Source organism: Arthrobacter celericrescens (assembly GCF_003614925.1).
Classification (GTDB): domain Bacteria; phylum Actinomycetota; class Actinomycetes; order Actinomycetales; family Micrococcaceae; genus Arthrobacter; species Arthrobacter celericrescens.
This window is the reverse complement of record NZ_QYLP01000097.1, coordinates 1-57,671: the sequence shown is the minus strand read 5'-3', so window position 1 is coordinate 57,671 and position 57,671 is coordinate 1. Positions and strand designations below refer to the sequence as shown.

The 57,671-nt window shown below is 68.6% G+C and carries 41 protein-coding genes and 1 pseudogene (1 of these 42 running past the window's edge); 20 read left to right on the top strand and 22 right to left on the bottom strand.

Annotated elements, in window-relative coordinates; genetic code table 11:
- The 11 genes from pth to D3654_RS17940 all read left to right on the top strand — a co-directional run.
- Window positions 1-377: the 3' portion of an aminoacyl-tRNA hydrolase gene (gene pth / locus D3654_RS17990; protein WP_120522829.1), read on the top strand. It extends 208 nt beyond the left edge of the window; only the last 377 of its 585 coding nucleotides appear in the window; its start codon lies beyond the left edge, outside the window; the stop codon is at window positions 375-377.
- A gap of 147 nt (window positions 378-524) precedes the next feature.
- Window positions 525-3,266, top strand: a complete 2,742-nt coding sequence (locus D3654_RS17985; RefSeq protein WP_162943788.1) for a helix-turn-helix domain-containing protein — start codon at window positions 525-527, stop codon at window positions 3,264-3,266.
- Window positions 3,253-5,964: a LuxR C-terminal-related transcriptional regulator gene (locus D3654_RS17980; protein WP_162943787.1), complete on the top strand. Its 2,712-nt coding sequence runs from the start codon at window positions 3,253-3,255 to the stop codon at window positions 5,962-5,964. Before D3654_RS17985 ends, D3654_RS17980 begins: the two co-directional genes overlap by 14 nt.
- Window positions 5,965-6,539: 575 nt before the next feature.
- Complete coding sequence (locus tag D3654_RS17975; RefSeq protein WP_120522826.1) at window positions 6,540-8,111, top strand: sugar transferase; 1,572 nt, start codon at window positions 6,540-6,542, stop codon at window positions 8,109-8,111.
- Window positions 8,112-8,145: 34 nt separating this feature from the next.
- Window positions 8,146-8,601 carry an FAD synthase family protein gene (locus tag D3654_RS17970; RefSeq protein ID WP_120522825.1) on the top strand — a complete coding sequence of 152 codons (456 nt, stop codon included), beginning with the start codon at window positions 8,146-8,148 and terminating at the stop codon, window positions 8,599-8,601.
- A complete protein-coding gene (locus D3654_RS17965) occupies window positions 8,598-9,788 on the top strand; it encodes a DUF1972 domain-containing protein (protein WP_205571854.1) in 1,191 nt (396 codons plus the stop codon). Before D3654_RS17970 ends, D3654_RS17965 begins: the two co-directional genes overlap by 4 nt.
- Window positions 9,785-10,603 (top strand): CDP-alcohol phosphatidyltransferase family protein, encoded by an 819-nt coding sequence (locus D3654_RS17960; RefSeq protein WP_120522824.1) that lies wholly within the window; start codon window positions 9,785-9,787, stop codon window positions 10,601-10,603. Before D3654_RS17965 ends, D3654_RS17960 begins: the two co-directional genes overlap by 4 nt.
- The gene (locus D3654_RS20570; RefSeq protein WP_162943786.1) at window positions 10,600-11,373 is read left to right on the top strand and encodes a hypothetical protein; all 774 of its coding nucleotides are present in this window, start codon (window positions 10,600-10,602) and stop codon (window positions 11,371-11,373) included. Before D3654_RS17960 ends, D3654_RS20570 begins: the two co-directional genes overlap by 4 nt.
- On the top strand, window positions 11,370-12,467 hold the full coding sequence (locus tag D3654_RS17950) for a glycosyltransferase family 2 protein (protein ID WP_120522822.1): 1,098 nt from the start codon (window positions 11,370-11,372) through the stop codon (window positions 12,465-12,467). The genes D3654_RS20570 and D3654_RS17950 overlap by 4 nt, the downstream gene beginning before the upstream one ends.
- Window positions 12,376-16,803, top strand: coding sequence for a PKD domain-containing protein (locus D3654_RS17945; RefSeq protein ID WP_120522821.1), 4,428 nt, complete (start codon window positions 12,376-12,378; stop codon window positions 16,801-16,803). The genes D3654_RS17950 and D3654_RS17945 overlap by 92 nt, the downstream gene beginning before the upstream one ends.
- A gap of 139 nt (window positions 16,804-16,942) precedes the next feature.
- A complete protein-coding gene (locus D3654_RS17940) occupies window positions 16,943-19,735 on the top strand; it encodes a PKD domain-containing protein (RefSeq protein ID WP_120522820.1) in 2,793 nt (930 codons plus the stop codon).
- A 136-nt stretch (window positions 19,736-19,871) separates the two neighbouring features.
- Here the strand turns inward: D3654_RS17940 and D3654_RS17935 are convergent, their stop codons facing one another.
- The 4 genes from D3654_RS17935 to D3654_RS17920 all read right to left on the bottom strand — a co-directional run bounded on the left by D3654_RS17935 (window position 19,872) and on the right by D3654_RS17920 (window position 25,471).
- Window positions 19,872-20,906 (bottom strand): right-handed parallel beta-helix repeat-containing protein, encoded by a 1,035-nt coding sequence (locus D3654_RS17935; RefSeq protein WP_120522819.1) that lies wholly within the window; start codon window positions 20,904-20,906, stop codon window positions 19,872-19,874.
- A 783-nt stretch (window positions 20,907-21,689) separates the two neighbouring features.
- Window positions 21,690-22,622 carry a glycosyltransferase family 2 protein gene (locus D3654_RS17930; protein ID WP_120522818.1) on the bottom strand — a complete coding sequence of 311 codons (933 nt, stop codon included), beginning with the start codon at window positions 22,620-22,622 and terminating at the stop codon, window positions 21,690-21,692.
- Window positions 22,619-24,088 (bottom strand): lipopolysaccharide biosynthesis protein, encoded by a 1,470-nt coding sequence (locus tag D3654_RS17925; protein ID WP_162943785.1) that lies wholly within the window; start codon window positions 24,086-24,088, stop codon window positions 22,619-22,621. The genes D3654_RS17930 and D3654_RS17925 overlap by 4 nt, the downstream gene beginning before the upstream one ends.
- A 90-nt stretch (window positions 24,089-24,178) precedes the next feature.
- Entirely contained in the window at window positions 24,179-25,471 is a 1,293-nt protein-coding gene (locus D3654_RS17920) for a glycosyltransferase family 4 protein (RefSeq protein ID WP_245413319.1), read from the bottom strand.
- Between the two features lie 221 nt (window positions 25,472-25,692).
- On the opposite strand from D3654_RS17920, the gene D3654_RS17915 reads away from it, so the two are divergent.
- The 5 genes from D3654_RS17915 to sufU all read left to right on the top strand — a co-directional run bounded on the left by D3654_RS17915 (window position 25,693) and on the right by sufU (window position 32,008).
- Window positions 25,693-27,222, top strand: coding sequence for a tyrosine-protein kinase domain-containing protein (locus D3654_RS17915; RefSeq protein ID WP_120522816.1), 1,530 nt, complete (start codon window positions 25,693-25,695; stop codon window positions 27,220-27,222).
- A 9-nt stretch (window positions 27,223-27,231) separates the two neighbouring features.
- Window positions 27,232-28,530: a hypothetical protein gene (locus D3654_RS17910; protein ID WP_120522815.1), complete on the top strand. Its 1,299-nt coding sequence runs from the start codon at window positions 27,232-27,234 to the stop codon at window positions 28,528-28,530.
- Window positions 28,527-30,098, top strand: a complete 1,572-nt coding sequence (locus D3654_RS17905) for a glycerophosphodiester phosphodiesterase (RefSeq protein ID WP_120522814.1) — start codon at window positions 28,527-28,529, stop codon at window positions 30,096-30,098. Before D3654_RS17910 ends, D3654_RS17905 begins: the two co-directional genes overlap by 4 nt.
- A 125-nt stretch (window positions 30,099-30,223) precedes the next feature.
- Window positions 30,224-31,531, top strand: coding sequence for a cysteine desulfurase (locus D3654_RS17900; RefSeq protein ID WP_120522813.1), 1,308 nt, complete (start codon window positions 30,224-30,226; stop codon window positions 31,529-31,531).
- A gap of 21 nt (window positions 31,532-31,552) precedes the next feature.
- The gene (gene sufU, locus D3654_RS17895) at window positions 31,553-32,008 is read left to right on the top strand and encodes a Fe-S cluster assembly sulfur transfer protein SufU (protein ID WP_120522812.1); all 456 of its coding nucleotides are present in this window, start codon (window positions 31,553-31,555) and stop codon (window positions 32,006-32,008) included.
- Window positions 32,009-32,017: 9 nt separating this feature from the next.
- Here sufU and D3654_RS17890 read toward each other — a convergent pair whose 3' ends face one another.
- From D3654_RS17890 to D3654_RS17870, 5 genes are all read right to left on the bottom strand, one after another.
- Window positions 32,018-33,331, bottom strand: coding sequence for a UDP-glucose dehydrogenase family protein (locus D3654_RS17890; protein WP_120522811.1), 1,314 nt, complete (start codon window positions 33,329-33,331; stop codon window positions 32,018-32,020).
- Window positions 33,332-33,412: 81 nt separating this feature from the next.
- On the bottom strand, window positions 33,413-34,738 hold the full coding sequence (gene nhaA / locus D3654_RS17885; protein WP_120522810.1) for a Na+/H+ antiporter NhaA: 1,326 nt from the start codon (window positions 34,736-34,738) through the stop codon (window positions 33,413-33,415).
- Window positions 34,739-34,889: 151 nt separating this feature from the next.
- Window positions 34,890-35,111, bottom strand: coding sequence for an SCO4848 family membrane protein (locus D3654_RS17880; protein ID WP_120522809.1), 222 nt, complete (start codon window positions 35,109-35,111; stop codon window positions 34,890-34,892).
- 1 nt (window position 35,112) lies between these two features.
- Window positions 35,113-35,610, bottom strand: coding sequence for a DUF2505 domain-containing protein (locus D3654_RS17875; RefSeq protein WP_120522808.1), 498 nt, complete (start codon window positions 35,608-35,610; stop codon window positions 35,113-35,115).
- Window positions 35,611-35,664: 54 nt separating this feature from the next.
- Entirely contained in the window at window positions 35,665-37,203 is a 1,539-nt protein-coding gene (locus D3654_RS17870; RefSeq protein WP_245413318.1) for an SDR family oxidoreductase, read from the bottom strand.
- 121 nt (window positions 37,204-37,324) lie between these two features.
- Here D3654_RS17870 and mfd point away from each other — a divergent pair, with 121 nt between their 5' ends.
- Window positions 37,325-40,972, top strand: coding sequence for a transcription-repair coupling factor (mfd, locus tag D3654_RS17865; RefSeq protein WP_120522806.1), 3,648 nt, complete (start codon window positions 37,325-37,327; stop codon window positions 40,970-40,972).
- Between the two features lie 5 nt (window positions 40,973-40,977).
- Window positions 40,978-41,772, top strand: coding sequence for a metal-dependent hydrolase (locus D3654_RS17860; protein ID WP_205571853.1), 795 nt, complete (start codon window positions 40,978-40,980; stop codon window positions 41,770-41,772).
- 79 nt (window positions 41,773-41,851) lie between these two features.
- On the opposite strand, the gene D3654_RS17855 is transcribed toward D3654_RS17860, so the two are convergent.
- The 3 genes from D3654_RS17855 to D3654_RS17845 form a co-directional block, all read right to left on the bottom strand.
- Window positions 41,852-42,079 (bottom strand): hypothetical protein, encoded by a 228-nt coding sequence (locus D3654_RS17855; protein WP_120522805.1) that lies wholly within the window; start codon window positions 42,077-42,079, stop codon window positions 41,852-41,854.
- Window positions 42,080-42,132: 53 nt separating this feature from the next.
- Window positions 42,133-42,840 (bottom strand): deoxyribose-phosphate aldolase, encoded by a 708-nt coding sequence (gene deoC, locus D3654_RS17850; RefSeq protein ID WP_120522804.1) that lies wholly within the window; start codon window positions 42,838-42,840, stop codon window positions 42,133-42,135.
- Window positions 42,841-42,930: 90 nt separating this feature from the next.
- The gene (locus D3654_RS17845) at window positions 42,931-43,818 is read right to left on the bottom strand and encodes an FAD-dependent oxidoreductase (protein ID WP_120522803.1); all 888 of its coding nucleotides are present in this window, start codon (window positions 43,816-43,818) and stop codon (window positions 42,931-42,933) included.
- 198 nt (window positions 43,819-44,016) lie between these two features.
- Between D3654_RS17845 and D3654_RS17840 the strand changes: the two genes are divergently transcribed.
- Together D3654_RS17840 and D3654_RS17835 are read left to right on the top strand one after the other, a co-directional pair.
- Window positions 44,017-44,358: a hypothetical protein gene (locus D3654_RS17840; RefSeq protein WP_162943784.1), complete on the top strand. Its 342-nt coding sequence runs from the start codon at window positions 44,017-44,019 to the stop codon at window positions 44,356-44,358.
- A gap of 164 nt (window positions 44,359-44,522) precedes the next feature.
- Window positions 44,523-45,929: an HNH endonuclease signature motif containing protein gene (locus D3654_RS17835; protein WP_120522801.1), complete on the top strand. Its 1,407-nt coding sequence runs from the start codon at window positions 44,523-44,525 to the stop codon at window positions 45,927-45,929.
- A gap of 167 nt (window positions 45,930-46,096) precedes the next feature.
- On the opposite strand, the gene D3654_RS17830 is transcribed toward D3654_RS17835, so the two are convergent.
- From D3654_RS17830 to D3654_RS17785, 10 genes and pseudogenes are all read right to left on the bottom strand, one after another.
- Window positions 46,097-47,440 carry a patatin-like phospholipase family protein gene (locus D3654_RS17830; RefSeq protein WP_120522800.1) on the bottom strand — a complete coding sequence of 448 codons (1,344 nt, stop codon included), beginning with the start codon at window positions 47,438-47,440 and terminating at the stop codon, window positions 46,097-46,099.
- The gene (locus tag D3654_RS17825; RefSeq protein WP_245413317.1) at window positions 47,437-47,871 is read right to left on the bottom strand and encodes a hypothetical protein; all 435 of its coding nucleotides are present in this window, start codon (window positions 47,869-47,871) and stop codon (window positions 47,437-47,439) included. The genes D3654_RS17830 and D3654_RS17825 overlap by 4 nt, the downstream gene beginning before the upstream one ends.
- On the bottom strand, window positions 47,868-48,350 hold the full coding sequence (locus D3654_RS17820) for a DUF1772 domain-containing protein (protein ID WP_120522799.1): 483 nt from the start codon (window positions 48,348-48,350) through the stop codon (window positions 47,868-47,870). The genes D3654_RS17825 and D3654_RS17820 overlap by 4 nt, the downstream gene beginning before the upstream one ends.
- On the bottom strand, window positions 48,347-49,315 hold the full coding sequence (locus D3654_RS17815) for an acetoacetate decarboxylase family protein (RefSeq protein ID WP_120522798.1): 969 nt from the start codon (window positions 49,313-49,315) through the stop codon (window positions 48,347-48,349). Before D3654_RS17815 ends, D3654_RS17820 begins: the two co-directional genes overlap by 4 nt.
- Window positions 49,312-50,400: an alpha/beta hydrolase gene (locus D3654_RS17810; RefSeq protein WP_245413316.1), complete on the bottom strand. Its 1,089-nt coding sequence runs from the start codon at window positions 50,398-50,400 to the stop codon at window positions 49,312-49,314. Before D3654_RS17810 ends, D3654_RS17815 begins: the two co-directional genes overlap by 4 nt.
- A complete protein-coding gene (locus D3654_RS17805) occupies window positions 50,397-52,379 on the bottom strand; it encodes an acyltransferase family protein (protein ID WP_205571852.1) in 1,983 nt (660 codons plus the stop codon). Before D3654_RS17805 ends, D3654_RS17810 begins: the two co-directional genes overlap by 4 nt.
- The gene (locus D3654_RS17800) at window positions 52,376-54,982 is read right to left on the bottom strand and encodes a GMC family oxidoreductase (RefSeq protein WP_120522797.1); all 2,607 of its coding nucleotides are present in this window, start codon (window positions 54,980-54,982) and stop codon (window positions 52,376-52,378) included. Before D3654_RS17800 ends, D3654_RS17805 begins: the two co-directional genes overlap by 4 nt.
- A 93-nt stretch (window positions 54,983-55,075) precedes the next feature.
- Complete coding sequence (locus D3654_RS17795) at window positions 55,076-56,233, bottom strand: uroporphyrinogen-III synthase (RefSeq protein ID WP_120522796.1); 1,158 nt, start codon at window positions 56,231-56,233, stop codon at window positions 55,076-55,078.
- 10 nt (window positions 56,234-56,243) lie between these two features.
- On the bottom strand, window positions 56,244-57,278 hold the full coding sequence (gene cobA, locus D3654_RS17790) for a uroporphyrinogen-III C-methyltransferase (protein ID WP_120522795.1): 1,035 nt from the start codon (window positions 57,276-57,278) through the stop codon (window positions 56,244-56,246).
- A 2-nt stretch (window positions 57,279-57,280) separates the two neighbouring features.
- A pseudogene (locus D3654_RS17785) lies at window positions 57,281-57,671 on the bottom strand (nitrite reductase (NAD(P)H)); the annotation flags it as partial.

Sequence of the window (57,671 nt, the reverse complement as noted above, 5' to 3'; positions counted from 1 at the left end):
TGAACGTCTCCGGCGGACCGGTATCGGCCCTCTCGAAGTTCTTCGGCATCGAGCCCGACCACGTCATTGCGGTCCACGACGAAATCGACATCCCCTTCAACACGGTCAAGCTCAAGATCGGCGGCGGAGAGGGCGGCCACAACGGGCTGCGGGACATGTCCAAGGCCCTCGCCACGAAGGACTACTTCCGCGTCCGCGTGGGGGTCGGCCGCCCGCCGGGCAGGATGGACACCGCGGATTTCGTGCTGCGCGATTTCGCGACGGCGGAGAAGAAGGACCTGCCGTTCCTCCTCGACGAGGCGGCGGACGCCGTCGAGATGCTCGTGTCCGCTGGCCTGCTGGCGGCCCAGCAGAAATTCCACCCCGCCAAGGGCTGACTTCCGGGACCGGAACTACTCGCTCTACTTGTTCTGTCAGTGCCTTACCGCAGACTCTACTTACTTGCAAAAGGAGGTAGTACGCTACTCGTTAAGTGGCGTCCGGGCACCGTTCGGCCCTCGCCGCCGGACATTGAGGACAGATAAATGTCGAGGGAGATGCAGCGCTGGGGTGATGCTTCGATCGCATTCGAACCTGGCAACAGAGACGCCGGGGCGGGCAGCCACATGCAGTGGTCCGTCGCCGCACGGGGGCGCGAAATGGAGCGCGTCCGGGAGGCACTGGACCGCCCCGAAGTACTCGGTGTGGTGATCACCGGCGCCCAAGGCGTGGGGAAAAGCTCCATGGGCCGGCTGGTGGTGTCGTCACTCGACAGCGATCCCTACGTCATCCACTTGCGGAGCGCCTCCACGGGGGAAGGCGCGCCGTATAGCTGCTTCAGCTTTATGCTCGCCCGGCTTCCGCAGAAGTACCTGTCGTCGCCCACCGGGATCCTGCAGGGAATCACGTCCCTGATCCGCGAGGACGCGGCCGGCCGGGAGGTCATCCTGGTCCTGGACAACCCGGGCGGCACCGATGAAATGAGTACTGGTGTACTCATGAACATCCTGCTGACCGGTGCCGCCCGGATCATCGCGATCGCACAGCAGGCCAGCGACCTGCCCGTGGACTTCCACTGGTTCCTGCAGGAGGGCAGGCTCGCCGAAGTACAGCTTGAAACGCTTGGCCACGAACAGACCGCCGAGGTCCTCGGCAAGATGCTAGGCCACCGTATGACGGCCGCCCTGGTCAGCCGGCTCCATACTGCCTCCGGCGGCAACCCGCTCCTGCTCGAATCACTGGTCGCCGAGCAGCGCGCCGCCGGGAACCTGGTGCTGCTGAACGCGGTCTGGACCCTGCGCGGCGACCTCGTGATGGAAAGCGCCCACGGACTCGAAGAGGTGGTCCGGGCGCGGTGGAGCAAGGAAAGCCCGGAAGCACGCGAAATCATCGAAATGCTCGCCTGCGCGCGGCGCGTTCCCCTCGGCCGGCTCGCGGCCGTCTACGACGCGAAGACCCTGGCGGACATGGAGGACTCCGGCCTGCTCGCCGTGGACGACTCCCCGGAACGCTGGACCTCGCTCCGGCAGCAGTATGTGGCCGATATCGTGCGGTCCTGGCTGACCGTGCCCCGCCGCAGGCAACTCCGGGCCACCCTGCTGGACGGTCAGGAACCCGATGCCGCGGGCATGTCCGAACAGGAAATCCTCAGCTACGCAGCGCTGTCCAAAGACGCGCAGGTGCCGCTCAGCCCGGCCCACGCCCTGGCGGCGGCCGGTGCCGCTGTCCGCCATTTCGATCCCCTCTTCGCGTTGGAATGTGCCGGCGGAATCCAGCGCAGCGATCCCGAATGGGTGACCGGGCAATGCCGGAAGGCCGAGGCCCTGATCCTGATGGCCGACTATGCCAAGGCCCTTGCCGAGGTGGAAGACGTGACCCCGGAACAGCTCGACACCCTGCCGGCACGCCAGGTGGCCATGTACTTCGCCGCCCGCGGAAATGCGATGCGGTGGGCCGCCGGCCGTGCGGAGGAGGCCATCGGCATCATCCACGAAGGCCGGGAACGGCTTGCCGCGCTGCGTGAAGCCGCATCGAATGGCCCGTCAGTCCAGGAGGAGCTCGCCGCCGCCGAGCGGCGGCTGGACCTGGAGGGCTTCGCGCATGCCGCGTACCTCGGCAATTACACGGAGATCATCGGGCCATTGGAGACCGCGTCCGCAGACCAGGATCCGGCCCACCTGGAGCACAGCCTGGCCTGCGGCGTGATCCTGATCGAGGCGTACTCGGTGACCGGGCGGGAACTGGACGCCCTGCGGTTGGCCGAATTCGTCAGTCAGAGAATGGAGTCCCTGCCGGCCACGCACGGACTGCGGGACTACTTCCGCCTTGCGGCTTTCTGCGCGTACCTGCAGGCCGGCCAGTGGCGTAGTTGCCTGCGCATGCTGGACTCCGGGTCCTCGGCGTCGCCGTCGGAACTTCAGTACCGCGGGGCGGTCCTGGAACTCGCGGTGGGCCTGGCCAACCTCTTCTCCGGACGCGGATCCAAGGCCCTGGACTTCCTGCTTCCCGCGGTCGCACAGCTGGAGCACCGCTCCGTGATGGGTTTGCTCCAGTTGGCCTACGCCGCCACGGCTTTCGCCTACGCCCAAATGGGCGACTCGTCGAACGCCTACAGCTACCTGGCCATGGAGAACGACGCCGCCGGCTCAGGTGCGTTCCTGTCGAACCGGGCCCGGGAGTTCTGCTCCGACATGGCCCGCCGCTGGCTGGGCGAACCCGAAGCCAGGGAGCGCCTCATCACCGCAGCCCGGGAGGACCTCGCCCACGGCCGCTACACCACTGCGGGGCTGAACGTCGTGGGCGCCACGGTGAACGGGCGGGAAGAGGATTTCCGGCTGATGGACGAGATTGCCGGGCACAGGCAAGGACCCCTTGCCAGGCTTTCGGCCCTGATGGCCAAGGGCTCCCTGGCCGAAAGCCCGCGGATCATGATGGAGGCCGCGGACCTCGCGGCGAGCCTGGAACTGGATGCGATGGAAGCCCGCTGCGTGGCCCTCGCACTCGACTACTCCAGGTCCATTTCGGATCACACCACATTGCGTCAGGCACAGGCCCGGCTGGACAGGCTTTCCCAGTTGCTCGTCGAACTGCCGGTCGTACCGCACGGCAACACGCCGCTGCTCACTGAACGCGAACGGCAGATTGCCCGGATGGCCGGGCACGGTGTCTCCAACAGGGACATCGCCAAGGACATCGGGGTCTCCGTGCGTACCGTAGAAGGCCATCTGTACCAGGTTTTCGCCAAGCTGAGTGTGTCCTCGCGACGTGATCTGCTTGGCCTCATTTAGCAGGAGCAGCGAAGTCCCCGGAGGACTCGCCGACGTCAACCCGGTACGGACCCGGCCCCTGGTGGGCAGGGACCACGAGCTTGACCTGGCAACGCAGGCCCTGCGCGGCGGATCCACCGCCGCGGTGCTCATTGTGGCGGAAGCCGGGGCCGGGAAGTCCACCCTCGCCGAAGCCATCGCCGCTGTGCTGTCCGAAGAATTCATCGTCATGCGGGTGCACGGAAGCCCGTCCCTCGCGAACGTACCCTACGGCGTCCTGGCGCCGTACCTGGTGGACCTTCCGGAGGACCCCACCAGTTCCCACATCGCCATCCTGCGTGCCTTCTGGGCCCAGTTCGAGCGCCTCCGCGAAGGCCGCAAGCAGCCGCTGCTCCTGCTGGTGGACGACGCCCACGAGCTGGACGAGGCAACCTCGAACGTGATCGTGGACCTCATCACCGCCAACTGGGCCAAGGTGGTGGCCTCGGCGCGGCCCCGCCCGGGCCTGCCCGCGCCGATGATGCAGCTCTGGTACGACAGCCTGGCCGAACGCATCGACCTCGGGCACCTGGGCCGGGACGACGTCGGCGAAATCTGCGAAAACCTGCTCGGCGCCCCCGTCCTGGCCAGCACGGTCCAGTTCCTCTGGGCCGCGTCCGAAGGCAACCCCCTGCTGCTCACCTGCCTGGTGGAGGACGCACGTGCCGCCGGGACCCTGGCCAAGCGCAACGGCGTCTGGATCCTGAACGGGGCGCTGGCAACCGACGGCGCCTCCCTCACCGGGTTCGTGCGGAACCAGCTTCTGCGCAGGACCCCCCAGGAGCGGGACGCCCTCACCATGATCGCCCTTGCGGAGCCCGTCAGCATGGAGGCGCTCGAAGAGGACTTCGGCGTGGACCTGCTGCAGAACCTCGTGGAGAACCAGCTCCTGGTGGCCTCCGGCGGGGGAGACATGCTCCGGCTCCGGCACCCCATCTATGCCGAGGCGATCCGCAGCATGGTCTCGGCGTCCCGGAGCCTGCAGCTCCACCAGCAGCTGGCCTGGCGCCTCGAACAACACCAGACCTCGGAGGCGGCGCTGCTGCGGAGGGTCATCTGGTCCCTGGAATCCGGAGTGAAGGTGCCCGAGCGGCAACTGCTCCGGGCCTCGGTGCATGCGGCACGGACCTTCCAGAACGACGCCGCCATATCGCTGGCCATGATGCTCGCCGAGGGCCCGGCCAAGGCCCACGCCCAGCTGGCCGCCTCACGCGCCCATTTCAACGCCGGACGCTACGCCGAAGCCAGCAAAGCCTATGCCGAGGCGGCCCGGGCCCTCTCGGAAACCCCGCGCGCCGCGGACTCCGGCAAGGCCGTGAAGCGGCGGTGGACGGGCGGCGCCGCCCTGCTGCACTCCCTGTTGGAGCAGTTCCTGGAATCGGCCAACGGGAGCGGGAGCGGCCGGCCCTCGGGACTTGCCTCCCGGGAGCGCGAAGCCGGGGAACTGATGGCGCGCCTTCTCTGCCTTGACCTTTCGGGCGACTTCGAGGAGCTCGCGCGCCTGCTTGACGCCCCGGAAACCGCCGCGGCAATCACCGACGACGGCGGCCCGGCCCGGGCCTTCCTCCTCGCCCTCCGCGCGGACCTCCTGCGCGCCAACGGGGATCCCGTGCAGGCACACAGCCTTGCCCAGCAGGCGGCCGCCTACGTGGACATCGACCCCGAGGAACTGTTCTTCTACACCGAGTTCGTGCTGTACCGGAACGTGGCGGCGGCCCTCGACGCCGGCGACTGGGTGGGCGCGGAGGAACACCTGGCGGCGTACGAGGCCGATTCCGGTGCCGGGCTCATGACGTTCGGCGGCACCATCCAGTACTTCCGAGGGCTCGCCCGGCTGCGCCAGGGGCACCACGGCGAGGCATTCAAGGTGCTCCGCCCCGCCGTCGAGATGCTGCGCCTGAACGATCCGCAACAGCTGCTGATCCCCGCCACCGCGATGGCGGCGTATGCCGGAGTCCGCGCGGGCGAGACGGGCAGCGCGCGGGCGCTGCTCGAAGGCTTCGACGAGCAAGCCCGCAGCGGCAGCGGGCCGGACGCCCTGCTCGCGCCGGTCTTCGCCGCCGCCGCGAAGGAAGCCCTGGACCGGGACGGATCGGGCATCCAGAGCCTCCAGAACCTGGTGGTGGGCGAATGCGGCAGGCTCCCGGCCGGCGTCGAACTCCAGGCACTGTCGCTGTGGCTGGAACTCGGCAGCGCCGCGGCGGCGCAGCGGACCGTGGAACACGGCGGCACCATGAGCGGAGCCTGGGCCTCAGCTTGGACGCGCTTCGCGACGGCGCGCGGCAGCAGGGACACCCGCACCGTCCTGTCCTCCGCCGATTACCTCCGGGCGCTCGGGCAGATACGGCTGGCCCGGGACTGCTATTCGCTGGCGCTGTCCCTGGCCGAAGGCAACGGGGACCGGGCCGCGGCACGGCAGGCAGCAGCCGGCAAGGAAGCGTGCGACCACGCCCTGGGGGAGAAGCGGAGCACCCCGGCCGCGGAGGCCCCCACCGCACGGACGGTGCAGCTGACCCGGCGCGAGCGCGACATCATCGCCCTGGCCGCCTCGGGTTTGAGCGACCGGCAGATCGCCGACAAGCTGATGGTTTCCGTGCGCACCGTCGAAGGCCACCTCTACCGCAGCTACGCCAAGCTCGGCATCCGGAGCCGTGAGGAACTCGCCCCGCTGGCACTCTGATTTCCCCGGGCCCAGCCCCGCAGGCACCCTCCGGACCCGGCTACTCAGATCCCGGAAACGCCCAATCGAGTACCGACCGCGTGTCCGGGTATTTATTCAAGCGAATTTACTAATTGAAGCGAGTACAGGCAAGTAATGCTCCTTCCATCACCCCGTGAAATGAGTACCTGAGCCCCGGTCTGCGGGCAGCAGCCACTTCGAAGTCGAGTAGTGGCTACGGATGTGCTGCGCAGCGCCAGACGGTTGACTGATTCCAGCCACTGGAAAACAGCCACAAAGGGTCTCACGATGCGCCAACTACCAGCTCGATTCGACGACCATGTGTCGTTGACAGCCGCGCTGGAAGCACGGTCGCTTCCAGGGGTTACGCACCGGAGTCTGCGGTGCGCTGACGATGGGGGGCAGCCGGCCGGAGTGTCCGGCCGGATGTCCGGTCCATCGCCTACTTCCGGTTTTCGCCGGCGCCGCTCACCTGGGTTTGACGGCGCCCCCAAGACGGAGCCGGCGGCGTTAGAGTCTTCTGAGACCAAGGCTCTACCCCCAGCCGCCGCCGGCTCCCTGAACCTGGTCTCGGTATGAGTGCCATCGATGACTTCCACGCCCGCACCGTCAACCACGCCGCCTACTGGCGGCAGAGCGGCACTGCTTCCCTGAAAGGGCACCTTACCCACCGCCCGGCATGGGATCCTGCGCTCATCGCGCCGGCGTCGTCCGTGGACTCGGGGACGCCCTGGGCCAAGCGGTACCGCCGGTTCCTACGCATCACGGATATCGCGATCGTGCTGCTCACGGTCGTGGCCGCCTACACCTTGCGGTTCGAACCGGCCCACGCCCTGGGCCCGACCCCGAGCGCTTCCTACCTGATCGTCAGCTGCGTGATCTTCGTGGTTTGGGTGCTCGCCCTGGAGGTCTACCACACCCGCGACGACACAGTCCTGGGCATCGGCTCGGACGAATACAAGCGGGTGCTCGACGCCACTGTCCGGGTCTTCGGCGGCATGGCGATCCTGATGATCGTGCTGGGCGTGGACGTGGTGCGCAGCTACTTCGCAGTCGCCATGCCGGCCGGCGCGTTCCTCCTCCTGCTCAGCCGCTGGCAATGGCGCGCGTGGCTGAGCCGGCAGCGGCACTTCGGGCACTACCTGTCCAAGGTCCTGGTGGTCGGTGAGCGCAGCGACGTCGAATACGTCATCCGGCAGGTCGGCAAGGTCTCCGGGGCCGCCTATGAGGTGGTGGCCGCGGCCCTCCCGGGCACGGAGACCGGCAAGCCACTGCACTTGCCCGGCAGGAACATCCCCGTGATGTGCGGGCTCGACGCCGAGGACATCGCCGAGACTGCGCAGCGCACCGGCGTGAACTCCGTGGTGGTGGCTGGAACGCTGCCGGGCGGACCGAAAGCCATCCGGGAGCTTGCCTGGACCCTTGAATGCACCGACGCCGGCCTGGCCCTGGCCTCGAGCCTCACCAACGTCGCCGGGCCGCGGATCCACTGGCGGCCGGTCGAAGGCCTCCCGCTCATGCACGTGGAACTTCCCCAGTTCACCGGCGGCAAGCACGTGCTCAAGCGGGCCGTGGATATCGTGGTCGCCGGAACGGCGCTGCTGCTCCTGCTTCCGCTGTTCGCCGTGCTCGCACTGGTCATCGCATGCGATAGCGCCGGCCCCGTGTTCTTCAAGCAGGAAAGGGTGGGCCGGAACAGCGAACGCTTCATGATGTACAAGTTCCGCTCCATGGTGGCCTCCGCCGAACAGGACCTGGCCGACCTGGCGGAGCTGAACGAAGGCGCCGGACCGCTGTTCAAGATCAAGGACGATCCCCGGGTGACCCGTGCCGGGCGCTGGCTGCGGAAGTACTCGCTGGACGAACTCCCGCAGCTCTGGAACGTACTGCGGGGCGACATGAGCCTGGTGGGGCCGCGGCCGCCCCTGCCATGGGAAGTGGACGACTACGAAACCCACGCCCGCCGCCGGCTGCTGATCAAGCCGGGCATCACCGGGCTCTGGCAGGTCAACGGACGCTCGAACCTGGACTGGGACGAATCCGTACGCCTCGATCTCTACTACGTCGAAAACTGGTCGCTGACCGGCGACATCATGATCCTTTGGCGCACCGCCAAGGTGGTCCTGAAGCCTGTCGGCGCCTATTAGCGGAACACCGCGCACCGGAAGGGGTGTTTGCATCATGGGTCTCAGAATCGGATACGCGCCAGGCGCCTTCGACTTGTTCCACGTGGGCCACCTGAACATCCTCAAGCACGCCAGGAGCCGCTGCGACTACCTGATTGCCGGCGTCGTGTCCGACGAGATGCTCGAACTCGTCCGCGGCCGGGCCGCCGTGATTCCGCTCGCCGAGCGGATCGAAATCGTCCGGAACATCGGCTATGTGGACATGGCCTTCGCCGAGACCGTGCCGGACAAGCTCCAGGTCTGGGAAGAGCTGCACTTCAACCTTTTCTTCAAGGGCGATGACTGGAAAGGCACCCCCGAGGGGCTCCGGCTCGAAGAAGCGTTCGCGAAGGTCGGCGTCGAAGTGGTGTACTTCCCGTACACCGTGCACACCTCCAGTTCCACCCTGCGGGCGGCCCTGGAAATGATCGGTGAGCAGCCCGAACGGCGGATCGCCGGGAGCCGGCCATGACCGGACTGCGGATCGCGATGCTCGGAACCCGCGGGGTTCCGGCCCGGTACGGCGGCTTCGAGACGGCCATCGAGGAGATCGGCAAGCGCCTCGCCGCCCGCGGCCACGAGGTCACCGTGTATTGCCGGCACAGCAACGGCAACCCGGACGAGGATCCCCGCGAGTACCTGGGCATGAAGCTGGTCTTCCTGCCGGCGCTGCGCAAGCGGACGCTGGAAACCCTCAGCCACACCGGGCTCTCGGTCGCGCACCTGGTGGCCGGGCAGCTGCGGCGCCGCAGTGACGCCGCGATCGTCTTCAATGCCGCCAACGCGCCCTTCCTGCCCCTGATCCGTGCCGCCGGCATCCCGGTGGCTACCCACGTGGACGGGCTGGAGTGGAAGCGCGCCAAGTGGGGCCCGGCGGGCCGGAAGTACTACCTCCGGATGGAGGCGCTCGCCGTCCGGTGCTCGGACCTGCTGATCGCCGATGCGATCGGCATCCAGGACTACTACCGGGAAAAGTTCGACGCCGACACCGTCTACCTCGCGTACGGCGCCCCGATCCAGCCAACGGGGGAGTCCGCGAAGCTGGCCGGGTTGGGCCTGGATCCGCAGGGCTACCACCTGGTGGTGGCGCGTTTCGAACCGGAAAACCATGTGCACGTGATCGTGGACGGCTACGTCCGCAGCGCCGCGCGGACGCCGCTGGTGGTGGTGGGTTCGGCCCCGTACTCGGACGAGTACACCCGGACGGTCCACGCACTCGGCGACGAACGCGTCCGCTTCGTCGGCGGCGTGTGGGACCAGGAACTCCTGGACCAGCTCTACGCCAACGCACGGATCTACTGGCACGGGCACTCGGTGGGCGGAACGAACCCCTCCCTGCTGCGCGCCATCGGGTCCGGCACGGCCACCAACGCCTACGACGTCGGGTTCAACCGCGAGGTGCTCTCCACCGCCGGGCGCTACTTCAACAGCCCGGACGACGTGGCGGCGCTCGCCGAGGAGGCCGAAAGCGGCGAAGGGCTCGCTGAACGGGGCGAGCTCGCCCGTGCGTTTGCCCGCCGCTACGACTGGGACACGGTGGCGGACGGTTATGAGCAGCTGTGCCTGGACCTGGCCGCGAAGCGCAACAAGCGACCCGCCCGCCGGGCTGGCTCCAAGAACGAAACAGCGGACCAACGAACAGCGAGGGTGGTGCGGTGAGCGTGAAGGCGGCCTCCGGCGTCGTGAATTTCCCGGCGTTCCGCAGTGCGCTCGTCCGCCTGGGCGGGGCACAGAAGAAGGCCGCGCGCAGCGCGCCGGCCTACTCCCGCTACATCAACCGCCGGCTGGGCCGCTACTTCGCGGCCATGGCGTACGCGGCCGGGCTCACGCCGAACGCCGTCACAGGGATCAGCGCCGTGTTCACCTTCACCGGGATCGCGCTGCTTATCCTGTTCCCCCCGTCCCTGTGGCTAGGCGTGGCGGTGGCGCTCCTCCTCGCCACCGGCTATGCCCTGGATTCAGCGGACGGGCAGCTTGCCCGCCTCACGCGGACCGGATCCCCGGCAGGGGAGTGGCTTGACCACATCGTGGACTCGGTCAAGACGTCCCTGCTCCCGCTCGCCCTGGTGGTGGGACTGTACCGCTTCGACGCCGTTCCGCTCCCTGTGCTGCTGGTGCCGCTTTCCGCGGCGGTGGTCTGCGCGGTGCTGTTCTTCAGCATGATCCTCACCGAACAGCTGCGCCGGCAGCGCGGTGTCGAATCATCGGCCGACGATTCCCTCCGGCCCTCCTGGGTGCGCTCCGTCATGGTGGTGCCCATGGACTACGGACTGTTGTGCTGGGTCTTTGTGCTCTACGGGGCAGTGCCGGTGTTCATGACTGTGTACACCGTGATAGTTGCGGCGACGGCGGCGTTCCTGGTCTTGGCGTCCGTCAAATGGTTCCGGGAGCTTTCCGTGCTCCCCGATGCGCCGCGTGGAAGACACCTCCGGGAGGCCGTCCCGGACACTCCATCGGATCCTGGGGGTCAATGATGAAGAACACCTCACCTTCCGGGCCCGCGCCCGGAAACGGAGCCGCCCGGCGTGCCGGGCCACGGCTTCGAGCGGCCCTGTTGGTGGCCGCCCTCGCACTTCCCGGTGCCGTCGTTGTCGTCTGGGCTGCCAACCAGCCGGGACCAACCGGCGGCGCGCCCTCAGCGGCAACCGTCCCCGACGGCACCGGGAGCCCAACGCTTGGCGGGACCCCGACGCCGGATGGAACCGCGACGGCGGCAGCACCGCCGTCGGGAACGCCCAGCCCGTCCGCGGCACCCACCGCCCAGAGCACCGCGCCGGGGAAGGACCCGGCCCCGGTGGACCGCAAGAACAAGACCGAGCAGGAACTGGCCACCATCGCACAGCCCGTGGCGCCCGCCGTGCCCCTGACGGAGAAGAAGACAGTCAAGAGCGGCATCACCGCGGCCATCACCGAATTGCAGGCGGTGGACGGGGAGGCCACCGGCATCGGTGAGATCGCCGGGCCCGCACTGCGCTTCAAGGTGACGGTCACCAACGGCACCGCGGCCGCCCTGAAGCTCGGCACTTCCCTGGTCACCGTCACGTACGGCAAGGACAACGCACCGGCAAGCTCCCTGAGCGGCCCGGGAGCCACGGAGTTCCCGCTGACGGTCGCCGCCCGGGCCAGCGCCTCAAGCACCGTGGTGTTCGGGGTGCCCAAGGACCAGCGTGCCGACGTCCGGATCTACTTCAGCCTCGATGCGCTCACCCCCATCGCAGTGTTTGAAGGGCAGGCCCCGCAATGACCGGCACCATTACCCGGCCGGCACACCACCGGCCGGCCCACCTTCCCGAACCGGCGAGGAAGGCAGCACGCCGGGTCCGCAAGGTGTCCAAGCGCCTCGGCGCGCACGCGGGCAAGGCCCTGCTGCTGCTGCGCAACCTCCTGGTGCGCAGCAGCGCCACCGGCACCGCCGACGTCGTGGTGTCCATGACCACCTACGGTGCACGGATCCGCACGGTCGCCGTCGCCCTGGAGTCGATCGCCCGCGGCGAGATCCGGCCGCGGCGGCTGATCCTCTGGCTGGATGACCCGCGCCTGATGGACACCGAGCCCGCAGCGCTGCGCAGGCTCCGCCGCCGCGGCGTGGAGGTCCGGCTCAGCAACAGCTATGGCCCGCACACCAAGTACTACCCGTACGTTTCGGCTCCGGAACTGGAAGGCTACCCCCTGGTGACAGCGGATGACGACATCATCTACCCTGCCGGCTGGCTGCGGGTCCTGCTGGAAGCGAACGTGGCCCACCCGGACATGATCCATGGCCACTGGGTGAGCACCATAGGGGTCAACAACGGCAGCATCACCCAGTACCAGGCCTGGGGACGCCGGAACGACACGAAGCCGGCCTTCAACAACTTTGCCCTGGGTGTCTCCGGAGTCATCTATCCGCCGGCCATGCTGCGGGAACTGCGGCACCGGGGAATCCTCTTCATGGACGTGTGCCCCGGCGCGGACGACATCTGGCTGCATTGGGTGGCCCTGCGCGCGGGCATCCCCGTGCGGCAAGTGGACAGGATCCCGCGGCACTTCCCCATGATCCCCGGCAGCCAGCACACGCCCTTGAACGAGATCAATGTCGACCAGCACCGGAACGACCACTGGATCCGCGGGCTGTACTCGTATGCGGACATCGACGTTCTGGCGGCAGGCCAGGCAGCAACAGGCCCAACAAAGTATCTCTTGGACGGAGAGAACGATGCGTATTATGCGAGAACCCGGGTCGCCAGGCAGGCACCGCCCGGGACAGATGGTCGTCCCGAAGCGCGTCGTCGCGGCCCTGCTGGGCCTGGCGACGGCGGTATCGCTGACCGTCCTGGGAACGGTTCCCGCCAGGGCTGACACTGCTCCCAGCAATCCCAACGACCCCGCCACACCGGTCACGGTTGCCGCTGACGGCCTGCCCACCGCGCAGATCAACGGTGTGGCCTGGGCGCAGGTGATCATCGGCAACACCGTGTACGTGGGCGGCAACTTCACCGAGGCCAGGCCCTCTGGCGCCGCACCCGGCACCGGCGTGGCCCGCAGCAACCTGCTCGCCTACAACCTCACCACCGGCGAGCTGATCGGCTCCTTCGCGCCCACCACCAACGGCGAAGTCACGGCGCTCGCCGCTTCGCCCGACGGCTCCCGGCTCTATGCCGGCGGCTCCTTCACAAACGTTAACGGTTCCACCGTGTGGCGGCTCGTGGCCCTGAACCCAAGCAACGGCGCCATCATTACCAGCTTCCTGCCCAAACCGTCCGCGTCGGTCCGCACCATCGTTGCGACGGCGGACACCGTGTACTTCGGCGGCCTCTTCGACGCGGTCGGCTCGGTCAGCCGCGGCCGGCTCGCTGCCGTCACCGCCGCCAACGCCGCGCTGCTGCCGTGGAACCCGGTGGCCGCGGGCGGGCGGGTCAACGCCCTGGCCCTGGCGCCCGACAGGCTCAGCATGGTGGTGGGCGGTGCCTTCACCACGCTGAACGGATCCTCCAACCCGGGCTTCGGCCTCGGCCGGGTGGATACCAACACGGGCCTGAACCAGGCCTTCCCGATCAACAACATTGTCCGTAACGGCGGCACCACCGGGTCCATCACCACCCTGGCCACGGACGGCACCAACGTGTATGGCGCCGGCTACACCTTCGGCCGCACCAGCACGCTGGAAGGCATGTTCTCGGTGAACTGGTCGGACAACGCCACCAAGTGGATCGAGGACTGCCACGGCGACACCTACTCGATCACGCCGATGGGCGACGCCCTGTACCTGGCCGGGCACGCCCACTACTGCGGCAACGCCGGCGGCTTCCCGCAGACCCAGCCCTGGCAGTTCAACCGCGGCCTGGCCTTCAGCAAGGCAGCCACCGGGGTCCTCACCCAGGAAACCTACGGCTACACGAACTTCGCGGGCACGCCCCGGCCGTCCCTGCTCAACTGGTTCCCGATCCTGGACGCCGGCTCCTTCACCGGGCAGGACCAAGGTCCGTGGACCATGGCCAGCAACGCCGACTACGTGGCCATGGCCGGCGAGTTCACCATCGTCAACAACCAGCCCCAACAGGGCCTCACCCGGTACGCCAAGAGCAGCATCGCACCGAACCTGCGCGGTCCGCGCGTGGACGGCACCAACCTGAACCCCACCCTGTCCACCCCGGCAGCCGGGCAGGTACGGGTGCGCTGGCAGGCCAACTGGGACCAGGACAACACGAACCTCACCTACCAGGTGCTGCGGGACAGCAATGTCATCAGCACCGTCCAGCAGGCCTCGACGTTCTGGGACCGGCCCGGGATGACCTTCCTGGACACCGGGCTGGTACCGGGCCAGGAGTACAAGTACCGGGTTTACACCCGCGACCCCTTCGGCAACGAGGCCCGCAGCGACACGGTGACCATCACCGCCACCGGTGAGTCGCCGCCGTCGAGCGGGTATGCCGCCTCCGTGCTGGCCGACAGTCCGGCCAACTTCTGGCGGCTCGGTGAGGCCTCCGGCAGCACCGGCGTGGACCTGGCCGGCAAGGACGACCTCGGAATCATGCCCGGCGTGACCTTCGGCGCCGCCGGAGCCGTGACCGGCGAGTCCAACACGGCTGCCGCCTTCAACGGCACCACCTCCGGCGTGGCTTTCAACCCCACGCTGGCGAAGCGGCCTAACGTCTTCAGCACCGAAGCCTGGTTCCGCACCAACACCCTCAGCGGCGGCGGGATCATCGGCTACGGCAACAGCCAGAGCGGCGTGTCTTCGGACTACGACCGGGTGGTCTACATGTCCAACCTCGGCCGCCTCTACTTCGGTGTCCAGCAGGACGGCATCCGCCAGACCATCAACACCGCGGCGAGCTACAACAACAACCAGTGGCACCATGTGGTGTCCACCCTGGGACCGAACGGGATGCAGTTGTTCGTCGACGGCGTGCTGCAGGCCAGCCGGACCGATGTGACCACGGCGCGGCCGATCGACGCCTACTGGCGGATCGGCGGCGACAACCTGGGGAACTGGACCCAGCGTCCCACCAGCCGGTACCTGAACGGCCAGGTCGACGAGGTGGCCATCTATCCGACCGTCCTGCCGCTGTCCCGGGTGCAGGCGCACTACGTGGCCTCCGGGCGTACCGTGATCGCCCCTCCGGCCCCTCCGGTGGCACGGTTCACCTCGAGCACCAACGGGCTGACCGTGGATGTCGACGGCACCACCTCGTCGGACGCCAACGGACCGATCAGCGCCTACGCCTGGAATTTCGGCGACGGCGGAACCGGCACCGGCGTGACGGCCCAGCACACGTACGCCGCCGGCGGCACGTACAACGTGCAGCTGACCGTCACTGACAACACCGGCATCACCAACTCCGTGACCCATGCGGTGACTGTGACCGCGCCGCCGCCCAACCAGCCGCCGGTGGCGGCGTTCACCTCGACGGCCACCAACCTTGCGGTAGCCTTCAACGGCACCGGGTCCGATGACCCGGACGGTACCATCGCGTCCTACGCGTGGACCTTCGGAGACGGCAGCACCGCCGCCATCTCGACGCCGTCGCACACTTACGCGGCTGCCGGCGACTACCAGGTGACCCTGACCGTCACGGACGACGACGGCGCCACCGATTCGGTGACGCAGACCGTCACCACGACGGCGCCGCCGGCGGACACCGTCCTTGCCGCTGACGCCTTCGGCCGGACCGCCACCGGGGCCTGGGGCGCCGCCGATACCGGCGGGGCCTGGACCATCGCAGGCGGCAACAGCAACTTCGCGGTGAACAACGGCAGCGGAGCCATGACCGTCGGCACGGCCGGCCAAAGCCGCAGCGCCCTGCTGAACTCGGTGTCCACGGCAGATGTCGACGCGCGGGTGGAAGTGTCCGCGGACAAGGTCGCCAACGGCGGGGGCTACTTCGCCTCCCTGCTCGGCCGGCACGTGGGCAGCAACGATTACCGGGCCAAGGTCAAGGTGGCCAGCACCGGCGCCGTCTCGCTGTACCTCACCAAGGTGGTGGGCGGCGCGGAAACCAACCTCGTCATGCCCGTCAACATCGCCGGGCTGACGGCGGGGGCCAACGACCCGCTGGTCCTCCGGCTGAAGCTGGAAGGCATCAACAACACCGCCGTCAGCGGCAAGGTGTGGCGGGCAAGCGCTGCCGAACCCGCTGGGTGGCAGCTCACCGCGAGCGACAACACGGACGCCCTGGAAGTCCCGGGCAGCGTGGGACTGGTCAGCTACGTTTCCGGCTCCACGACCAACGTACCCGCGGTGCTGCGCTACGACCGGCTGAACGCCACGGCCGGCGGCAACCCGACGCCCAACGTGGCGCCGGTGGCTGCCTTCACGTCCTCGGTCAACAACCTTTCGGCGTCCTTCAACGCCGGCGGTTCCACGGACAACGACGGCACCATCGCCAGCTACGCGTGGACGTTCGGCGACTCGACCACGGGCACCGGCCAGGCGCCGTCGCACACCTACACGACGGCCGGCACCTACCAGGTGACCCTGACCGTCACGGACGACGACGGCGCCACCGATGCGGTGACGCATGCGGTGACCGTGACGGATCCGCCGCCCGCGGCTCCGCTCGCTGCCGACGCCTTCGGGCGGACCGTGTCCGGTGGCTGGGGCAGCGCGGACAGCGGTGGTGCCTGGACTCTCACCGGCAGTGCCGCGAACTACAACGTGGCCGGCGGCGTTGGAACCATGCTCCTGGGCACCGCCGGTGCCTCCCGCTCCGCCAGCCTGAACGGGGTCAGCGCGGCAGCGACGGATGTGCAGGTCAAGGTCTCCCTGGACAAGGTCGGCGACGGCGGAGGCACCTTCGTGAGCGTAACCGGCCGACGGGTGGGAACCGAGGACTACCGGGCCAAGCTGAAGATCGCGGCCAACGGCGCCACGACGCTCTACCTGACCAGGACCGCGGGAAACACCGAAACCAACCTCCTGCTACCGAACATTCCGGGCCTCACCCTGGCCGCCGGTGACGCCGTGCAGGTCAGGCTCCAGGTCACCGAGCCCGCCCCCGCCGGCACCACCATCCGTGCGAGGGTCTGGCGGGACGGTGCCGCGGAGCCGGCAACCTGGAACCTGACAACCACCGACAACACCGCCACGCTGCAGGCAGTGGGTACCACCGCCCTGATCGCCTACCTCTCCGGATCGGCCACGAACATCCCCGTGGCTGTGCGCTTCGACGACTATCGAGTGCGCGTCCCGTGAGAGTAGCCTGAGGGGGGACAGGCATTGCAGGCAGTAAAAAGAACCCTCCGGCAGGGCATCCTGCCGGAGGGAACCGTGAGCGGCTCAGCGCCCACTCCGCAGTCGGTATGGGGGAGTGGATTTGGGGAGGAACGCGCTGATGACCCCGGTGACGCGGACGATCCGCGGAATCATTGCAAGCCTTGGCCTGGCAGCCCTGTTCGGCGGGATTCTCACAGTGCCCGCCCTGGCGGATTCGGCACCGGTCAACCCCAACGATCCCAAGACTCCGGTCACCGTGACGGCGGACAGCCTGCCGACGGCCCAGCACGACGGCGTCGCCTGGCAGTCCGTGACCGTGGGCAACACCGTGTACGTGGCAGGCAGCTTCAGCAATGCGCGGCCCTACGGTGCGGCCCCTGGAACCCAGTTGGTGGCGCGCCGGAACGTCCTGGCGTTCGACCTCACCACAGGGGTCCTGAAGTCCAACTTCGCGCCAAACCTCAACGCACAGGCCCTCTCCATCGCCGCCGCGCCGGACGGCTCGCGGATCTACGTGGGCGGCGATTTCACCACCGTCAACGGGGTACAGCGGCTCCGGATCGCAGCGTTCGATCCTGATGACGGAAGCCTGATCTCCTCCTTCGCGCCGAAGGTGGCCGCCAGCGTGCGGGCCATCGTGGCCAGCAATTCCACGGTCTGGTTCGGCGGCACGTTCAACGCGGTGGGTTCGGTCACCCGGAACCGGCTGGCCGCCGCGAGCGCCTCCAACGGCGCCCTGCTGGCGTGGGACACCAGTGCCGAGAACGGGCGGGTCAACGCCCTGGCTTTGTCGCCGACCGCTGACCGTGTGGTGGTCGGCGGCGCCTTCACCACCCTGAACGGCCTGAACCGGCCCGGCTACGGGCTGGGCATGGTCAATTCCAGCACCGGAGCCAGCCTGGCCATCCAGGCCAACGACGTAGTCCGCAACGCCGGAACCCAGTCGGCCATTCTCTCCCTCTCCACGGACGGCAGCCAGTTCTACGGCACCGGCTACATTTTCGGCACCGGCGGCAACCTGGAGGGCGCTTTCGCGGCCAACTGGTCGGACGCCCGGATCAAGTGGATCGAAGACTGCCACGGCGATTCCTACAGCGCCTTCGCGAACAACACCGCGGTCTATGTGGCAGGGCACCCGCACTATTGCCAGAACCTCGGCGGGTTCCCGGAAACCTCCCCGCGCACCTGGCACCGGGCCGTGTCCTTCAGCCGCGCGGTCACGGGAACCCTCACCAAGGACACCCAGGGCTATCCCTCCTTCACCGGGCAACCCGCGCCGTCAATGCTCAACTGGTTCCCGGACATGGACACCGGCACGGCCAGCGGCCAAAGCCAGGGTCCTTGGTCGGTGACGGGCAACAACAGCTACGTGGTGATGGTCGGTGAATTCCGCAACGTCAACCAGAGCCCGCAACAGGGGCTGTCGCGCTTCGCCGTGAAGGAAATCGCCCCGAACGACCAAGGCCCGCGGGTCTCCGGCAGTGCCTTCGTGCCGACGCTCAGCAGCCCCGGCGCGGGGCAGGTCCGGGTGCAATGGCAGGCCAACTGGGACCGGGACAACTCCAACCTGACCTACACGGTGCTGCGCAACGGCAACCCGGCGTACAGCGTCTCCCAGCTGTCCACGTTCTGGCAGCGCCCCACGCTGGTCTTCAACGATTCGGGCCTGCCGGGCGGCCAGCAGAACTACCGCATCCGGGTCCAGGACCCCCTCGGGAACACGGTCACGGGGGACACCAGGAGCATCACCATCACCGGGACCACGAATGAGCCGCCGGTGGCCAGCTTCACGTCCAGCACCAACCTGCTCACCGCCACCGTGAACGCCTCCGCCTCTTCCGACCCGGACGGGACCATCAGCAGCTACACCTGGGGATGGGGCGACGGCGGCACCGGCACCGGAGTCACGTCCCAGCACACGTACGCTGCGCCGGGCACGTACACGGTCAGCCTCACGGTGCGTGACAACGACGGCGCAAGCAGCAGCACCTCGCGGCAAGTGACGGTCGCCGACACCGCCAACCAGCCGCCGTCGGCCGCGTTCACGGTTTCGGCGACCCAGCTCAGCGTCACGACGAACGCCTCCGCGTCCTCCGACCCGGACGGCACAATCGCCGGTTACAGCTGGACCTTCGGCGACGGCGGCACCGACACCGGCGTGACCGGCCAGCACACGTACGCGGCGAACGGGAACTACACGATCACCCTGACCGTCACGGACAACGACGGCGCCACTGACACCGCCAGCCAGACCGTCACCGTGGCGTCGGATCCGGGCGCACCGCTCGCCTCCGACGCGTTCGGCCGGACGGCGGCGTCTGGCTGGGGAACTGCCGACAGCGGCGGGCCCTGGGCAGTGGGCGGCACGGCGTCCTACTATTCGGTGTCCGGCGGCGACGGACGCATGAACCTGGCAGCCGGCCGCGGCACATCCGCCTACCTGGGCAGCGTCTTCAGCACCGATTCGGACACCACGGTCACGCTGGGCCTGGACAGGATCGGCAACGGCGGCGGAACGTTCTTCGGCGTCATCGGACGGAAGGTGGGCGCCGCGGAGTACCGCGGCAAGGTCAAGGTGGATGCTGCCGGGGCGGTGACAGTCCAGCTGACCAGGCTGTCCGGAACCACCGAAACGACGCTGGTCCAGGCCGCGACCGGCCTGGGCGTCACCGCCGGCCAGCAGCTGCAGCTGCGGGTCCAGGTCACCGGCACCTCGCCGACCACCCTGCGCGCCAAGGCCTGGCGCACGGGGACGTCCGAACCGGCCAACTGGCAGGTGAGCACCACGGACAACACCGTGGCAGCCCTGCAGGCTGCGGGGAACGTGGGCCTGCTGGCCTACCTGTCCGGCTCGGCGACGAACGCTCCCGTCAATGCCCTGTTCGACGACTTCACGGTGCGGGCCGGATAGGGGTGCGGCAGGCCGGTTGAGGGCAGGTGTACTTAGCGGCGGGTGTCTCTTAATAGCAGAGTGCCCTGCCACCCATCGAAGGGCGGCAGGGCACTCCTGCGTTCCGGTGCGCTCCGGGTTCCGGAACAGCGGCAGCTTAGCTGTCGTAGCGGATGCCGAGGTTGCGGCCCTCGGCGAGGTAGACGTTGTTGTCTTCCCAGCGGTTGATGAACAGGCCGGTGACCTTGCTCCTCGAACGGCTGATGATGCGGATCGGGTACTTGGAACCGTTGCCGTAGTCGTACTGGTTGCGGCCCAGGAAGTTCCGCTGCACGGTCACAACGATGTCCGGGTACTTGCTGCCCACGGCGATGTTGATGGAGGTCTGGCCGTCATCCACCCAGTTGCGCTCCACGACCACGTTGGCCAGCTTCGCGACGTTCTGCTGCAGCATGATGGTGCAGCCGCCGTGGGTTCCGCGCGGGCTCGGGGCGCTGCCTGCGCCGGTGACGATCGAGCCGACCACGGTGTTGCCGACGATCCGGATGTTCTGGCCGCCCTGGACCTGGATGCCGTCGTTGTGGGTGCCGTCGCTGTGGGCGGGGTCGTTGCTCCAGTAGGTGAGCTCGTTGATGTAGTTGCCTTCGATGACAACGTTCGCGTACACCGAGCCGCCGGGGCGGTTGAAGGCGCCGATGCCGTCGTTGCTGCGCTTGATGCGGTTGCGGCGGGCGGTGAATTCATGGCCCACGATGCCGTCACGGTAGTAGGACGGGCGGTCCGGGATGATGGTGCAGTCCTGGACCAGCAGGTTGTAGCAGTTGGCGCTGTTGGCGTCCACGATTCCCGTGTTGGACGACGGGATGTGCTTGCCGCCGCGCAGGCGGCAGTTGCGGATGACCACATTGCGGGCCCGGACCTTGATGTCGCCGTAGATGTCCAGGTTCTCCAGCAGGGTGCCGTCCCGGGTGATGACGAGGTCGGCATAGCTGGTGTTGTACGGGGTCAGCGTGGTGCCCGCGATGACACCGGTGTTGGTGTTGTTCGGCTTGTAGGTCCCGGGGATGAGGTCCGAACGGGTTGCCGCGCTGGCAGGAGCGGCAACGGTGTAGCTCGCAGCGACGGCTCCCACGACGCCAGCGGCGCCGAGACCGAGAGCCTTGCGGCGGGATAGTTCAATGCTTGGCTTCAAAGTTCATTCCTTGCTTCGTCGTGGGCGTCCTGGAGGACCGTGGCACCCAGCGGCCGCGGAAATCCGGATGTGCCCGGGAAAAATGGAGCGCTAGCCGTTGCAGCGTATGCCGCTGCGGTATGGCTGCGATAGTCCTGGCGGGGCAATGCGAGCGTGTCGCATCGGAAGATTTCCCGTGAGACCGCGGCCGGTGCTCCATGGCACCCCGGGTGACGGGAAAGGACTGCGAGAGCCGGTGTCGATGCCATCGGACCCGTGAGGGCGGCGCAGGCTCCGTGGAGCCGGCCCGCAAGCGGGTGGACGGCGGGCATCGCGGCAGGCTTCGGCCGGGTGTTCGCTCGTGGCGGTAGGTGGATCGCCATGGTTGTTGCCCCTGCGTTTTTGGATTCCGGGCACGGGGAAACGCACCGTGGGACCGGGCTGCAGAGCAACGCCGGGCCGGCGAAAATGTGCGGTGCCAGTGTGGAGCAAACCACCGCTGGCGTTTCCCGTAGGCATCCCCGACCCCGGCTAACGGAAAACCACGCTAGTAGAGCCCGGACTTTTGTTGCAAATCGGTAACGGCCGAAAATCCGTTCTCAAGCGATGATTTCGACTTGGTAACGGTTCTTGGCAAAGCTGCGACACGCCGGGATAATCCGCGGGATTCCGGGAATTTTATGAGAAGGGTCCCGGCGGCCGAAATTGTGACGAAAAATTCTTCGCCGGAGGGTGCCCGCGAGGCCGCGGCGGGACCATTGGCCTGTGGTGCGGGTCACTTTCCCGGGGGGAACGAGCGGGCTGCTACTTGCGTTTGTATTCGCTGTACACGTACCCGAAGGCTCCGGAGGCCATGCCGGTTCCGCGGGCGATCGTCCGCAGGCCCCGTGCGCGCAGCGACATGGACCCTGTAACCGTCCCGGCGAGCAGCCGGGCGCTGCCGCCGGCCACGCGCACCGCCCCGGACGCCAGGTGCCTGCCCCGCGCAAGGGTTTTCTGGGCGGCGTTCTCCGCCAGTTCAAGGCTCACCCTCGCCGCCGAGTTTCCGCTGCGCAGGGCCCTGCGGAGCACCCACTCGCGGGTCAGCCTCGAGACCGGAACCCGGTCGATGACGGCCGCCTCGTCACACCACAGCATTACCCCGCCCAGCCTCACCAGCTTGCGCGTGAAGAGGGTGTCAGAGCCGCCGCTCAGGCCGAAGCGCTCGTCGAAACCGAGGCCGAACGCACGGATCTGGGGCAGGTCCAGGAGCAGGTTGTTGGTGGCAGCCACGGTGAGGCGCGTCCCGGTCTTGAGCCTGCGCCGGTCAAAGAACCTGCCTTCCTGGATCCAGGGTTCGGGCGTCGCGGCGTATTCGCTCACCACCGGGCCGACGACGGCGGCCGCCCCGGTGGAGCTGTGGAGGTCCACCAGGGTGCGGAGCCAGTTTTCCGTGGGGACCTCGTCGTCGTCGATGAACACCAGCACGGAGTCCGCGGCGGACTCGGACAGGGCACGGTTGCGCGCGGCCGCGATCCCGGGACGGGGCTCGTGGACGTACCGGACCTGCGGGGAAGCGAAGGACTCGACGGCGGCCCGTGCGCTCCCCGCCGGATCGTTGTCCACCACCAGGACCGAGGCTGTGCCGCCGACGCCCGCCAACTGCTCCTGCAGCCGCGGTATGGCCAGGGCCAGGTCGTCGGGGCGCTTGTAGGTCAGGACGGCGACGACGATCGATCCAGCGGCTCCCTGGCTCATGGTTGCTCCTTCACGAGTGGTTCCTCCTTGGCGGCGCCCGGTTGCTGTGCGTCCTGCCGGGCGACGAGCGCCTTGGACTGGGAGAGGAACAGCTTCAGATGCCTGCGGTGGAACAGGATCAGGGCAGCGGTGCCGGCGAGGACAAACGCCAGGAGGCCCGCCGCGGCGGTGGCCGGCGCCGGCCACCCAAGCAAACGGACCGCCAGGTACGCCGCGGCACCCCACAAGGAGGAGTGCACGGCGGGAAGCAAGGCCCCGAGCAGCTTGCGGATCCTGAGGCCACTGAGCCGGGACTGGATGGCCAGCAGGACCGGGACGAGGAGGAACCCGAAGCCCACGAGGCCCACCGCGACCCCAAGCAGGCCGAACTGCAGGCCCACCACGATGCCGCCCACCTGGACGATCGCGGCCAGGATCTCGTAGCGGACGATCAGCCGGCCCTTGCCCAGGCCCTTCATCAGGGACGGCGTGATGTAGAAGAGGGTTTCCCGGATGCCGCCGATCGCCAGCACCGTGACGATCGGAGCGGCAGGTGCCCAGGCGTCACCCAGCACCACGTGCACCAGCTCAGGCGCTGCGCACGCCACGTAGGCCATCGGAGGCGCGGCGAGCATCGCCACCACCCTCGAGGCGGACAGCAGGTGCCCTGCCACCACCGCCATATCCCCGGCGGCCCGGGAGAACGCCGGGAACATGATGCGGTTGACGGTCTGCCCCACGAGCTGCACCGGCACCACCATGATCCGGTAGGCCATGCTGTACAGCGAGAGGGGAAGCACCCCCAGGAAGCGGCCCACCAGGATGTTGTCCACGTTGCGCGAAAAGTACGCCAGGAAGTCCGTGAAGAACACGCTCAGGCTGAAGGCCAGCAACGGCCGCACTTCGCCCAGGTGGAAATTGGGCCATGGTCCCCGGGAGGCCACGATCAGCAACACTGACGTGAGCAGGTCCGTGGTGATCACCTGGTAGGCGAGCGCGAAGTAGCCCGCACCCAGAAGCGCTGCGGTGATTCCCGCCGTCGCGCCTGCGGCCGCGGCGACGATGTCCGCCCTTGCCACCTGGCGGAGCAGGAGCTCCCGGGACAGCATGGCGCGCGGAGTGATTGCCAGGCCCTTGAGCGGAATCGCGACAGCCAGCGGCAGGAGCAGCGCGGCCACTCCCGGCGCATGGAAAAAAGCCCCCGCCCACGGCGCCAGGACCACCGTGACGGCGCCGATCAGCACGGAGAACAACAGGTTCACGGTGGCCGTAGCGCCGGCGGCGCGGCGGCTGACTTCGGGGCGCTGGATCAGTGCCGAGGACAGGCCTTGGTCAAGGAAGAGGGCGGCGAACGTGGTGTAGACAGTGGCGGCGGAGATGATGCCGTAGCTTTCCGGGCCCAGGATCCGGGCCAGGACCACCGCGCACACCATCTGGAAACCCTGCCGTGCCAGCACCGCCGACAGGCTCCAGCGCACCCCGCTCACCGCGGTCCGTCCCGAGAATGCCGGCGTCCCGCCCGGGGGGAGGCCGGGCGGGGAGGGTTTGGCTGCGGCGGGATGGCGGTGCATGGCGGTTCAGCGCTTCCCGCTCCGGACGCCGACGGCGGCGGCCACCTGCCGCGCCATGTTGTCTCCGTAGCCTTCCGGGCTGTGCCGCTCCCGGGCCAGCTGCGCGTCGCTGAGCGCCTGCTCCCGGTAGTGCGGCCAGCGGTCCCGCAGCGTGGACAGGGCCCCGGCAAGCGCTCCGGCGTCGCCGGGCTCGACGAACTGTACAGAGCCATACAACTGCGCTGAACCTGATTGCCCTGCGCCTTTTGATTGCCCTGCGCCGTTTGATTGCCCTGCGCCTTTTGATTGCCCTGCGCCGTTTGATTGCCCTGGGCCATTTGATTGCCCTGTGCCATACCCGCCTGCCGCTTCCCGGAGCCCCGAGGTGTTGCTGGCGATCACCGGCCGCGCGGCGAGGAGGGCCTCGACGGCGGTGTTCCCGAACGGTTCGTCCAGCCGGGAGGGCACCACGGCGACGTCGGCCGCGGCCAGGAAGGGCCATACCTCGTCCTGGAAACCGTGGAAGGTGATGAACTCCGCTGCTCCCGCGTGGGCCACCTGTTCCCGCAGCTGTTCTTCGTAGGCTTCATTGCCGGGGAACACGGCCCCCACCAGGGACAGCCGGGCCTGCACGCCCTGCGAACGCAGCCGCAGTACGGCGTCGATCGCCACGTCCACCCCTTTGCGGTGCGAAAGGCGCCCGAGGTACACGACTTCCAGGCCGCCGTCGAGCTCCCTGCGCGCCGGGACCACTGCGTCCGGCCCGGGCACCCCGTTATAGACAACCGTCGCCCGGCCCCGCAGCCGGGGGAGGGAGGCGGTGAGCGTATCGGCGCTGAAGCTGCTGTTGGTGACGATGTCGGTGGAGAGCAGGAGGGGCAGTGCCAGGGCCGTCCGGAGGGGGCGGGGAGCGCTCGATTCTGCCTCGTGGACGTGTGTGAGGACGGGAATCCCGGACAGCCTTGCCAGGAGGGTCCACAGCGGCACGGTGATGGTGTTGGCGAGGACGAGGTCCGGGCGGCTGCCGCGCAGCAGCGCGATTCCCGCGAGGCCGCCGCGCACCGCAGCCGCGGCGAGCTTCAACGCCCCGGCGGGGGAGAGGAAGCTCTTCCGGAGCACCGGCGTCGGGCAATAGACCACATTGACGCCGCGCGCCCGCAGGCCGGCCACCAGCGGACCGGGCGCCGGAACGGTCACCAGCACCCTGGCGCCATGGCGCAGCAGGCCGTCGACCGTTTCCAGCAGGACGCGGTCCGAGCCGTAGAGATCGGCGCTCGGGTGGGCCACCAACACTGAGGGCCGGGGGTGGGAAGCGCGCACTTTTCTCCTGTCCGCTCGGGCCGCCCGTGGTAGCAGCAGCTTAGGACCGCCGGAAGCCTTTGGCCAGCACTTCCGGCCGCCGCCGGCCGCCCGGCAAACCCCCGGCTGGGAAGCCTTCCGAAGCGGGTTCAGGCGTTCAATAATGGTGCGAAACAGACAAGGCAACGAGGGACCGGGCCGGCGAGCGGAACAGCCCTGGAAGCCACCTTGGGGGCGGCTCTTTGGAACTGTCAGAGTATCTCCGTGCAATAGCGCGCGGCTGGTGGGTGGTGCTGGTGTGCGCCGTGGTGGGCTTGGGCGCTGCCTGGGTGGTCACGGCGAACATGCAACCGCAGTACCAAAGCACGGTCCGCTTCCTGGTGGTCTCGCCTCCCGTCACCGGCCAGTCGGCACTGCAGTCGGACGAACTCTCCCGAGGCCGCATCGCCACGTACGCCGCCCTGGTGAAGAACGACCTCTTCGTCGGGAGGCTCCTGAGGGACAGCGGCGTCGCCCTTGATGGCGCGCAGGCACAGGAAGCCATCAGTGCTTCCGGCGACCGCGACACCCGGCTGCTCACCGTCGTGGTGACCATGCCGGACGCCAGCGATGCCGTGGCCATGGCCACGGCAGTGGCGAAGAACTTCGGCCCCGCGGTGAACGAACTCGAGGAAGGCCGCAAACCCGAGGGCTCTGCCCAGACCGTCCTGACCGTGGTGTCCGGACCCACCCCTGAGGACGCCCCGGTGGCGCCGCGGGTTGGCCTGAACCTCGCCCTGGGCCTGCTGCTGGGGGTCGCGTTGGGCATCGGAATCTCCGTCGGCCGCCGCTTGGCGGACCACTCCCTGCGCACTCCGGAGCAGGTGGAAGCCGCTACCGGGCTGCCGCTGCTGGTCCGCATCCCGAACGGCGCCGCAGCCCGCAGCCTCGGCAAGCTGCTTGATCGCCGGCCCGATTCCCTGGTGGACGAGGCCGGCCGGCGACTCCGGACCAACGTGGACCACTTGACCCAGTCCCAACACCTGAACTCGGTGACCGTCACTTCCGCCACCGCCGGGGAAGGTAAAACGACCGCGGCATTCCTGCTCGCGAAAGCCTGGGCGGAGGCCGGCCACACGGTGCTGCTGCTGGAGGCCGATCTCCGGAGCCCGGAAATCGCGCTCGAACTGGGCCTGGCGAAGACCACCGGGCTGTCGAATGTCCTGTCCGGCCAACTGGCCCTGGACAAGGTGATCCAGCGGACCCCCTTTGAGGGCCTGCACGCGATCGGTGCGGGCACGGTTCCCCCGCAGCCGACCGAACTGCTGGGCAGCAAGCACACGCCGGAGGTCCTGGCGGCGCTGAAGGAACGGTACAGCCGGATTGTCGTGGACGCCACGTCCCTGCAGCCCCTGAGCGACGGAGCCATGATGGCGTCCCTCACGGACGGCGTGGTGCTGGTGGTGCGGCACGAAAAGGTCACCCGGCAGGTACTGGCCACGGGCCTCGAAAACCTCCGGGCCGTGGACAGCCGGATCCTCGGCATCGCCCTGAACGCCCTGCCGGACCGGCTCGCCGAAGCCCACCGGCGCAGGGGGCCGCGTACCCGCCGTGCCCACCGCGCGGACACCGTGGATCCGGGCCGCATGCGCGGCTGGCCGGACACCGGCGGGAAGGGCCGCTCCGGAACCGACGGCGGTCCCCTCCATAGCCGGGACGGCGACGGCGGCACCGGCACGTCCGCCAGCGAAGACCCGGACGGTGCCGCGCTGCCGCCGCCCCAGCGCGGATAGCGGCACACCATGGTCAGGTTGGCCCTCTGGGTCCTATGCTGCTTCGGCTTTGCGTGGCTGTTCCGCCGGCGGATCCGGTGGGTCATCGCAGCCGTCCTGGGCCTGTGGATGCTGGTCCCAACGGTCGGCAGCCCCCTGATCACCGGGGTGGACAGCGGCTCCCTGTCGATGCACGCCGCAAGCTGGCTGATCTTCGCGGCCTTCATAGTCCGTCTGGCCCACGACCCCGTGTCATTGCGGCGGGTGCTGGCCCGCGAGTTCTTCCTGTTCATGGGCCTGGCCCTGGTGGTGGCGGCCGGCTTCCTGGCCTCCCGGACATCCCAGGAAGGCGGGGGCATGGTGCTGCTGGTGGACCAGATCCTGGCCCCCGTGCTGTTCTTCCTCATCCTCCTTTCCGCTGCGCTTACGGACCCGGGCCTGGTGACCGCGCTGCGGACGATGCTGCTCACCCTCGTGGCCCTGACCTGCGTCATCGCCCTGGTGCAGTGGCTGACCCACAGCGTGCTCTTCTACGAAGAGGGCTTCCTCACCCAGTACTGGTTCAACCCGGACACCGACCGCTGGATGGGCACCTTGGACCAGCCGCTGGCCCTGTCCCTGGCCATCTGCGTGGCTGCCCCGCTGGTCGCGGGCCTGAAGCACAACTCCCTCCAGGCGCTGCTGTTGATCCTGATGATCACGGGGGTGCTGGTGACCCAGTCCAGGGTGGGCCTGTTCGTGGTGGGTTTCTCGGTGGTGGCCGTGGTGCTCTTCGCCAAGCGCAGGGCGTGGGTGAAGGTCGGCTTTCTTGCCGTGCTTTCGGTGGCTACGTGGTTCATTGTGCAGTCGCCGTTGGTGGCCGGCGTGGCGCAACGGCTGGAGGACGACACCGGTTCGGCCGAGGCCCGGGGCCGCGCCCTGGAATACTTCGTGGCCCACTGGTCCGATTACTTCATCGCGGGCCAGGGGATCGGGGCCAGCTACCGGGTAGCCGTGCAGGGAGGGCTGGAGACCAGTTTCGAAAGCCCCCTGGTCATGTACAGCATCGACTTCGGCATCGTGTTTGCCCTGCTCTACTTCGGCATGATGGCGTACCTGGTCCTCAAGCACGCCACCCGGCACCACTTCCGCGGCCTCACGCTGGCCGGGCTCCTGGCCGTGGCGGTGCCCCAGACCTACAGTTCGCTGGCCACCCGCTCCGCCGCGGCCATCCTGATCTGGACCGTGTTCGCGATGCTTGTCATGGCAGGCGACGAGGTGGTACGGCAGGGGCAGCTGGCGAAGGCCGCGCGCCTCGACCTCGACGCCGAGACGGTGGGCCGGCGGTGAAGGCCAGCGCCGCTGCCTTCGGACGCCGCGGCTTCCTCGCCCTGGCGGTGCAAGGGGCCTTTGCGGCAGGAAGCGCGCTCGTTGCGGGAACCGCGCTCAGCGGCTGCAGAGGCTGCCCACAGCCAGGCGCCACCGCCACCTCCGTCCCCACCCTGGCGCCCGTTTCCGACGTCCCGCTGCAGCCCGGCGGCCCGTACACCATCAAGGACCTGCTCTCCACGAAGACCTTCTACATCGCGCACCGGGGCTCCGGGGACAACTGGCCCGAACACACCATGCGGGCCTATTCGGAGTCCGTGGCGCTGGGCCTGAAGGCGATCGAGGTGTCCGTGTGGGCCAGCTCCGACGGCGTGCTGCTGTGCCACCACGATGCCGGCACCCTGCGCACCAGCGGCCAGGATCTCCAGATCCCCGCCACCCCCTACGCAGAGCTGGCCAAACTCAGGGTGGACGCCCGCGCCTGGCTGGGGCCGGCCACACCACTGGAGCCCATGCCCCGGCTGCGGGACGTCCTAAACGCCTACGCCCGCAGCCACGTGATCTTCCTGGAAGACAAGGGCGGCACCAACGCCGATGCGATCTTCACCATGCTCCAGGACTACCCGGACAGCCGCCAGCACATCGTGTGGAAGCAGCCTGCCATGTCCCCGGGACACCTCTACGCCCGGCAGTGGGGGTACACCACCTGGGGCTACTTCACGAGCAAGGAGCTGGACCGGGCCGCGGACTTCCAGGACCGGGTGGACCTGTTGGGGGTACCGACGCTGGGCACGGAAGCACAGATCCGGCAGCTCGTGGCCACGGGAAAACCTGTGATCGGATGGGAAGTGCACCGCAGGTGGGAGCGGGACCGGCTGCAGCGCCTTGGCGTGCGCGGCATGATGTGTTCCAACGTGCCCTACGTGCTGCAGCGGGTGGCCCCGGCAACGTCCGACACGCTGGGCGAGGGGACCCGCCCCGCGGGGGACCTGCCGTGGAACGCGGACAGCGACTGGACCGAGCAGCCCGCTTTCGTGGACGATGCGCTGCGCTTCGCCGCAGCTGCCGGGTCCTACACGGTCGGCTCCATGGCGCCGCTCGCCGCGCCCGGCTGGCGCCTCGACGTCGAACTCCGGTGGCCGGAAGGCACCTCCGGGGCCCGGCGGGCAGGCATCGCGTTCGCCCTCGGCGACGATTCCCCGGTGGCCCCGCCCTCGGACGGTGCAGGGCAGGCGGCCACGCAGGGCGGGTACCGGCTCGACATCGCGGCGGACGGGTCCCTGGACCTTGGCAGGGCCGACAAAGGACGGGGCCGGCCCGCGCCCCTTGCTTCTGCTGCCGGCGGGGGGATCGGGGACGGCCGATGGTTCCGGGTCCGCGTGGAAATGGCCCCGGTGGGGGTCCGGGCCAGCGCTTCGGCCGACGGCGGACGCACCTGGAGCGCGCAAAGCAACGACACGGCGTTCCGTGGCGGCTACTTCGCGCTGCTGGCCGGGAACGCGTCGTCAGTGGTCGACGGCGGAGCCCCGGTTGAGTTCCGGAAGATCGCCGTGACGGCGCTCAGCCAACAGGAGATGTGCCTAACCTAACTGGTCGCCGGGGCCGTGGGATAATTAGGATCAGTCAGTGTGACGTAATTGGCCCGCGCTCCACCGGAGCAGCTCTCCGGAGCGGGCCGCGCCGCATGCCCCACAGGTCCACCCAGGAGTACGCCATGGTTGCCATCCCCACACATCTGCTCCATTCGGCAGGCACCCTCGACAACGACGAGGTGCGGCGGATCCGCAACGACTTCCCCATCCTGCACCAGCAGGTCAACGGCCGGGACCTGGTCTACCTGGATTCCGGCGCCACCTCGCAAAACCCGCTGAGCGTCATCGAGGCCGAGCAGGAATTCTACGAACAGCGCAATTCCGCCGTGCACCGTGGCGCCCACTACCTCGCCGTGGAAGCCACCGAATCCTTCGAGGACGCCCGCGAAACGGTGGCCGCCTTCATTGGTGCCCGGAGCGACGAACTGGTCTGGACCTCCAACGCCACCGAGGGCCTGAACCTGCTCAGCTACTCCTTCCTCAACGCCTCCCTTCCCGGCGCCCCGGCGGAATCCGCCCGCTTCGCCCTCGGTGAAGGCGACGAGATCGTTGTGACCGAGATGGAGCACCACGCCAACCTCATTCCCTGGCAGCAGCTCGCCATGCGTACCGGCGCCACCCTGCGCTACATTCCCGTGGACGATTCGGGTGCCCTGGTCATGGAGGAAGCCGCGAGGATCCTCGGCCCCCGCACCCGGGTACTCGCGTTCACCCACGCCTCCAACGTGCTGGGCACCATCAACCCCGTCACCGAACTGGTCGCCCTGGCCCGGGAACACGGCGCCCTGGTGGTGCTGGACGCCTGCCAGTCCGCGCCGCACATGCCCGTGGACGTCAAGGCCCTCGACGTGGACTTCGCCGTGTTCTCCGGCCACAAGATGCTGGCGCCCACCGGCGTCGGCGCCGTGTACGGCAAGGCCGGACACCTCAACGCCATGCCGCCGTTCCTCACAGGCGGTTCCATGATCACCACCGTCACCATGGAAAAGGCCGCGTTCCTGCCCGCACCGCAGCGCTTCGAGGCCGGCACGCAGCGCATCTCACAGGCGATCGCCCTCGCCTCGGCCGCGAACTACCTGAAGGAAACCGGCATCGCCCGGATCCACGAATGGGAAACGGTCCTCGGCCAGCGCCTCGTCTCCGGGCTCAGCGCGCTTCCCGGCATCCGGGTGCTCGGCCCGGCCGCAGGCCAGGAACGGATCGGCCTGGCCGCGTTCGACGTCGACGGCGTCCACGCCCACGACGTCGGACAGTACCTTGACGACCGCGGCATCGCCGTCCGGGTCGGCCACCACTGCGCCCAGCCGCTGCACCGCCGGCTCGGGCTGACGGCCACGACGCGCGCCAGCACCTACCTGTACAACACCACCGACGACGTCGACGCCCTCCTCGAGGCCGTGTCCGGCGTGCGCTCCTACTTCCGGGTCTGATCCGGACCGCAAGGAAAAAACATGAGTCTTGACGCCCTCTACCAGCAGATCATCCTGGACCACTCGAAGCTGCGCCACGGCGAAGGCCTGGCGTCCGACGAGCCGCCGGCCGGCGCCAGCTGCGGCGAGTCCCACCAGCTCAACCCCACCTGCGGGGACGAGATCACGGTGCGGCTCGCCGTCGTCGACGGCCGGATCAGCCAGTTCCGCTGGGACGGCGACGGCTGTTCCATTTCGATGGCCTCTGCCTCGGTGCTCACCGAACTCGCCGAAGGCACGGACACGGAGGAACTGCGCCAGCTGATCGAGGTGTTCCGGGAGATGCTGCGCTCCCGCGGCAAGATCGCTGCCGACCCCGAAGTCCTGGGCGACGCCGCCGCGTTCGAAGGCGTGGCCCGCTACGTGGCCCGGGTCAAATGCGCCATGCTGTCCTGGGTGGCCGCGGAGGACGCACTGGCCCAGGCGACCACCGCGTAGGTCCTGTCCTTACGGCCTGCCCAGGCCCTTGTAGGTCCAGCCGGCCGCGCGCCACTTGGCGGGGTCCAGCACGTTCCGGCCGTCGAGGATCCGGGGCTTGGACACCAGCGCCGCGGTTTCGTGCGGGTCCAGGTCCCGGTACTGCTTCCATTCGGTGAGCAGCAGCACGGCGTCGGCCCGTTCCAGGGCGGTCTCCATTTCCGGTTCCAACTGCAGTTCGGGGAAGCGCTTCGCCGCGTTCTCGAGGGCCTGCGGATCGGTCACGGTCACCACCGCTCCCTGCAGCTGCAGCTGGGCCGCAGCGCTCAGCGCCGGGGAGTCCCGCACGTCGTCGCTCTCGGGCTTGAACGCCGCACCCAGCACTGCGATCCGTTGGCCCATCAGGGTGCCGCCACAGAGCTGCCGGGTCAGTTCCACCACGCGCGTGCGGCGGCGCATGTTGATCGCGTCCACCTCCCGCAGGAAGGTCAGGGCCTGGTCGGCGCCGAGTTCGCCCGCGCGGGCCATGAATGCCCGGATGTCCTTGGGCAGGCAGCCGCCGCCGAAGCCGATGCCGGCGCTGAGGAACTTCGATCCGATCCTGTCATCAACCCCGATCGCCTCGGCCAGGCGCACCACGTCCGCGCCGGTGGCTTCGCAGACTTCGGCCATGGCGTTGATGAAGGAGATCTTGGTGGCCAGGAAGGAGTTCGCGGCCGTCTTGACGAGTTCGGCGGTGGCGAAGTCCATCACCATGCGCGGCGTCCCGGCGCCCATGGGTTCGGCGTACACCTCATCCAGGAGCGCAACGGCGGGGTGGTCCTCGGAGCCGGAGTCCACGCCGTACACCAGCCTGTTGGGGCTCAGGGTGTCGCTGACGGCATGGCCTTCGCGCAGGAACTCGGGATTCCAGGCCAGCATGGCCTCTGGCTGCGCTTCGCGCACGATCTCTGCCAAACGGGCCGCCGTCCCCACCGGAACTGTGGATTTGCCGGCCACCAGTTCGCCCGGCCCCAGCTGCGCGGCCACGGCTTCGACGGCGGCGTCGACGAAACGCAGGTCGGCGGCGTTCTCGCCGCGCTTCTGCGGTGTGCCCACGCAGATAAAATGCACCTGGCAGCCGCGCGCCTCGGCCATGTCCGTGGTGAACCGGAGCCGACCTGATTCCTCGAGCTCCCTGAGCAGTTCGTCCAGGACCGGCTCATAGAAGGGGGCGTGGCCGTCCGACAGTTCGGCAACCTTGTGGGGGTCGGTCTCGATCCCCACCACCTCGTGCCCGAGCTTGGCCATGCATGCGGCATGGACGGCACCGAGGTAGCCGCATCCAATGACTGAAATCCGCATGCAACCCCCATGGTCGACGCACCGATGAGGACACAGTACGACGATCGGCGGCGGAGCGCACCGGGTGCGCCGGATTAACTTTCAGGCCCCGCGCTCAGGGGCGGCGAAAACGTCCGGGACGCCGTCGCCGTCGTCGTCCCGCTGCTCCTCCAACTCCACCTTCCGGTAGTGCCGGTTGCGGGCCTTGAGCACGACGGCGGCGAGCAGCGCCGCGCACAGGGAACCGGCCAGGATGGCCACTTTGGCGTGGTCGTTGTGCGCGGAAGCGGTGCCGAAGCTGAGTTCGGCGATCAGCAGGGAGACCGTGAATCCGACGCCGGCGAGCAGCGCCAGGCCGGCGACGTCGATCCATGCGAGGCTGCTGTCCAGCCGGGCACGGGTGGACTTGGTCAGGATGAAGGTGGTGCCGAAAATCCCAAGGGTCTTGCCGGCGACGAGGGCGGCGACGATGCCGAGGGCCACCGGGTCGGTGAAGGCCGCCCCCAGGCCGGCGGCTCCACCCAGGGCCACCCCGGCGGAGAAGAAGGCAAACACGGGGACGGCGAAGCCGGCGGAGAAGGGGCGCAGACGGTGTTCGAAGCTTTCCGCCAGGCCGTGTCCGGGTTCGCCTTTCCTGCCGGAAGAGAGCACCGGGACCGCGAAGCCGAGGAGCACCCCGGCCACGGTGGCATGGATTCCGGAGGCGTGGACGAATGCCCAGGTGGCCGCGGCCAGGGGGAGCAGCAGGTACCAGGACCGGATGCGCTTCTGGACCAGGACCGTGAAACCGGCGAGCGGTACTAGGGCGGCGAGCAGCATGAGGGGCTGGAGCCCGGTGGAGTAGAAGAAGGCGATGATGCCGATCGCGATCAGGTCATCGACCACGGCAAGCGTCAGCAGGAAGGTGCGCAGCGCCGCCGGAAGGTGGGTGTTGATGACCGCCAGCACGGCAAGCGCGAAGGCGATGTCCGTCGCGGTGGGGATGGCCCAGCCCTTCAGGGTTTCCGCGCCGGCCGAAAAGTTGAAGAGCACGTAGATGAGCGCCGGGAGGGCTACGCCGCCCACGGCCGCAGCCACGGGGACCACGGCCTTCGCCGGGTTGCGCAGCTCGCCGGAGACGAACTCACGCTTGAGCTCGAGCCCGGCGATGAAGAAGAAGATGGCCAGCAGGCCGTCGGAGGCCCAATGGCCGATGCTCAGTTCGAGGTGCCAGGGGGCGTAGCCGAGCTTGACGTCCCGGAGCGCGAAGTAGCCGCTGGCCCACGGCGAGTTGGCCCACAGCAGGGCGGCCACGGTGGCGAAGAGCAGCAGGGCGCCGCCTACCGTTTCGGTCCGCAGGATCGCCAGGACCCGTTGGTATTCAGGGAAGCTGGCACGCGCGAAGACCCTGCGTACGGGGGATTGGGGGGAAACGGGCTGCGGGCTCATGGCGGCTCCTTGGCGGGAGGGGTCGGCAATAATGTTGCCGACCAGACTTCCCGGCGCACCTTGCGTCCCATCTTACGCAACTGACTCGCAGTTGTTGTCGTTATGAGTGCTCGAAACGACAACAACTGCGAGTCAGTTGGGCGGGGCAGCGTCAGGCGAGCAGCCCCGCGACGCCGATTGCCGCCGTCGCGAGTCCCAGCACCATGGAAACGCTCACCAGCACCACGTGCACGGTGAGGAACTTCGTGGGCTTGCCGGCGGCGTCCCGGGCACGCGGGTCCTTCATGACGCGCTTGAGGAACTGCGGCCACACCACCAAGGACCAGACGCCGGCAACAACCAGCACCCAGCCGAGGATTGCGGGGAGGTGCACGCTAGTGGCTTTCGAGCCAGGCTTCGGCCTGCTGCGACTGGATGTTCAGGGCCTTGCCGACCATGGGCTCGGCGGCTTCGGCGATCTTGCCGCCCAGGAACGGAACGGAGGAGGTCACCTTGCCTTCCAGTTCGATCCGGGTGCTGCCGCCTTCGGACACCAGGCGCTGTGCGGCGGTGACGTCCAGGGGAGCGCCGGCAACCTTCAGGGCGATGGTGCTGGTGCGGGAGCCGTCGGCGGCCGGGGCTGCCCACTCTTCGGTCTGGGTGACGGTGAGGCTCTCGCCGACGAACTTGCGGGCGATTTCCGGGAGGCGGGTGGTGGGCAGGGTGCGGACCGTGACGGTGCTGAACGCGCCTGCGGGGTCGCCTTCCACGTTGAAGGATTCGAGGGTGCCGCCGACGAGTTCGCTGGTGTGCTTGATGAACTCTTCGTTCACGAAGACAGCGGCGACGCGGTCAACGCTGTGCGGCAGGGTGGTGGATGCGGCCAGGGGCATGGGGGGTCCTCCATGGTTTTTATCGGTTGAGAGCTCTTGAGGCTCCCAAACATCCTACGGGGTGTCTCCGACCACATCGGACCCGGCCTTTTTGACTTGCGCTTCCGGCAGCGATGCTGCAGCCGCGGAGATGTTCCGCGCCATCGAGGGAAAAATGATGCCGTGGAACGGGTACACGCCCAGCCAATAGAGCCGTCCGCCCAAACCCCGGGGGAAGAAGATGGCGCGCTGCTTGTATAGGCTCCCGCCGCCGTCGGGCTCCACCGACAACTCAAGCCAGGCGCGGCCAGGCGCGCGCATCTCGGCGCGCAGCCGCAGCAGCCGGCCGCGGTCGATGGCTTCCACCCGCCACCAGTCCACCACCTCGCCGGTGCCCAGGGTCTTTGGGTGCCGCCGCCCGCGTTTCAGCCCGGCACCACCCTGCAGTTTGTCCACCAAGCCGCGGATCCGCCAGGCCAGCGGCAGCGAGTACCACCCGTTCCTGCCGCCGATGCCTTCGATGATGGTCCAGACGGCGCCGGCCGTGGCGGGGCTGTGGAAGGTCCGCTCGTCGAGGAAGACCTTGTAGCCGGCCCAGTCCGGGTCGCTGGGGAGCGGGGCGGCGTCAATGCCAGCGTTCGCCCAGGTGGTTTCCACCTGTCCGTCCCGCTCCTTGCCCAGCGCCAGGGCGACGGCTTTCCGGTACGGCGTCAGGCCGCCGTCGGGCTGCTGGATGTAACCGTCGACGTCGTGCTCCCGCGACACCGCGTCGTGCTGTAGCGACTGCACCAAGGGGAACGACATGGACAGCGGGATGGGCGTCACCAGGGCCACCCACAGGCCGGCGAGCTTCGGCGCGGGCACGGGCAGGGCGACCACGAAGCGGCGGGGGAGCCCGCGTTCAGCGGCGTACCCGTTCATCATGTCCCGGTACTTCAGGACGTCGCGGGAGCCGATGTCGAAGCTGCGGTTGAGCCTGCCCGGGAGCACCGCGGCCGCCACCAGGTAGTGCAGGACGTCACGCACCGCGATGGCCTCGATGCGGTTGTTGACCCAGCTGGGCGCGGGCATCACCGGAAGGGTGTCGGCCAGGTGCCGGATCATCTCGAATGACGCCGAGCCGGAGCCGATCACCACCCCGGCCTGGAACACGATCGAGTCAACGGGCGAGTCCAGGAAGATCCGGCCCACCGTCTCGCGGGAGCGCATGTGCGTGGAGAGCGGGGCGTTGTCCGGATGGAGCCCGCCCAGGTACACGATCCTGGCCACGCCGGCACTGGCCGCAGCGCCCGCGACGAGCCGGGCCATGGCTTCCTCCTTGGCTTCGAAACCGCCGCCGGAGGCCATGGAATGGACCAGATAGTAGAGGACGTCCACGCCCTCCAGCGCTGCGGTGAGGCTCTCCGCACGGTCGAGGCCGTCCTGCACGATCTCCACCTCGCGGCGCCACGGAACGTCGGCGAGCTTCTGCGGCGAACGGACCAGGACCTTGACCGTGTGGCCCGCCTCAAGGAGCCGCGGGACCAGGCGGCCGCCGATGTATCCGGTGGAGCCCGTGACAAACACGGTCCTTGACTGGCTGGGGTTGGACTGGCTGGCTTCTGGTGCTTGCACGGCTGACTCCTCGGGGGCTCCTCGGGCCGGAGGCGGGGTAGGCTGGAAAGTCCCGGGTATTCCTTCGAAATTCCGGGCATTTGTGTTGCCTGCCCTCGGATCCACCCTAGGAGTTTCAGCCATGAGCCTCAACGGCCTGCGCCGCGTCCTCGGCGAAGACGCCGGCTTCGCCAGGGTCCGCCCGGAAGCCGCGCGGGGTTTCGCCGGGCGCAGCGAGGATTACCAGATCAGCGCCCCGGCCGGCCTGCGTGCCTCCCTGCTCGCCGAGATGGCGGACGGCCTGTCCGCGGACACCCCCGACGGCGGCGCCCCGGTGGTGCTGGCCGTCACCGCCACCGGCCGCGAGGCCGAGGACCTGACGGAGGCGCTTGCCTCCTACCTTCCCGCCGGCGCCGTGGCCGCGTTCCCGAGCTGGGAAACCCTCCCGCATGAACGGCTCTCGCCGCGTTCGGACACTGTCGGGCGGCGCCTGTCCGTCCTGCGCCGCCTCGCCCACCCGGAAATCGCTGCCCACCCCGAAACCGCGGCCCCGTTGCGCGTGGTGGTGGCCCCGGTCCGCGCGGTGGTCCAGCCCGTGGTGGCCGGGCTCGGGGACTTGGTGCCAGTCTCCCTGAAGGTGGGCCAGGAAGTCCCGTTCACGGACCTGGTGCGCAGCCTCGCCGACGCAGCCTACTCGCGGGTGGACATGGTCACGCACCGCGGTGAATTTGCCGTCCGCGGCGGCATCCTGGACGTCTTCCCGCCCACCGAAGACCACCCGGTGCGCATCGAATTCTTCGGCGACGAGGTGGAGCAGATGCGCTGGTTCGCCGTCGCAGACCAGCGCTCCCTGACCTCGCTCTCCGGCACCATCAAGCACCCCACCGAACTGTATGCGCCGCCCTGCCGCGAAATCCTCATCACCCCGTCGGTAATGTCCCGCGCCGCCACCCTGAAGCCGCAGATGCCGGCCGCGGCGGACATGCTGGAGAAGATCGCCGGCGGCATCGCCGTCGAGGGCATGGAGTCCCTGGCCCCGGTGCTGGTGGACGCCATGGTGCCGTTCGTGGAACAGCTCCCCGCCGGCTCGATCGCCGTCGTGATCGAACCCGAGAAGGTCCGCACCCGCGCCCACGACCTCGCTGCCACGAACGAGGAATTCCTCGAGGCGGCCTGGTCCACGGCGTCCGACGGCGGTGCGGCGCCCCTCGACCTCGCCGGACAGGCAGCAACCGACCTCCATGCCGCGAGCTTCCGTTCACTGACGGACACCCGCAGCGCCGCCCTCGCCCACGAGGTGTCCTGGTGGTCCATCACCTCCCTCGCCACCGACGAGGACCTGGTCCTGGACATCGACGTGCTGAACCTGCACGCCCGCGAACCCCGCGGCTACCAGGGCGACGTAGCGGAAATGCTCGAATTCATCGGCTCCCACGTGCGGGACCAGTGGCGGATCGTGGTGGCCACGGACGGTCCCGGGCCGGCCCAGCGCCTGGCCGAGCTCTTCCACGACGCGGGCATTCCCTGCGCCCGGGTGGACGCCCTGACCGACGAACCGCAGCCGGGCATCATCGAGGTGACCACGGCCGCCGTCGGACGCGGGTTCGTCCTGGACGGGCTCAAACTGGGGCTGCTCACCGAAGCGGACCTGCTGGGGCGGACCTCGGCCGCGTCCACGAAGGACATGCGGCGCATGCCCTCCAAGCGGCGCAACGCCGTCGACCCGCTGCAGCTGCACGCCGGGGACTTCGTGGTCCACGAACAGCACGGCATCGGCAAGTTCGTGGAGCTCATCCAACGCAAGGTGGCCGGTTCCTCGGCCGGAGATTCCGGGCTGCGCGAATACCTCGTTCTCGAATACGCCTCCTCCAAGCGCGGCGCCCCCGGGGACCGGCTCTTCGTGCCCACGGACCAGCTGGACCAGGTGACCCGCTACGTGGGCGGCGACACCCCGGTGCTCAGCAAGATGGGCGGCGCGGACTGGGCCAGCACCAAGTCCAAGGCCCGCAAGGCCGTCAAGGAAATCGCCGGCGAACTGATCCGGCTCTACTCAGCCCGGATGGCCTCCCGCGGCCACGCCTTCAGCCCGGACACCCCCTGGCAGCGCGAGCTCGAAGAGGCCTTCCCGTACGTGGAGACCCCGGACCAGCTGACCACCATTAACGAGGTCAAGGCGGACATGGAGCGGGAGATCCCCATGGACCGACTGGTGTCCGGCGACGTGGGCTATGGCAAGACCGAGATCGCCGTCCGTGCCGCCTTCAAGGCAGTGCAGGACGGCAAGCAGGTGGCCGTGCTGGTGCCTACCACCCTGCTCGCCCAGCAGCACTATGAAACCTTCACAGAGCGCTTCTCCGGCTTCCCGCTGCGGGTCCGCCCGCTGTCCCGCTTCCAGAGCTCCAAGGAAGCGAAGGAAACGGCGGAGGGTGTGAAGACCGGTTCCGTCGACGTCGTGATCGGCACCCACCGCCTGCTGTCCAAGGACTTCGCGTTCAAGGACCTCGGCCTGGTGATCGTGGACGAGGAGCAGCGCTTCGGTGTGGAGCACAAGGAAGCGCTCAAGAAAATGCGCACCAACGTGGACGTGCTGGCCATGTCCGCCACACCGATTCCGCGCACCCTGGAAATGTCGCTCACCGGCATCCGCGAAACCTCCACCCTGGCCACCCCGCCGGAGGAACGCCACCCGGTGCTGACCTATGTGGGCCCGTACACGGACAAGCAGACTTCCGCGGCGATCCGGCGCGAACTGATGCGCGAAGGCCAGGTGTTCTTCGTGCACAACCGGGTGTCCTCGATCGAACGGGTGGCCGCGCAGATCCGTGAACTCGTGCCCGAGGCCCGGGTGGAGGTGGCACACGGGCAGATGTCCGAAAGCCGGCTCGAGAAGATCATCGTGGACTTCTGGGAAAAGCGCTTCGACGTGCTGGTCTGCACCACCATCATCGAAACCGGCCTGGACATCTCCAACGCCAACACCTTGATCGTGGACGGCGCGGACAAGTACGGCCTTTCCCAGCTGCACCAGCTGCGCGGCCGTGTGGGCCGAGGCCGGGAACGCGCCTACGCCTACTTCCTGTACCCCTCGGAGAAGCCCCTGGGCGAGGTGGCGCTGGAGCGGCTCAAGGCCGTGGCCACCCACAATGAGCTCGGCGCCGGCATGCAGCTGGCCATGAAGGACCTGGAGATTCGCGGCGCGGGCAACCTGTTGGGCGGCGAACAGTCCGGCCACATCCAGGGCGTTGGCTTCGACCTCTACATCCGTCTGGTGGGCGAGGCCGTGGCCGAGTACCGCGGCGAGGCCGAGGAGAAGGCCGCCGAAATGAAGATCGAGCTACCGGTGAACGCCCACCTCCCGCACGACTACGTGCCGGGGGAGCGCCTGCGCCTGGAGGCCTACCGGAAGCTGGCTGCCGCCGTCACGAACGAAGCCATCGACGAGGTCCTTGCCGAGCTCGTGGACCGCTACGGCGAGCCACCGCTGCCGGTGCAGAACCTCATCGCCGTGGCCCGCTTCAGGGTCACGGCCCGCGAAACCGGGCTGTCCGACGTCGCGCTCCAAGGCAACTTCATCCGCTTCTCCCCGGCGAACCTGCCCGAGTCCAAGGTGATGCGCCTGAACCGCATGTACCCGGGCTCGCAAGTGAAGCCTGCCCTGGACTCCGTGCTGATCCCCAAGCCCAAGACCGCGAAGATCGGCGGCCGGGACCTGCAGGACGCCGAGATCCTGAACTGGGCCAACAATGTCATCGAAGCGATTTTCACCGACGTACCCGTAAAGGCTGGCTAACTTCAATGATGGGAGGACATCACGCCGCGTCGGGAGCCGCGGCGTGGATCGCCGTTGCGTCGACCGGCCCGTACGCGCTGGGCTGGTACCCGCTCGATTCCACCGGGATCCTCATCGGGGCGCTCACGACGGCGGGAACCGCCTTGGTGTGCGACTGGGACCACCGCTCAAGCACCATCGCCCACTCGCTGCCGCCGCTCTCGCGGCTGATCGCCGTCGGGATCGAAAAGGCCAGCGGCGGGCACCGGCAGGGGACGCACTCGGTGCTCGGGGCCGCCGCGTTCGTTCTGCTGGCGGGCATGGCCGCTCAATTCCAGCTGGACACGCCGGTGGGCCGCCTCTCCGTGGGGGCCGGGCTGCTGTGCATGTTCATGATCAACCTGGCGGCCAAGGCGCTGAAGCTTTTCCCGGAACACGGCTGGCTGGCCAACTGGGTCTTCGCACTGGCCGCGGCCGGGCTTGTCACCTGGTTCGCGCCGCAGCAGTGGGCGTGGCTGCCGATATCCATGCTGACCGGCGTTGTGGTGCACATCGTCGGCGACCTCGTCACCGTCGGGGGAGTGCCGCTGCTGTGGCCGATCGTGATCAAGCCGCCGAAGTTCTGGCGGAAGCTACCCCTGGTCAGCGATATCTGGCGGGCCAACGGGGCGCTGTCCGTTCCGCTCCTGGGCAAGGCAGGGTCGCGCCGCGAATGGCTGCTCCTCATTCCTGTCAGTGGCTATGCGATGGTGGGGATCTGTGCCGCGGCCTGGGGGCTGGCGAAGACGCACTGGCCCGCGGTGGTGGCGCTGCTCCCTTAGCCGGCAACCCTCGTCGTTCGACGCGGGGCTGTTAAACAGCGAGGCCCGGGCAACCGCCCGGGCCTCGCTTCGTTGAGTCTTAGTTTTCGCCGGCCGAGTCGGAACGGCCCAGGACGGTCTGCGGAATCCAGAAGGCCAGGGCGAACAGGCCCAGGCAGACGGCCATCGGCCACGCGTTGTCCAGAGTCAGGAAGGACAGCGAGTAGATGGCGCCGAGGAACAGCGCAATGCAGACCACGAACAGCACCAGGCTCTGGGCCAGGTTGTTCTCTTTTTCGATGACCTTGCTGCCGGTGTGCTGGGACATTCTTTCCTCCTCGGCCCCTCAGGGCTCAAATTCCATGGCGGCTGCCGGGCCTGTCAGTAGGCGGATGAACCCTGTTCACCCTTGACGATGGCAATTCCGGAGCTGGCGCCAATACGTGTTGCACCAGCAGCAATCATAGCCTGTGCGTCGGCGAGGGAACGCACGCCGCCCGACGCCTTCACGCCGAGCTCCGGCCCCACGGTCCTACGCATCAGTGCCACGTCTTCCACGGTGGCGCCCCCGCCGTTGAAACCGGTGGAGGTCTTCACGAAGTCGGCCCCGGCTTCCACGGCGGCCTCGCAGGCGAGCACCTTCTGCGTGTCGCTAAGCAGCGCCGTCTCGATGATGACCTTCAGGATGGCCTCGCCGGCGTGTACGGCCTCGGCGACGGCGGTGATGTCGTCCACGAGGGTGCCCTTGTCGTCAGCGCGGGCCGCGGCGATGTCGATCACCATGTCGATTTCGTCCGCGCCGTCCAGCACGGCGCCGCGGGCCTCGAAGGCCTTGACGTCGCTGGGCGTGGCGCCCAGCGGGAAGCCCACCACGGCGCAGGTCAGCACGCCGGAGCCTTTGAGGGCCTTGGACACGGTCTTGACCCAGATGGGGTTCACGCAGACCGATTTGAAGCCGTATTCGACGGCTTCGGCGCAGACCTGGCGGACCTCGGCCTCACTTGCCTCGGGTTTGAGGAGGGTGTGGTCGATGTAGGAGGCAATGCTTGCTGCGCTGGCGTTTGCTGCGGTAGCGGCGTCGTTGCTCATGGCAGTCCTTCCGTGGCGGGCCCGGGTGGCCGCTTGGTGGCTCGTCAAAGGACCATCTTGCCACAGCACCCGGGCCCGCCGGCGGCGGTGTCAGGCGGCCGCGGTGACCTGCATTTCGGGGCGCACGCGGAGGCCCGTGGCCTCACTCAGAAGTCCCGCGCAGCGGGCCGCGGCTTCCTTCGCCGACAGGACCAGGCCCAGGCGCAGTCCGTCACGCGCCGCGGCGTCGCCGATCGCCCGGATGCCCGGCACGGACGTCTCGAATCCGCTGTCCACCAGGATGCCGCCGTCGGGAGCAGTCTCCAGCCCGGCGCTTTCGGCGAGGCTGTTGCGGGGCGACCGCTCCTCGGCGAGGACCACGAGGTCGCCGTTCATGATGCTGCCGTCGTCGAAGACGATTCCGGCGGCCGGCCTGCCGGAGACGGGGGAGGAGACGACGGCGGCCGGGCGCAGCGTGGTGCGGACGGGACGGACGCCCCGGGCCCGCAGGACGGCCTCGGCCTGCCCCGCGGACGGGCCGGTACCCACCAGGATGCCCAGGGGCCGGCGGCCGAGCCTGGCGGCGATCTCCTTGACGTCGGCGCCGAGGCGTTCGGCGTCGTCGATGGTGGAGTAGGCCAGTGCGTGTTCGGCCCCGTGCACCGGGGGCAGGACCGGGGCGGAGCCGGTGGCGATGACGAGTTCGTCGTAGGAGAACTCGAGGCCCTCCGTGGTGGTCACCTTCTTGTTCGCCGCATCGATGAAGCTGGCGGCCTGGCCGAAACGCACCGAAACCATGGAATGCGCGGCTGCTTCCATCAGGGCTTCCGGGCATTCGTCGCGGTTGCTCAGCACGGTGATCCGGCCGGAGAAGGTCGGGGCGGGATAGCCGAGGCTGCTTCGCTGGACCGGGCTTTCCATTCCGGTCAGGTGGCGGAGGAGCGCCTGGGCGGCGGGCCCGGCCCCTGCGATGACGAGGTGGGTTGAGGTCTCCGGCATGGCGGGTCCTTTCGCTTCGTGGGCGGTTTTCAGGAGGGGCTTCGGGTGGCGTTTCGCGGTTGCCTTCAGCCTAGGACTGCGCCTTTTCGGGAGTGTTTCCCGGGCGTTGCAGTTTTTCATGGTCCCGTTCCCTGGCTGTTACTGGGCGGTAATGAGGTGGATCACAGGGGCGTGTTTGGGGCTACCAGCCTTGGCTGCATGAAGTGGTTCGGGGGCTCGCGGCGGCGGAGGCTCCGCAACGAAGCCGGATTTTGGATTGACGCCATCGCAAACTGCGCGCTGCACCCGATGTATCTCGATGACGAGGCCGTCCAATCAGCTCGCCTGGACGTGGCATATGTCGACTTCGCCGGTGCGCTGTATGACTTCCAAAGCGCAGTGGAGATGGAATTCGCGGCGAAAGATATCGGCGGCTTGCGCAAGGACTTCATTGAAGGACAGTGGTCCGTGCATTTGGCGGCCGGCGATCCGGACAATCCGATGTTGCGGGTGGTCCGGGTTCATACCGATCGGTTGATTGACACACTGGAGAGGCTGTAGCGGAGTGTGCTGTCTCGTGCGATCAATTGGATTCGGTCCACTCGTCGGTTCGGTACGTCGGAACTCGATGTGGAATCGGAAGTCGCCCCGGACCCCTGTGGGGGCAATCGGCCAGACCGTCCGGAGGAACCTTTTTTGTCAGACCCCCTTGCTTGAATTGGTTCATGGAGAACAGCACGGCATTTGCCCAGGCGCCGGGGAAGCAAGTCCTTCCCGTCGATGCGTTGGCCGATGTCGTGTCTTCTTTGGAGTCGCTGGAACGCGTGCAGTCGCGCTTGCATGCGGTGCGCGAGGGGCTGCTAGTCATGGCTTCGCAACTGGCGGAGGCGATGGAGGACGACGGCGGCGTGTCGGGTTCCGGGTGGCGGCCGCCTGCGCGCGAGCTGGCTCAGCGGTCAGTGGCGGCGGAGATCGCTGCCGCGACCCGGATGAGTGACCGGACGGTGCAACGCCAGATGGGCCAGGCGGTGGAGCTGGCCGATCGGTTCCCTCTGACGGTTCAGGCATTGTCGGACGGGCGGATCAGCCTGGCCCACGCCCGCGTGATCCAGGAAGCCGGGGCAAGTCTGATGGATGATGAGGCCCGGGGCCGGTACGAGGCCGTGGTACTGGGTTGCGCCGAGCGGCAGGCACCCGGGCGGGTGCGACGTGTGGCGGTACGCGAGGCCGAGAAAGCCCAATCTGAGCCGCTGACCGAACGCCATGACCGGGCCCGGGAAGAATGCCGGGTCTGGGTGAACCCCTTGCCCGACGGCATGGCCGAACTCGGGGCCGTGCTGCCCGCGGTGGTGGCGTACGGGATCCACGACCGCCTCACCCAGATGGCCCAGGCTTATGCAGACGCCTCCAAAGAACACGACTCGGCCAAAGAAAACGGCGCAGGTGCCCAGGCCTGCCAAGGCGCCGGGGCCTCCCGCACCATGGACCAGCTCCGGGCCGACCTGCTTGCGGATGTCGTGTTGAGGGGCGCCCCGACCGGGCACGACACCCCGGAGGGCATCCTCACGGCCATCACGGCGAGGGTCGATATCACCGTTCCGGCGCAGACCATGATGGACGGCGAGGCTCAAGATGCAGATGGCGCTTCCTTCGTCCCGGCCGAGCTCGACGGGCGGCACCCGATCGATCCGGACACGGCACGGATCTTGGCGGGTGCGGCTCCGGGCTGGAACAGGGTCTTCACCGACCCGGTCAACGGCACCGTGCTGGCCGTGGACCGGTACCGGCCCGGCGAGGACCTGCGCCGGCTGCTCCGGGCCCGTGATTCCCGCTGCCGTTTCCCCGGATGCGGCATCAAAGCCCGCGAGCTGGATCTCGATCACACTGTGGACGCCGCGCTCGGCGGCGCCACGGATTCCGGCAACCTCGCGGGCCTGTGCCGGCGGCACCACATACTTAAACATCACTCCCGCTGGACCGTCCGGCAGGCCGGGGCCGGGGTCCTTCAATGGACCAGCCCCACCGGCCGCACCTACAAGGACCAACCGCCGATACCGGCGACAAGCACAGCGGGGGACATCCGCCCAAGGCCCGGCGACCCGCCTGGGGAAGCAAAGCCGCCGCCCTTCTGACCTCACGGGTCGGCCCGTGCCCCGCCGGTGTGCCTTCCCTAATGTGCAGCCGGCTTTCCGCCCCGCGGAGCGGCTAGTTAGTTGTGCGCCATCACTCGCGCCGCCCGCGTCGTCCGCGCGTCTCCGCTACCCGCGCCCCGTCACGTAGCCCCGTCACCTAGCAGACCTCAGTACTTCTCCAACAGCTCCCGCAGCCCGTTCCCGATGAAGCCCGCCGCCGCGGACGCCCGGTCCAGGAAACCGTGCGAACCCACCGGCTCCACGGACGCGATCAAGGCTGCGGCGTCGCCCAAGGCCATGTGCACCTCCACCGCCGGGAAGCCTTCCAGCTCCAGGACGGCGGTACGGGAATCGGTCCAGGCGTCCGGTCCGGGGTCGTCGTGGAAGGTGCGGGTGACCGTCAGCTTGTGCCAGCCGCCGTCGAGCAGTACTTCCGCGCGGTACCGCAGCGTGTCACCGGACGCCTCCACCAGCCCGCCGGCCAGGAAACGCCGGGCGCCGAAGCGCTCCGCATCGAGGAACCCCGAAAGCCGCGCACCCGTACCGGACGAGGGCATCTCGACGACGGCGGTGAACCCCAGGTCCTGCCCGTCCAGGTTGCCGCGGAGCCGGTCCGTGAACCGAACACCGGGGGACGGCTCGCTCATGGCGGTGCAGTGCTCGTCCTTCGGCAGCCCCTCCGGCGAGCGGGAGGCCAGGTAAGCACGGGCGTCGCGGTAGCCCATGGCCACGAGGGCGTCGGCGCTGATCCGGCCGAGGTAGAACTCCGGGTCCAGTGGCAGGGGATGTTCAGGGCGGATGACGTGCAGCACGAAGTCGCGGCCCGCAGCCTGCGCGGCGTCGAAATCGGCCAGCAACGCACCCATGGCACTCATCTCGATCATGTGCACGTACTGTTCCAGCGGCCCGTCGCCCCAATACGGAGAATTCCCGATGCACCAGATGAGCCACACCTCGTCAGCCCCGCGCCGCAGCGCTTCCTGCACGTTGGCGTCGCGCACCCACACGGCGTCGGTCCAGATTTTCCCGTCGCGGTGCAAGGGCGTCAGGAAGATCGGCAGGGACATGCCCGCGGCCATGAGTTCGGCGTCGATCTCGGTGGCGTCGATCGCGTGGCAGCGCTTTCCGGTGAACTCCACCACGTTGAAGGAACCCCCGACGGCGCCCGGTTCCGTTGCTCGGCTGCGGATGGATCCGGCGTCGATCCCCAACGACGGGAAGACTTTGTTGAGCAAGCCATCCGCGTCGCCGAGGGCGGGAAGGGACCACGGCCCCTTGAGGTAGTCGCCGAACGGCAGGGCCGAACCGAAGTCCTTGACGTCCACCGTGGACCAGCGGGCGCACATCTCCTCCGGCCCGATCCCGGAGAGCAGCATGCCCGCCGTCAGGATCCCGCCGGAGGTGCCGTCCACATGGTTGAATTCCACGCCTTCCTCGGCCAAAGCCCGCACCACGCCTGCCTGCCACGCCACCCGCATCCCGCCGCCGGCAAGCACCAGGGAACGATTCATGGGCGCACCACCTCCCGACCATAAACCCCGCGCCAATAGATAAAGCACAGCACCGCCGTCGCGAGGTCGAAGACGGCGACCGCCAGCGCGGGTGCCGCGAACACGCCGTTCAGGACGCCGATCCCGACGGCCGCGAACGCCCCTGCCTTCTGCACGCCCGCCCAGAAGACGACTTCCGGAGCGGCGTCGCGCTTGAGCAGGGTGTGCAGGAGCAGGCCGCCCACCACGATCATGAACATGCCCACCGTGCCGAAAAGTTGCAGCGCGAGCGGCGTCGGCTCGGTACCCAACAGGCGCAGGATGAAACCGCCGAAGGGGATTTCCGCGACGCCGGTCAGCGCCGTGATGACCGCGAGGATCGCCAGGACAGCGCGCAGCGGATCGGCCGCCGCCCAGGCGGCGGGGCTGGTTCTCGCAGCCACTGTCTTCACAGGTACGAATCCAGCAGCCGGCCGCGGTCCACGATCAGCCAGAGCATGGCAAGCCACACAAGCGTGGAAACGTAGAAGCGGATGTCATTGAGGAACATCCAGCGCCGCAGCAGGGTTCGCAGTTCGGCGTCGTCCTTGAAGTCGCCGCCCCGGATGCGCACGTTGATGGGGATGATGATGCCCTGCCCCACCAGGGTCAGGGTGATGATGCCCAGCAGGCAGATCGCCGCCGGAATGACCCGGATGCTGCCCCACTCACTCCACACCAGGATGGCGCCGGAGATGAACATGGGCGGCACCACCACGGTGAAGAACTTGGTGGCCTGCCGGGTGGGGATCCCGAAATGCATGTCCACATTGCCGCGTTCCAACGACTCCCACGTGGGGTAGAGGAACCACTTCAGCACCCACATGGTGCCCACGTACATGGTGGCGCCGAACAGGAAGTACAGGGCATTGAGCACCAGCAGCCAGTTCACGACGACGCCTTGTGTTTTTCGATCGAGGCAGCCCCGGGGATCCTGCTGCGGTCCGGCGGCTCCAGCCATTCCTGGCCCTGGCCCAGCCCCACCACGCTGTCCATCATCTCGCCGCCGCGCTGGGCCGCTGCTTCTGCAGCACTCGGGGCGGTGAGGAACCACGCCTCGTAGTGGTCGTCCAGCACTCCGTGCGCTTCGGGCAGCCAGGCCGTGAAGATCGGCTTCTCCGCCACCTGCAGGGTCTTCAGGAGCGCGACGCCGGGAGCGTCACCCAGGATGAGCCGGGCCTTCGCCGCCTTCCCGAGGGCGAGGTCACCTGTGGCTTCAAAGTAGATGTCAGACTTCCACAACATGCCCCGGAAAGCGCAGTAGTTCGAGGCGGCGAGCTTCAGCGGCAATCCGGCCGGCTCGGGCCGTTCGATCTCCACGAAGCAGCCGAGCGCCCCGTCCTTGTCGTACTGGGCCGACACCGTGGAATCGGTCACCACGAAGTCCAGGTTGGCCTGGTGCTTGGGCATGCCCCAGATGCCCTTGCCGCCCTTGACCGAGATTTCGGTGCTGACCGGCAGGTCCACCACGAACTGGCCCAGGCCGAACGTCTTCTGAAAGAGCAGGGGCAGCAGCGGAGGCACCGGCCGCCTGCCGTGGGTGATGGCGATGGCCAGGGAATACTCGATGTACTTGCCGATGTCCGTGGATTTGTAGTTGACCACGGTCACCACCAGCAGGCCCTTCCCGCCCAGGCTGAAGGGGCGCATTTCCTCGCCGGGCAGGATGGCCGCCGCCGCGCGTTTGTTGATGGGGAAGGCGGCCATGAGCACCGGCGAATCGTCCGAGTTGACCGGCATCGTGTAGGGGATGCCGTCGGCTTGGGCGAACCGGCCGCGCAGTTCGTTCTGCCGCCGCGGCAGGGGAGAAGGCATGAGCCGGAGGAGCCCGGCCAGCAGCCCGTTGAGAGTGTTCATGAGTCGAGCTCCTTGCCTGCGTTTACGGAGTTGCCTGAGTCCAATGAGTTCAATTCCTTGACGATGATCGGGAACGTGTCCCGCCACGCGTGGGTGCCGAAGAAGACATCCAGGTGGCCGTAGCCGGGGATGAGGTGGAGCGCGTCCTTCCCGGGGCGGTGCTGCTGGAAGAAACGGAAGGTGCGCTCCTGGCTCTCGGGCAGGAAACACCGGTTGTCCTGCCCGGCGAGGAACACGAAGCGGGCATCGGTCCGGGGCGCCTGGGCCTCGTAGTTTTCCGGCAGTTCAGGGTGCGATCCGGCAGCCACCATGTGACCGGCCCGGATGCTGCGGCCCATCTCCTCGAAGAAACTGACCGGAACCTCCGCGAATTCACCCTTGATCCACTCGTGGGTGGCCTCGTCCAGGTTCTCGTGGGACCACAGCGCAGGCCTGCCGCTGCCGTAGGTGAAGCTGACCAGCTTGCAGACCGTGTTGTCGCATTCGTGGTGCGTTGCCTTGACCAGGGACCGCAGGAACCTGCTGAAGTAGCCGTTCGAGCGGTTGCCCCAGGCCGGCGAGAGGTAGGGGGTGAAGGCCTTCACGATCGGCGTGAAGTGGTCGATCTTCAAGCGCGAGAACGCCGGCACCACCGGATGCAGGGACACCGCGTTGGAAATCACCGTGTCCACCCGGGGCAGCAGGCCCGCCGCGGCGGACATCGTGAACGAAGTGGAGCCCTGGCAATGCACCATGGCCTTGAGCGTGTCCGCTCCGGTGGCCTGCAGGACATGCTCGACGGCGGCAGGATGGTCGTACACGGCGGCGTCGCCGAGCGTCCAGGACAGCGGGTCCAGGTCGATCGAGGCGCGCCAGTTCAGCATCCAGACGTCCCAGCCGTCCTCCAGCAGCACGTCCACGAACGTGGTCCGGGTGGGCGGGCGGAACAGTTCGGCACGGACGCCGGATCCGTGCACCAGGAGCACCGGACCCTTGGCCGGCTCCACGGGGGAGGTCACGTGCACCAGGTTCAGCGGGACGCCGTCCCCGGCCCGGAACGGGATGACCTCGCTGCGGTGTTCTGCACGGGTGATGGTCATGGTCATGGTTTGCTTCCTTCACGCTGAATGGCGGGTGCTTGGGTGCCGGTCGGTTGTATGAACGTCGGTTGGATGGTGATGGGCTGCTCAAGCAGCCGGACGGCAGGGATACCCTCAGACGGAACGGGACGGACGCCGTCGTGCGTGTCCTCAAGGTCCCAGTCCCGGCACACGGTCTCCACCAGTAGCGGGTGGACGGTGAGGCTGCCGTCGGGATCGAGGCGCATCCGCAGGAAGCCCTTATGGTCCTCCACGGCCTGGCCGGACATCTTCCACGAGGCCACCTCCCCGGCGGGCGTGCGCAGGATGTACAGGGCGAAGGCCTCGCTGCCGAGGACCCAGCCGGACGCGTACACGACGCCGAGGACCAGCAGGGCGCCAAGCCCGGAGGGAAGCGGGATCAAGGCGGCCAGCACGGCCAGGCTGATGCCCGCGCCGAGGGCGGCGAGCTGGTAGAGGACGCCGCGGAGCATCGTCAGCAGACCGGCCCGGCCCCGGAGAAGGCGTGTCCGGCCGAACAGTTTCCAGAACACCACCAGCAGTCCCAGGGCGAGCAGCGGGCACACGACGCCGAAGACCAGTGCCCGGGGCAGGCCCACGGTATCGATAGCGCCCATGAGCGGGAGGCCGCGGCCGCTGCTGTAGACCACCCAGCCGGCCAGGAAGAACACGGCGTGGACGAGGCCCAGCAAGGGGCCGAAGCCCGGGTTCCGGGCCGCCAGCCAGTAGGGCGAGAACGGATTCGCCAGGCGGAGTCCGAGCTGCCGGCTGGTGCTGGTGGTGGGGTGGCTGCCGGGGGCGCGGACGAAGCGCCGGCTGCCGTCTGGCTCGGTCTGCCGCCGGGCCGCGGACGGCGCCGCGGCGGACAGCCCGCGCTCGCGGACGGGGTCCGGAAGCCGGACTTCCCCGGGCAGCCAGTGGGTGTCCGACAGGTACGCCCCGCCCAGGCCGCAGGTGACCAGCTGGACCGGGCTGCCGCCGTCGGGCTCCGCTTCCGCATAGCGGGAGTAATGGTGCAGGTCCCCGCTCAGCCAGAGCCGCACCGTGGCGCCGGTGTCTTCGAAGAGCCCGGTCTGCGGGTTGAAGCGGCGGCGCAGGTAGTCCTGTTCGAAGAAGTCCGCCTGCTGGAAGGCCCGGTCGCCAGGCTCCTCCGAGTAGACCCACGACGGCGAAGCCAGGCACAGGATGATCGAATCGCCCGGGACGAGCCGGGCGCTGACGTTGCGATGGAAGTACTCCAGCTGCGGCTCGTCGATGTACTGGCCCAGCTGGCTGTCCAGGCCCAGCAGCCACCAGCCGGGCGTGTCCGCACCGCCCGAGAGCCGCACCGCAAAATAGCTGCGGTTCTGCACCGTGCGCCACGAGCCGATGCTGCGCTGCCGGGTGAAGACCCGGATGAAGGACGTGAGCCCGTCGTACCAGTCGTGGTTGCCGGGCAGGGCCAGCAGGATGTTCGCCGGAGGGCACGACGCCGGCGGCGGGCCGCCTGCCGCAGGCGCCGGGAACGCCGTGCGGTACGGTCCCACCATGCGGTCCTCGTAGCGGCCCGGGGACGCCACCGGGTAGACCTCGTCCCCGCCGAGCACCAGGACGTTCCCGCGCTTGAGTTCCATCCCGTCCACGGTCAACTGCTCCTGGGCGAGCAGGAGGGCCACGGTGTACGTGGCGTCGAAGCCGTCGCCGAGGTCAGCGGTGAAGTCCAGCCACAGGCCGTCCTGCGGAAGCCCCAGGGCAACCGGTGCGCCCAAGCCGCGCTCCACGGGCGGCTGGGCCGCCTGGCCCGGGAGCGGAAGGCGGGCCAGTTCGAGCGGCGTGCCGGGAAGCCCTGCCTCCAGCTCGCGCTTGTCGCCGAAGTCCGCAAAGACCGTGGCGGTCATGACCTTCAGGGCAGTGCGGCCCAGGGCGATCGGCGCAAGCCAGCGCACCGCCTCCCGGGGCGTGAACCCCAGGTCCTTGCTGTGCAGTGCGAGCTCCTTGCGCTTCATCGCGACGGCTTTTTGACGGCGGCTTTGCCGTAGACCCGCCAGAGCTCGCCGAGGAAGAAGTTCCCGAACGAGGCCAGGGCCGGCAGCGGTTCAGGGCCCGCCGCCCGGAAGGTGGTGAGCTGCTTGGCGAAGTCCAGCGGGCGGATGCGCAGGATGCCGGACCCGGCGACGGCGGACGCGTCCGGGGACTTCCATTCGGCCGACGGCGGCTGGCCGGGATCCGAGGGAGGCACGTGCCCGCGCACGATCGTGGCGTACAGGGTGGTGGTGTCCGCCCAGGAGTCCGTCCCGGCTTCGTTGTGGATGAGCTTGAAGCCGGTGAAGGTGAGCGGGGTGCCGCCGGGGTCGCGCAGCCACAGCCGGTAGAGCATGCGCCGGGCCGGCCGTCCGTCGGGGGAGGCGTCCTCCACGAACTGCTTGAACCAGCCCTTCTCCACGGGCAGCCGGCCGCCGAACTGGTCCGCCAGGACGTAGCCCTCGGCGTTGGCCTGATGCAGGGGGTCGGCCACGAAAGCGTCGATGTCCGGGGCCGTGATGGTCAGTTCGAACATGATCCGGCGGTCGCGGTCCCGGCCCAGGCTGAGTCCCTTCGCCGGATCGCTCTGGCCGGGGCTGAACCAGCCGTGCATTTGTTCGGTGAAGCTCACGGAGGTGGCTGCAGTGGCGGCGTCCGCCATGGCCGGTGCGCCGAGCCCGCGTGTCGCGGCCGCTTTCGGTTCAAGCGGGCGTTCGGGTTTGGCGGCCTTTCCCTTGGTGGCGTCCGGCGCCAGGACGCGCGGCGATTCAGCGGGGGAGTCGCCGACGGCGCCCGGCGCCTCGCGTGTGTGCCGCGGTGTGTCCGGCGTCAGGCTGCGTGCGGCGGGCCGTGTGCCTTCCAGCAGGCGGCGGCAGGCGCGCTCGGCGAACGCGGCGATGGTCAGGGACGGGTTGGCTCCCACCGGTCCCGGCATGGCAGCACCGTCCACCACGAACATTCCGGGGTAGCCGAACACTTCGCCGTAGGAATCGCATACGCCTTCCGACGGGTTGCGTCCCGCGGGGGCGCCGCCGATGGGGTGCACCGTGATGACCCGTTTGGCCCACCACAGCGGATTGTCCACGAAGTCCCCGCCCAGTTCACCGGCGAGGTCCGCCATGGTCTTGCGCACCCGGCCGAAGTACCCCGTGGACGTGGCGAGCGTCCAGTCCACGGCGAGCCTGCCGTCCTGCAGGCTCAGCACGCCGTCCGGGATGTCACGCCCCATGCCCAGCAGCGGCAGCGAACTGGAGGACAGGCTGCCGTCGCCCAGGGCCGCGGCGAGGTCGGCGGAAATATTGGAGCGGCGGGCTTCGAAGAGCCGGTCCTTGAGCAGCTGGCCGGCCACACGCGCCGTGCGGCGCACCACCTGGCCGAGCTGCCCGGTTTCGATCAGCCAGTTCATGAAGGCCGGATAGCCGGCGTCCTCCACGTAGTAGCCGCGGCCGGTGCCGCCGTCCTCGGTGTCCGGAACCCGGATGGCGGTAGTGATGACGGGGCCGCGGCTGCCGGAGAGGGTGCGGGTAGCGGGGACCTTGCCGCCGTCGTGCATCTTGGCGCCCATCACGAACGTCAGCAGGTCGCCGTTGCCGCTGAAGCGGGTGCCGAGGGTTTCGCTGAGTGCGGGCAGGGAGGCACGGTTGCGCAGGAGCAGGAAGTTGCTGCCGAAGGTGCCGGCGCCGATGACCAGGTTCCTGCAGCGGATGATCCGTTCGTGCAGCGGGGCATCGGGGTGTTCCGGATCGTGGACCACGTAGCGGACCTCGTACCCGGAACCGTTCCCCGAAGAACCCACCGGCCGGATCCCCCGCACGTCGTGGAACGTCCGGAGGTCAGCGCCGGCTTTCTTCGCCGCAGAGAGGTAGTTGTGGTCCAGGGTGTTTTTGGCCCCGGAGTTGCAGCCGAGGTCGCACTCGCCGCAGAGGGTACACGTGGTCCGCACGGCGCGCTCGCCGTGGACACTGCCGTACGGTGCCGCGGACAACGGCTGGTTGGTGCCCGGTTCCGCATCGGGCGAAGTGGCGAAGGTGACCGCGATCGGCGGCCGGCTGATGGACAGGCCGAGGGCTGCGGTGCTGGCCTCCATGGCCAGGGTCTTTGCCGTGTCCCGGTACGGGTACGGGACGGGCTGCAGCATGTCCTCTGCGTCCTTGTAGAACGGCTCGAGGTCGTCGTAGCTGAACGGCCAGTTCTCGTAGCCGCCGCCGGGCACCGGGGACTCCTTGACGAACCACTTGGGGTCCTTGCGCAGGAGCACGTTCGCGTAGATCAGCGAGCCGCCACCCAGGCCGCTGGACACCAGGCCCTCCATGCCCCGGAAGGTCCAGGCGTCGAACAAGCCGTAGAGCCCGCGGTCGGGGTCCCAGAAGTTGCGGCCCATCTCCGCAGGGCTCCGGGCGAAGCTGCCTGGTGCGTAGGCCTTCCCGCGTTCCATGAGCACCACGGATTTGCCGGCCTCTGCCAGGCGCAGTGCTGCTACGGAACCGCCGAATCCGGAGCCCACCACCACGGCGTCCACGGTCTCGGGCGGTCCACCGGAAGCAGGTCCGGAAGGGTCATCCTGTTGTAACTTCCCCGGCAAAGTCATGGCCGTTCCTTAGGAGCAGCAGCGGAATATAGCGACATACTCCCACCGGCCACGCAATCTGTCCATACCTTGGACTAATTGCCGGAACGGCACTTAGACGCGCAGGCGATAGCCCCGTTTCACTACGGTTTCCACGAGGCTGCCGTCGGGCAGCGCGGAGCGCAGGCGGCTGACCGTCATGTCCAGTGCGTGCACCGAGCCGCGCAGTTCCAGCAGCTCCGAGAGCGACTCCCGGGAGAGCACCGCGCCACCTGCCCCGAGCAGCGCCCGCAGGAGCAGCAGGGGAGCCGGGGCAAGGTCCACCACTTCGCCGTCGATCTTCAGGCAGCGCCCGCGCAGCTCCACCTGCCCGGCCTTGGTGGCCAGGCGCCGCACATGGTTCAGCGCCAGGTGCTCGGTGACCAGGCGGATCAGCGCCCCCATGCGGTAGCGGTCCGGGATCAAGGGTGACAGTCCGGCGTCGAGCAGCGGCTGGGCGGTGACGGGCCCGACGGCGGCCACGGTCACCTGCGTCCTGAGCGCGTCGATCAGCTGCTGGTACATGCCCATCTCGTGGGCCGTGCTCCACAGCGCGTCGACGGCGGGGGCGCTCGTGAAGGTGAGCACGTCCAGCTTGCCGCCGCAGGCGGCCTCGATGAGGCGCGGAAGCTTGTCGCTGCCGTCCGGCTTCACCCAGCGGTACGGGGTGACGGTCAGGACCTTCGCGCCGGACATGCGCAGCCGTTCGAGCTGGCGGAAATCCGTGTAGCCGTGCAGCTGCACGGCCACCGTCTTGCCGCGCACGCCCTCCTGGAGGAGCATGTCCACCAGCGTGGCGGTGGTTTCGTCACTGCTGATCCCGACGTCGGCCAGGCCGGCCGCGCGGACGGCACCGCGGGCCTTGGGCCCACGGACGAACATGCGGGTCGCCGAGAGCACCTCCAGGAGCTGCTCGCCGATGCCGAAGGAGTCCGCGGCCTCGCACCAGCGGCGCATGCCGTAGGCAGTGGTGGCGATGCAGATGTCCGGGCGCGCCTCGATGATGGCACGCGTGTCCTCGATGAGGGCGGTGTCTTCCTGCACCGGGGCGATCTTCAGTGCAGGAGCGTGCAGCACCTCGGCTCCGCGCCGCTCAAGGGCGTCGATCAGGTCGCGCGAGCGGCGGTGCGACGTCACGCCGATCAGGAAGCCGTCCAGCGGGGTGTCTGCGGCGGATTCGACGGCGGCCTGCGGCGTGTTCGCCTCGGCGGTGATGGTGGACGTGGTGCTCATGTGGGTCCCTTCAGGCTTCAAGGAGCGAAGCCGCGAGGCGGTTCAGGTCAGCGGAGGCAGCGGCATGATTACGGCTGGCCATTGCCACCCCGACCACCTCGCCAATGACCAGCACGGCCGGGTTGCTGCAGCCTGTGGCCGCATTTTCGATCGTACCGAGTTCTGCGATGGTGGTCCGCTGGCCGGGACGGTAGCCCCGCTCGACGACGGCCATCGGCATGTCCGCCCGCATGCCGGCGCGGCGCAGGCCAGCGGCCAGCTGCGGAAGGGTTCCGATGCCCATGAGCACCACGATGGTGCCGCCAAGCCCAGCCAGGTGGGTGTGTTCCTTCTCGGTCAGCGGAGCGTGGCCGGACACCACGGTGAACATGTGGCTGACCTCGCGGTGCGTGACGGGAATGCCCGCGGCCGCCGGAACGGAAATGGCGCTGGTGACGCCCGAAATGACGTTCACGGGAACACCGGCGGCCACGCAGGAGGCCACTTCCTCGCCGCCGCGGCCGAACACGAAGGGGTCGCCGCCCTTGAGCCGCACCACGTTCTCGCCGGCCAGCGCCGCCTCGACCATAAGCTTCTCGATGTCGCCCTGGGTCACCTTGTGGTGGCCCGGATGCTTGCCGACGTCAACCAGCCGGCCGCTGGTGAGCCGCTCCAGCTCCTGGTAGGGGGCCAGGCGGTCGTAGAAGACGACGTCGGCGTCCCGCAGGGCGTTGACGGCCCCGACCGTGAGCAGGTCCAGGGTGCCGGGGCCGCCGCCGACCAGGGTCACGTGGCCCGCCGGGCCCGCCGCGGGTTCAGCCGCCACGGGGATGCCGGCCGCGCGCGAACGCTCCAGCAGCGGCTCCCAGCCGGGCTGGCCGTCGTCGACGGCTGCAAGCAGGAAGGGACGCTCGGGAAGCGGGCCGTCGCCGGGTGCCCCTTCGGGAACGCTGAGCCGGAAGACCCTGGCACCGGCGGCCTCGTAACGGCGGACCGCCTGGCGGGCCGCGGTGTCGGAGCCGGTGACGAGGACGTCGCGGCCGGTCAGGTCGATGCTGAGCTGCATGGTCAGTTCTCGCTTCCGTTGGTGGAGCCGCTGCGGACGGGGATGGTGGAGGCGATGAGGACGCTGCCCTTCTCTTCGTTGGTGGCCGGGCGGATCTGGCCGCGCTGGTCCGGGACGAAGGAAATGGAGTCGTCCTTCTGGTCGGGGGCGTTGACGAAGGAGCGGAAGCGGCGCAGGCGCTCCGGGTCCTTCAGCGTGTCCGCCCACTCGTCGACGTAGGTGTCCACGTGCTTGGCCATGGCGGCTTCGAGTTCCTCGGCGATGCCCAGGGAGTCGTGGACCACCACGTCTTCGACGTGCTTGATGCCGCCGTCGAGTTCTTCCTGCCAGCGTGCGGTGCGCTGGAGGCGGTCGGCGGTGCGGATGTAGTACATGAAGTAGCGGTCGATGTAC

What these genes read in the sequence shown, in the direction of transcription:
- D3654_RS17975 (WP_120522826.1), top strand. Translation starts at nt 6,540, where the DNA reads ATGAGTGCCATCGATGACTTCCACGCCCGCACCGTCAACCACGCCGCC.
- D3654_RS17890 (WP_120522811.1), bottom strand. Translation starts at nt 33,331, where the DNA reads ATGCGGATTTCAGTCATTGGATGCGGCTACCTCGGTGCCGTCCATGCC.
- D3654_RS17805 (WP_205571852.1), bottom strand. Translation starts at nt 52,379, where the DNA reads ATGAAGCGCAAGGAGCTCGCACTGCACAGCAAGGACCTGGGGTTCACG.
- D3654_RS17900 (WP_120522813.1), top strand. Translation starts at nt 30,224, where the DNA reads ATGGTTGCCATCCCCACACATCTGCTCCATTCGGCAGGCACCCTCGAC.
- D3654_RS17860 (WP_205571853.1), top strand. Translation starts at nt 40,978, where the DNA reads ATGATGGGAGGACATCACGCCGCGTCGGGAGCCGCGGCGTGGATCGCC.
- D3654_RS20570 (WP_162943786.1), top strand. Translation starts at nt 10,600, where the DNA reads ATGATGAAGAACACCTCACCTTCCGGGCCCGCGCCCGGAAACGGAGCC.
- D3654_RS17940 (WP_120522820.1), top strand. Translation starts at nt 16,943, where the DNA reads ATGACCCCGGTGACGCGGACGATCCGCGGAATCATTGCAAGCCTTGGC.
- D3654_RS17930 (WP_120522818.1), bottom strand. Translation starts at nt 22,622, where the DNA reads ATGAGCCAGGGAGCCGCTGGATCGATCGTCGTCGCCGTCCTGACCTAC.
- D3654_RS17985 (WP_162943788.1), top strand. Translation starts at nt 525, where the DNA reads ATGTCGAGGGAGATGCAGCGCTGGGGTGATGCTTCGATCGCATTCGAA.
- D3654_RS17910 (WP_120522815.1), top strand. Translation starts at nt 27,232, where the DNA reads ATGGTCAGGTTGGCCCTCTGGGTCCTATGCTGCTTCGGCTTTGCGTGG.
- D3654_RS17970 (WP_120522825.1), top strand. Translation starts at nt 8,146, where the DNA reads ATGGGTCTCAGAATCGGATACGCGCCAGGCGCCTTCGACTTGTTCCAC.
- D3654_RS17830 (WP_120522800.1), bottom strand. Translation starts at nt 47,440, where the DNA reads ATGAATCGTTCCCTGGTGCTTGCCGGCGGCGGGATGCGGGTGGCGTGG.
- D3654_RS17945 (WP_120522821.1), top strand. Translation starts at nt 12,376, where the DNA reads ATGGTCGTCCCGAAGCGCGTCGTCGCGGCCCTGCTGGGCCTGGCGACG.
- deoC (WP_120522804.1), bottom strand. Translation starts at nt 42,840, where the DNA reads ATGAGCAACGACGCCGCTACCGCAGCAAACGCCAGCGCAGCAAGCATT.
- D3654_RS17965 (WP_205571854.1), top strand. Translation starts at nt 8,598, where the DNA reads ATGACCGGACTGCGGATCGCGATGCTCGGAACCCGCGGGGTTCCGGCC.
- nhaA (WP_120522810.1), bottom strand. Translation starts at nt 34,738, where the DNA reads ATGAGCCCGCAGCCCGTTTCCCCCCAATCCCCCGTACGCAGGGTCTTC.
- D3654_RS17875 (WP_120522808.1), bottom strand. Translation starts at nt 35,610, where the DNA reads ATGCCCCTGGCCGCATCCACCACCCTGCCGCACAGCGTTGACCGCGTC.
- sufU (WP_120522812.1), top strand. Translation starts at nt 31,553, where the DNA reads ATGAGTCTTGACGCCCTCTACCAGCAGATCATCCTGGACCACTCGAAG.
- D3654_RS17835 (WP_120522801.1), top strand. Translation starts at nt 44,523, where the DNA reads ATGGAGAACAGCACGGCATTTGCCCAGGCGCCGGGGAAGCAAGTCCTT.
- D3654_RS17950 (WP_120522822.1), top strand. Translation starts at nt 11,370, where the DNA reads ATGACCGGCACCATTACCCGGCCGGCACACCACCGGCCGGCCCACCTT.
- D3654_RS17810 (WP_245413316.1), bottom strand. Translation starts at nt 50,400, where the DNA reads ATGACCATGACCATCACCCGTGCAGAACACCGCAGCGAGGTCATCCCG.
- D3654_RS17840 (WP_162943784.1), top strand. Translation starts at nt 44,017, where the DNA reads ATGAAGTGGTTCGGGGGCTCGCGGCGGCGGAGGCTCCGCAACGAAGCC.
- mfd (WP_120522806.1), top strand. Translation starts at nt 37,325, where the DNA reads ATGAGCCTCAACGGCCTGCGCCGCGTCCTCGGCGAAGACGCCGGCTTC.
- D3654_RS17795 (WP_120522796.1), bottom strand. Translation starts at nt 56,233, where the DNA reads ATGAGCACCACGTCCACCATCACCGCCGAGGCGAACACGCCGCAGGCC.
- D3654_RS17855 (WP_120522805.1), bottom strand. Translation starts at nt 42,079, where the DNA reads ATGTCCCAGCACACCGGCAGCAAGGTCATCGAAAAAGAGAACAACCTG.
- D3654_RS17815 (WP_120522798.1), bottom strand. Translation starts at nt 49,315, where the DNA reads ATGAACACTCTCAACGGGCTGCTGGCCGGGCTCCTCCGGCTCATGCCT.
- D3654_RS17800 (WP_120522797.1), bottom strand. Translation starts at nt 54,982, where the DNA reads ATGACTTTGCCGGGGAAGTTACAACAGGATGACCCTTCCGGACCTGCT.
- cobA (WP_120522795.1), bottom strand. Translation starts at nt 57,278, where the DNA reads ATGCAGCTCAGCATCGACCTGACCGGCCGCGACGTCCTCGTCACCGGC.
- D3654_RS17845 (WP_120522803.1), bottom strand. Translation starts at nt 43,818, where the DNA reads ATGCCGGAGACCTCAACCCACCTCGTCATCGCAGGGGCCGGGCCCGCC.